The 57,092-nt window shown below is 37.4% G+C and carries 67 protein-coding genes and 1 pseudogene (1 of these 68 running past the window's edge); 28 read left to right on the top strand and 40 right to left on the bottom strand.

What is annotated here, in order from left to right:
- Positions 1 to 135 carry the start of a Rok-like winged helix domain-containing protein gene (locus KXZ66_RS22440; RefSeq protein ID WP_219145003.1) on the bottom strand. Its footprint begins 264 nt before the window's first position, so 135 of the gene's 399 nt are visible here — the first part of the coding sequence; the start codon lies at positions 133 to 135; the stop codon falls past the left edge of the window.
- Between the two features lie 346 nt (positions 136 to 481).
- Between KXZ66_RS22440 and KXZ66_RS22435 the strand changes: the two genes are divergently transcribed.
- Positions 482 to 604 (top strand): putative holin-like toxin, encoded by a 123-nt coding sequence (locus tag KXZ66_RS22435; RefSeq protein WP_306989739.1) that lies wholly within the window; start codon positions 482 to 484, stop codon positions 602 to 604.
- 266 nt (positions 605 to 870) lie between these two features.
- On the opposite strand, the gene KXZ66_RS22430 is transcribed toward KXZ66_RS22435, so the two are convergent.
- The 19 genes from KXZ66_RS22430 to KXZ66_RS22340 all read right to left on the bottom strand — a co-directional run bounded on the left by KXZ66_RS22430 (position 871) and on the right by KXZ66_RS22340 (position 21,798).
- Positions 871 to 1,218, bottom strand: a complete 348-nt coding sequence (locus tag KXZ66_RS22430) for a hypothetical protein (protein WP_072176353.1) — start codon at positions 1,216 to 1,218, stop codon at positions 871 to 873.
- 213 nt (positions 1,219 to 1,431) lie between these two features.
- Positions 1,432 to 1,944: a type II toxin-antitoxin system PemK/MazF family toxin gene (locus KXZ66_RS22425; RefSeq protein ID WP_013603225.1), complete on the bottom strand. Its 513-nt coding sequence runs from the start codon at positions 1,942 to 1,944 to the stop codon at positions 1,432 to 1,434.
- Positions 1,945 to 2,100, bottom strand: coding sequence for a hypothetical protein (locus KXZ66_RS22420; RefSeq protein ID WP_013603224.1), 156 nt, complete (start codon positions 2,098 to 2,100; stop codon positions 1,945 to 1,947).
- A gap of 105 nt (positions 2,101 to 2,205) precedes the next feature.
- Positions 2,206 to 3,585 carry a DUF3991 and TOPRIM domain-containing protein gene (locus tag KXZ66_RS22415; RefSeq protein ID WP_219145001.1) on the bottom strand — a complete coding sequence of 460 codons (1,380 nt, stop codon included), beginning with the start codon at positions 3,583 to 3,585 and terminating at the stop codon, positions 2,206 to 2,208.
- 74 nt (positions 3,586 to 3,659) lie between these two features.
- Positions 3,660 to 4,130, bottom strand: a complete 471-nt coding sequence (locus KXZ66_RS22410) for a hypothetical protein (RefSeq protein ID WP_219145000.1) — start codon at positions 4,128 to 4,130, stop codon at positions 3,660 to 3,662.
- Positions 4,131 to 4,160: 30 nt separating this feature from the next.
- On the bottom strand, positions 4,161 to 5,393 hold the full coding sequence (mobP2, locus tag KXZ66_RS22405) for a MobP2 family relaxase (protein ID WP_072176350.1): 1,233 nt from the start codon (positions 5,391 to 5,393) through the stop codon (positions 4,161 to 4,163).
- The gene (locus KXZ66_RS22400) at positions 5,393 to 5,836 is read right to left on the bottom strand and encodes a hypothetical protein (protein ID WP_095431376.1); all 444 of its coding nucleotides are present in this window, start codon (positions 5,834 to 5,836) and stop codon (positions 5,393 to 5,395) included. The genes mobP2 and KXZ66_RS22400 overlap by 1 nt, the downstream gene beginning before the upstream one ends.
- Positions 5,837 to 6,019: 183 nt before the next feature.
- Entirely contained in the window at positions 6,020 to 6,259 is a 240-nt protein-coding gene (locus tag KXZ66_RS22395) for a hypothetical protein (protein WP_013603219.1), read from the bottom strand.
- 333 nt (positions 6,260 to 6,592) lie between these two features.
- On the bottom strand, positions 6,593 to 7,402 hold the full coding sequence (locus KXZ66_RS22390; RefSeq protein ID WP_219144999.1) for a hypothetical protein: 810 nt from the start codon (positions 7,400 to 7,402) through the stop codon (positions 6,593 to 6,595).
- 18 nt (positions 7,403 to 7,420) lie between these two features.
- Positions 7,421 to 8,527 (bottom strand): bifunctional lytic transglycosylase/C40 family peptidase, encoded by a 1,107-nt coding sequence (locus KXZ66_RS22785; protein WP_219144998.1) that lies wholly within the window; start codon positions 8,525 to 8,527, stop codon positions 7,421 to 7,423.
- Positions 8,520 to 9,143 carry a hypothetical protein gene (locus tag KXZ66_RS22380; protein WP_219144997.1) on the bottom strand — a complete coding sequence of 208 codons (624 nt, stop codon included), beginning with the start codon at positions 9,141 to 9,143 and terminating at the stop codon, positions 8,520 to 8,522. The genes KXZ66_RS22785 and KXZ66_RS22380 overlap by 8 nt, the downstream gene beginning before the upstream one ends.
- A gap of 2 nt (positions 9,144 to 9,145) precedes the next feature.
- Entirely contained in the window at positions 9,146 to 11,041 is a 1,896-nt protein-coding gene (locus tag KXZ66_RS22375; RefSeq protein ID WP_219144996.1) for a VirB4 family type IV secretion system protein, read from the bottom strand.
- Positions 11,042 to 11,054: 13 nt separating this feature from the next.
- Positions 11,055 to 11,633: a hypothetical protein gene (locus KXZ66_RS22370; protein WP_072176343.1), complete on the bottom strand. Its 579-nt coding sequence runs from the start codon at positions 11,631 to 11,633 to the stop codon at positions 11,055 to 11,057.
- Position 11,634: 1 nt separating this feature from the next.
- The gene (locus KXZ66_RS22365; RefSeq protein ID WP_219144995.1) at positions 11,635 to 11,946 is read right to left on the bottom strand and encodes a DUF5592 family protein; all 312 of its coding nucleotides are present in this window, start codon (positions 11,944 to 11,946) and stop codon (positions 11,635 to 11,637) included.
- Complete coding sequence (locus KXZ66_RS22360) at positions 11,943 to 14,948, bottom strand: pLS20_p028 family conjugation system transmembrane protein (protein WP_219144994.1); 3,006 nt, start codon at positions 14,946 to 14,948, stop codon at positions 11,943 to 11,945. Before KXZ66_RS22360 ends, KXZ66_RS22365 begins: the two co-directional genes overlap by 4 nt.
- A 13-nt stretch (positions 14,949 to 14,961) precedes the next feature.
- Complete coding sequence (locus KXZ66_RS22355) at positions 14,962 to 17,322, bottom strand: VirD4-like conjugal transfer protein, CD1115 family (RefSeq protein ID WP_219144993.1); 2,361 nt, start codon at positions 17,320 to 17,322, stop codon at positions 14,962 to 14,964.
- A gap of 48 nt (positions 17,323 to 17,370) precedes the next feature.
- Complete coding sequence (locus tag KXZ66_RS22350) at positions 17,371 to 18,462, bottom strand: hypothetical protein (RefSeq protein ID WP_013603209.1); 1,092 nt, start codon at positions 18,460 to 18,462, stop codon at positions 17,371 to 17,373.
- Between the two features lie 26 nt (positions 18,463 to 18,488).
- Entirely contained in the window at positions 18,489 to 18,728 is a 240-nt protein-coding gene (locus tag KXZ66_RS22345) for a hypothetical protein (protein ID WP_219144992.1), read from the bottom strand.
- 103 nt (positions 18,729 to 18,831) lie between these two features.
- Positions 18,832 to 21,798, bottom strand: a complete 2,967-nt coding sequence (locus tag KXZ66_RS22340; protein ID WP_219144991.1) for a Tn3 family transposase — start codon at positions 21,796 to 21,798, stop codon at positions 18,832 to 18,834.
- Between the two features lie 218 nt (positions 21,799 to 22,016).
- Between KXZ66_RS22340 and KXZ66_RS22755 the strand changes: the two are divergent.
- Positions 22,017 to 22,537 (top strand): annotated as a pseudogene (locus KXZ66_RS22755) (IS3 family transposase); the annotation flags it as partial.
- A 179-nt stretch (positions 22,538 to 22,716) separates the two neighbouring features.
- On the opposite strand, the gene KXZ66_RS22330 reads toward KXZ66_RS22755, so the two are convergent.
- Positions 22,717 to 23,154, bottom strand: coding sequence for a MarR family winged helix-turn-helix transcriptional regulator (locus tag KXZ66_RS22330; RefSeq protein ID WP_219144989.1), 438 nt, complete (start codon positions 23,152 to 23,154; stop codon positions 22,717 to 22,719).
- A gap of 295 nt (positions 23,155 to 23,449) precedes the next feature.
- Between KXZ66_RS22330 and KXZ66_RS22325 the strand changes: the two genes are divergently transcribed.
- Entirely contained in the window at positions 23,450 to 23,968 is a 519-nt protein-coding gene (locus KXZ66_RS22325; RefSeq protein WP_219144988.1) for an SRPBCC domain-containing protein, read from the top strand.
- A 119-nt stretch (positions 23,969 to 24,087) separates the two neighbouring features.
- The gene (locus KXZ66_RS22320) at positions 24,088 to 24,963 is read left to right on the top strand and encodes an NAD(P)-dependent oxidoreductase (protein ID WP_219144987.1); all 876 of its coding nucleotides are present in this window, start codon (positions 24,088 to 24,090) and stop codon (positions 24,961 to 24,963) included.
- A 126-nt stretch (positions 24,964 to 25,089) separates the two neighbouring features.
- On the opposite strand, the gene KXZ66_RS22315 is transcribed toward KXZ66_RS22320, so the two are convergent.
- The 5 genes from KXZ66_RS22315 to KXZ66_RS22295 form a co-directional block, all read right to left on the bottom strand.
- A complete protein-coding gene (locus KXZ66_RS22315; protein WP_257475340.1) occupies positions 25,090 to 25,623 on the bottom strand; it encodes a GNAT family N-acetyltransferase in 534 nt (177 codons plus the stop codon).
- A 327-nt stretch (positions 25,624 to 25,950) separates the two neighbouring features.
- Positions 25,951 to 26,883: an EamA family transporter RarD gene (rarD, locus tag KXZ66_RS22310; protein ID WP_219144985.1), complete on the bottom strand. Its 933-nt coding sequence runs from the start codon at positions 26,881 to 26,883 to the stop codon at positions 25,951 to 25,953.
- Positions 26,884 to 26,919: 36 nt separating this feature from the next.
- The gene (locus KXZ66_RS22305; protein ID WP_219145031.1) at positions 26,920 to 27,603 is read right to left on the bottom strand and encodes a FadR/GntR family transcriptional regulator; all 684 of its coding nucleotides are present in this window, start codon (positions 27,601 to 27,603) and stop codon (positions 26,920 to 26,922) included.
- 241 nt (positions 27,604 to 27,844) lie between these two features.
- Complete coding sequence (locus tag KXZ66_RS22300) at positions 27,845 to 28,840, bottom strand: carbon-nitrogen hydrolase family protein (RefSeq protein ID WP_219145030.1); 996 nt, start codon at positions 28,838 to 28,840, stop codon at positions 27,845 to 27,847.
- Positions 28,841 to 29,024: 184 nt separating this feature from the next.
- Positions 29,025 to 30,008, bottom strand: coding sequence for a tetratricopeptide repeat protein (locus tag KXZ66_RS22295; protein ID WP_219145029.1), 984 nt, complete (start codon positions 30,006 to 30,008; stop codon positions 29,025 to 29,027).
- 1,387 nt (positions 30,009 to 31,395) lie between these two features.
- Between KXZ66_RS22295 and KXZ66_RS22290 the strand changes: the two genes are divergently transcribed.
- A complete protein-coding gene (locus KXZ66_RS22290) occupies positions 31,396 to 32,571 on the top strand; it encodes an Alp7A family actin-like protein (RefSeq protein ID WP_013603291.1) in 1,176 nt (391 codons plus the stop codon).
- A gap of 10 nt (positions 32,572 to 32,581) precedes the next feature.
- Complete coding sequence (locus KXZ66_RS22285) at positions 32,582 to 32,986, top strand: hypothetical protein (protein WP_013603290.1); 405 nt, start codon at positions 32,582 to 32,584, stop codon at positions 32,984 to 32,986.
- A 291-nt stretch (positions 32,987 to 33,277) separates the two neighbouring features.
- Here KXZ66_RS22285 and KXZ66_RS22280 read toward each other — a convergent pair whose 3' ends face one another.
- Complete coding sequence (locus tag KXZ66_RS22280; RefSeq protein ID WP_013603288.1) at positions 33,278 to 33,550, bottom strand: hypothetical protein; 273 nt, start codon at positions 33,548 to 33,550, stop codon at positions 33,278 to 33,280.
- Positions 33,551 to 33,885: 335 nt separating this feature from the next.
- On the opposite strand from KXZ66_RS22280, the gene KXZ66_RS22275 reads away from it, so the two are divergent.
- Together KXZ66_RS22275 and KXZ66_RS22270 are read left to right on the top strand one after the other, a co-directional pair.
- Entirely contained in the window at positions 33,886 to 34,275 is a 390-nt protein-coding gene (locus KXZ66_RS22275; protein ID WP_013603287.1) for a hypothetical protein, read from the top strand.
- A gap of 32 nt (positions 34,276 to 34,307) precedes the next feature.
- On the top strand, positions 34,308 to 34,934 hold the full coding sequence (locus tag KXZ66_RS22270; protein WP_013603286.1) for a VanZ family protein: 627 nt from the start codon (positions 34,308 to 34,310) through the stop codon (positions 34,932 to 34,934).
- Positions 34,935 to 35,007: 73 nt separating this feature from the next.
- Here KXZ66_RS22270 and KXZ66_RS22265 read toward each other — a convergent pair whose 3' ends face one another.
- Complete coding sequence (locus KXZ66_RS22265; RefSeq protein WP_219145028.1) at positions 35,008 to 35,322, bottom strand: hypothetical protein; 315 nt, start codon at positions 35,320 to 35,322, stop codon at positions 35,008 to 35,010.
- A gap of 440 nt (positions 35,323 to 35,762) precedes the next feature.
- Between KXZ66_RS22265 and KXZ66_RS22260 the strand changes: the two genes are divergently transcribed.
- A complete protein-coding gene (locus KXZ66_RS22260) occupies positions 35,763 to 36,380 on the top strand; it encodes a hypothetical protein (RefSeq protein WP_013603283.1) in 618 nt (205 codons plus the stop codon).
- A 36-nt stretch (positions 36,381 to 36,416) separates the two neighbouring features.
- On the opposite strand, the gene KXZ66_RS22255 is transcribed toward KXZ66_RS22260, so the two are convergent.
- The 5 genes from KXZ66_RS22255 to KXZ66_RS22235 all read right to left on the bottom strand — a co-directional run bounded on the left by KXZ66_RS22255 (position 36,417) and on the right by KXZ66_RS22235 (position 40,816).
- A complete protein-coding gene (locus KXZ66_RS22255) occupies positions 36,417 to 36,752 on the bottom strand; it encodes a YolC/YozM family protein (protein ID WP_013603282.1) in 336 nt (111 codons plus the stop codon).
- Between the two features lie 743 nt (positions 36,753 to 37,495).
- Positions 37,496 to 38,761 (bottom strand): Y-family DNA polymerase, encoded by a 1,266-nt coding sequence (locus KXZ66_RS22250; protein WP_219145027.1) that lies wholly within the window; start codon positions 38,759 to 38,761, stop codon positions 37,496 to 37,498.
- Positions 38,754 to 39,086, bottom strand: a complete 333-nt coding sequence (locus KXZ66_RS22245) for a YolD-like family protein (RefSeq protein WP_219145026.1) — start codon at positions 39,084 to 39,086, stop codon at positions 38,754 to 38,756. The genes KXZ66_RS22250 and KXZ66_RS22245 overlap by 8 nt, the downstream gene beginning before the upstream one ends.
- 132 nt (positions 39,087 to 39,218) lie before the next feature.
- Positions 39,219 to 40,070, bottom strand: a complete 852-nt coding sequence (locus KXZ66_RS22240; RefSeq protein WP_219145025.1) for a hypothetical protein — start codon at positions 40,068 to 40,070, stop codon at positions 39,219 to 39,221.
- Positions 40,071 to 40,171: 101 nt separating this feature from the next.
- Entirely contained in the window at positions 40,172 to 40,816 is a 645-nt protein-coding gene (locus KXZ66_RS22235; RefSeq protein ID WP_219145024.1) for a hypothetical protein, read from the bottom strand.
- A 215-nt stretch (positions 40,817 to 41,031) separates the two neighbouring features.
- Between KXZ66_RS22235 and KXZ66_RS22230 the strand changes: the two genes are divergently transcribed.
- From KXZ66_RS22230 to KXZ66_RS22205, 6 genes are all read left to right on the top strand, one after another.
- Positions 41,032 to 41,196: a hypothetical protein gene (locus KXZ66_RS22230; RefSeq protein WP_219145023.1), complete on the top strand. Its 165-nt coding sequence runs from the start codon at positions 41,032 to 41,034 to the stop codon at positions 41,194 to 41,196.
- 708 nt (positions 41,197 to 41,904) lie between these two features.
- The gene (locus KXZ66_RS22225) at positions 41,905 to 42,393 is read left to right on the top strand and encodes a hypothetical protein (RefSeq protein WP_013603266.1); all 489 of its coding nucleotides are present in this window, start codon (positions 41,905 to 41,907) and stop codon (positions 42,391 to 42,393) included.
- Positions 42,371 to 42,613: a hypothetical protein gene (locus tag KXZ66_RS22220; protein ID WP_219145022.1), complete on the top strand. Its 243-nt coding sequence runs from the start codon at positions 42,371 to 42,373 to the stop codon at positions 42,611 to 42,613. The genes KXZ66_RS22225 and KXZ66_RS22220 overlap by 23 nt, the downstream gene beginning before the upstream one ends.
- Positions 42,614 to 42,687: 74 nt before the next feature.
- Complete coding sequence (locus KXZ66_RS22215) at positions 42,688 to 43,188, top strand: hypothetical protein (protein WP_219145021.1); 501 nt, start codon at positions 42,688 to 42,690, stop codon at positions 43,186 to 43,188.
- A gap of 2 nt (positions 43,189 to 43,190) precedes the next feature.
- Positions 43,191 to 43,439, top strand: a complete 249-nt coding sequence (locus tag KXZ66_RS22210) for a hypothetical protein (RefSeq protein WP_219145020.1) — start codon at positions 43,191 to 43,193, stop codon at positions 43,437 to 43,439.
- Between the two features lie 184 nt (positions 43,440 to 43,623).
- Positions 43,624 to 43,962, top strand: coding sequence for a hypothetical protein (locus tag KXZ66_RS22205; protein WP_219145019.1), 339 nt, complete (start codon positions 43,624 to 43,626; stop codon positions 43,960 to 43,962).
- A gap of 189 nt (positions 43,963 to 44,151) precedes the next feature.
- Here the strand turns inward: KXZ66_RS22205 and KXZ66_RS22200 are convergent, their stop codons facing one another.
- The gene (locus KXZ66_RS22200) at positions 44,152 to 44,469 is read right to left on the bottom strand and encodes a hypothetical protein (protein WP_219145018.1); all 318 of its coding nucleotides are present in this window, start codon (positions 44,467 to 44,469) and stop codon (positions 44,152 to 44,154) included.
- 303 nt (positions 44,470 to 44,772) lie between these two features.
- Here KXZ66_RS22200 and KXZ66_RS22195 point away from each other — a divergent pair, with 303 nt between their 5' ends.
- The 5 genes from KXZ66_RS22195 (at position 44,773) to KXZ66_RS22180 (ending at position 46,620) form a co-directional block, all read left to right on the top strand.
- Entirely contained in the window at positions 44,773 to 44,961 is a 189-nt protein-coding gene (locus KXZ66_RS22195; RefSeq protein ID WP_033881410.1) for a hypothetical protein, read from the top strand.
- A gap of 92 nt (positions 44,962 to 45,053) precedes the next feature.
- Positions 45,054 to 45,311: a hypothetical protein gene (locus tag KXZ66_RS22190; protein WP_013603256.1), complete on the top strand. Its 258-nt coding sequence runs from the start codon at positions 45,054 to 45,056 to the stop codon at positions 45,309 to 45,311.
- Complete coding sequence (locus KXZ66_RS22185; RefSeq protein WP_219145017.1) at positions 45,311 to 46,162, top strand: hypothetical protein; 852 nt, start codon at positions 45,311 to 45,313, stop codon at positions 46,160 to 46,162. Before KXZ66_RS22190 ends, KXZ66_RS22185 begins: the two co-directional genes overlap by 1 nt.
- An 83-nt stretch (positions 46,163 to 46,245) precedes the next feature.
- Positions 46,246 to 46,377 carry a hypothetical protein gene (locus KXZ66_RS22750; protein WP_255220400.1) on the top strand — a complete coding sequence of 44 codons (132 nt, stop codon included), beginning with the start codon at positions 46,246 to 46,248 and terminating at the stop codon, positions 46,375 to 46,377.
- A gap of 48 nt (positions 46,378 to 46,425) precedes the next feature.
- Positions 46,426 to 46,620, top strand: a complete 195-nt coding sequence (locus tag KXZ66_RS22180; protein ID WP_095431361.1) for a hypothetical protein — start codon at positions 46,426 to 46,428, stop codon at positions 46,618 to 46,620.
- A 296-nt stretch (positions 46,621 to 46,916) separates the two neighbouring features.
- Here the strand turns inward: KXZ66_RS22180 and KXZ66_RS22175 are convergent, their stop codons facing one another.
- Entirely contained in the window at positions 46,917 to 47,066 is a 150-nt protein-coding gene (locus KXZ66_RS22175; RefSeq protein WP_219145016.1) for a hypothetical protein, read from the bottom strand.
- Between the two features lie 324 nt (positions 47,067 to 47,390).
- Complete coding sequence (locus KXZ66_RS22170; protein ID WP_219145015.1) at positions 47,391 to 47,768, bottom strand: hypothetical protein; 378 nt, start codon at positions 47,766 to 47,768, stop codon at positions 47,391 to 47,393.
- Positions 47,769 to 48,001: 233 nt separating this feature from the next.
- Here KXZ66_RS22170 and KXZ66_RS22165 point away from each other — a divergent pair, with 233 nt between their 5' ends.
- From KXZ66_RS22165 to KXZ66_RS22130, 8 genes are all read left to right on the top strand, one after another.
- Positions 48,002 to 48,844 carry an ArdC family protein gene (locus KXZ66_RS22165; RefSeq protein ID WP_219145014.1) on the top strand — a complete coding sequence of 281 codons (843 nt, stop codon included), beginning with the start codon at positions 48,002 to 48,004 and terminating at the stop codon, positions 48,842 to 48,844.
- A 99-nt stretch (positions 48,845 to 48,943) separates the two neighbouring features.
- A complete protein-coding gene (locus KXZ66_RS22160) occupies positions 48,944 to 49,201 on the top strand; it encodes a hypothetical protein (RefSeq protein WP_219145013.1) in 258 nt (85 codons plus the stop codon).
- 559 nt (positions 49,202 to 49,760) lie between these two features.
- On the top strand, positions 49,761 to 50,054 hold the full coding sequence (locus KXZ66_RS22155) for a hypothetical protein (protein WP_095431364.1): 294 nt from the start codon (positions 49,761 to 49,763) through the stop codon (positions 50,052 to 50,054).
- Positions 50,048 to 50,566, top strand: coding sequence for a thermonuclease family protein (locus KXZ66_RS22150; protein WP_219145012.1), 519 nt, complete (start codon positions 50,048 to 50,050; stop codon positions 50,564 to 50,566). The genes KXZ66_RS22155 and KXZ66_RS22150 overlap by 7 nt, the downstream gene beginning before the upstream one ends.
- A gap of 13 nt (positions 50,567 to 50,579) precedes the next feature.
- On the top strand, positions 50,580 to 50,930 hold the full coding sequence (locus tag KXZ66_RS22145; protein WP_219145011.1) for a TraU family protein: 351 nt from the start codon (positions 50,580 to 50,582) through the stop codon (positions 50,928 to 50,930).
- Position 50,931: 1 nt separating this feature from the next.
- Positions 50,932 to 51,399, top strand: coding sequence for a hypothetical protein (locus KXZ66_RS22140; protein ID WP_219145010.1), 468 nt, complete (start codon positions 50,932 to 50,934; stop codon positions 51,397 to 51,399).
- A gap of 1,024 nt (positions 51,400 to 52,423) precedes the next feature.
- On the top strand, positions 52,424 to 53,236 hold the full coding sequence (locus KXZ66_RS22135; RefSeq protein WP_219145009.1) for an ATP-dependent DNA ligase: 813 nt from the start codon (positions 52,424 to 52,426) through the stop codon (positions 53,234 to 53,236).
- Positions 53,237 to 53,506: 270 nt separating this feature from the next.
- Positions 53,507 to 53,713 (top strand): hypothetical protein, encoded by a 207-nt coding sequence (locus KXZ66_RS22130; RefSeq protein ID WP_219145008.1) that lies wholly within the window; start codon positions 53,507 to 53,509, stop codon positions 53,711 to 53,713.
- Positions 53,714 to 54,279: 566 nt separating this feature from the next.
- Here the strand turns inward: KXZ66_RS22130 and KXZ66_RS22125 are convergent.
- The 4 genes from KXZ66_RS22125 to KXZ66_RS22110 form a co-directional block, all read right to left on the bottom strand.
- A complete protein-coding gene (locus KXZ66_RS22125) occupies positions 54,280 to 54,510 on the bottom strand; it encodes a hypothetical protein (RefSeq protein ID WP_219145007.1) in 231 nt (76 codons plus the stop codon).
- Positions 54,503 to 55,672: a DUF4062 domain-containing protein gene (locus KXZ66_RS22120; RefSeq protein WP_257475339.1), complete on the bottom strand. Its 1,170-nt coding sequence runs from the start codon at positions 55,670 to 55,672 to the stop codon at positions 54,503 to 54,505. The genes KXZ66_RS22125 and KXZ66_RS22120 overlap by 8 nt, the downstream gene beginning before the upstream one ends.
- A 146-nt stretch (positions 55,673 to 55,818) precedes the next feature.
- Positions 55,819 to 56,136, bottom strand: a complete 318-nt coding sequence (locus KXZ66_RS22115; protein ID WP_219145006.1) for a hypothetical protein — start codon at positions 56,134 to 56,136, stop codon at positions 55,819 to 55,821.
- A 62-nt stretch (positions 56,137 to 56,198) separates the two neighbouring features.
- On the bottom strand, positions 56,199 to 56,864 hold the full coding sequence (locus KXZ66_RS22110) for a hypothetical protein (RefSeq protein WP_219145005.1): 666 nt from the start codon (positions 56,862 to 56,864) through the stop codon (positions 56,199 to 56,201).
- Between the last annotated feature and the right edge of the window lie 228 nt (positions 56,865 to 57,092).

Here is a 57,092-nt window from a genome sequence, read left to right as displayed (position 1 = left end):
ATACTCTACTCTATCGATTTCTCTTAGGCGCTCAAATATCTTATTTCGTTGTTTCTGGTACTCCTTGATCATCGCTGTTTCATCTTTGTCTATTTTTTTTAGACGTTCTTCCAACGCTTGCCTTTCTGTAAGCATTTACCTCTCTCCTTTATCTAATAATATCGTCGCTCATGAAAACATTTACAGTCGATTAAACTAATGAACAAGGACTGAACTTGATTCTCAGTCAGTTTCTTTTTTCAGATTAGACAAGCCTTCCTATTTGCCTGATTCATTCGATCAAAATATGAATTTTTCATAAAAACAAATCTATATATTGTGTCTTTCTCAATCCCTAGTATAATTATATAGTGTTAGTGATTGAGAGATAATTTTGAAAACAAAAAAGACAACCATAATATGGTCGTCTAGTGTATAATTATTCCTGTACATTTGTCGTCTAACTCAATGGTGCTCTGATGGCTAAATTCCCTGAAAGGGGGTGACGCCAGTGTCAACGTTTCAAGCACTTACTTTAATGTTTGCGTTCGGTATGTTTATCCTTACTTTGTTGAGATTTTTGATGGATTATTTAAAGGATATAAAAGATCTTTCAAAGAAATAGACCACCCTTTGAGGCCTGAGAAACTTCTAGGGTAGGTCCATATCTAAAATACACCTATAGCCAGCGCTCCAATGAGGAGCAAGCATTTGTACAGACCGGAGTGTTAGCGCACTCCGGTATTTTTTTATGCAAAAATATCTGGTTTTTACATTGGTCATCATATAGATGACTAACGTATAAATTATATAACCAGTATATACTCAGTATATTCAGTTTGCAATGCAAACAACAAAATGATAAAAAAAGTAACAAAATAAGGGCACTTGTTATTGAGTGCTGCAACAAGAATCTCCAGACAACAGCTTTATTTTTTCAACTATTAACTGTAGAGTCGGATTTTGAACGATATTTGTTTTAGGAATACGAGAAACGGTTAGTGCCAGTTTCTCTAATTCGTCAAGTATTAACAAGCGATTAAAATAAATTAAGTGCTCAGGGAGATTATGCAAAGCATCCGACATCCTATAACACACATCATTTACTATTGCTTGTTCCCTTTTAGGAAAATGTCCAGCACCTGATATTGAACGGATATATACGAGACCAAAATTTAATAAGTCTAGCCCTATACGCTTTAATTGTTCATCACTTATACTTACTTCTTTATTTACCAACTTTTTATCTCCCTTCTTTAGCTGAAAGAATGTGTCCGAGAATATTCAGCTCTATAAGTTATTTATCCTCTCGCTCCTGGATCACTGGTACTTCATCAGCTTCCGCATCAGCGCAACGCACCTGGCTTCCTGGATTTCCGCAACCCGCAGCATTTAATACAATAAGAAAAATAAAAAAGCTCCCTGAAGTGAGGGAGCTTGTCTTCAAAAAAATTACCGTTCTCTGCTGTTTCTTCGTTGTGCGCTTGGACTACTGCGCTTCAATGTAGGATTCTCTTGAATAGTCACTTGCATCTTACCCTTTCGAGGCTGCGGCTTAGATTTTTCAGCCTCTTGCTTTAATGACTGTTCTAATTCTCGGACTTCCATAAATTTATTCAGGACGCCTATTGTATCACGTTCCGTCAGCAATCCGATGTGTTTAAGAAAATCCTTCTCGTGATTCATCCATTTGAGTTCCCGTTCCTGCAAAACAACCCATGATTCCTTATCCAAACCAGCTGCTTTCCAGTCAGCAATCGGATACTTAAACTTGGAGAAATTCTTATTGTTATTATTAGATGTGATGTACCCGATCAGGACTTCAGGCTCGAAAGCACCTTCAATGGATTTCTTTGAACCTAAAACAAGGACAGGCCGCGCTTTACGACCTGTCCCATCTCTAAATTCAGTTATCGCTAAATGTATATTGCCTAGCTCTAATTTTTTTGGATCTGTTTCAGCCAATTATCTTAATTCCTGGTGAAGTTCATTATTTTCATCTAACAGGATAGTCCCGTCAGCGTTTCGTTCCGGGTAGTTCTCCGGACGATTATATTGGGGGTCAGCCAGCAGTTCTTTCATTTTCTCACGAGCTTGCTCAATTGTTTTTATTTTTTCCATACAATTGACCTCCCTTTCTCTATAATATATTATACCATTTTAGCGATACTGAAGATACCTTTTAGCCTTTTTTCCCTTGATTAATTCAGGTAAATCGGTGTTTTATCACCCCCTAACAAGCATATTTTTTTTGCTCCTATGTTGCTTTTGAGAATGTGTTTTTTCGCGATGTTTTGAAGCAGCTCTACGGATCTTCAGCACATCATTCCAATCCTTAGAAACCTCTTCCACCGGCAGATATCCTAGATCATTATAGTTGTCGTAATAAAGTTGTACTTTCTGTTGCATTTTCACCTGATTAGTCAGATCAACCTCTTTTACATCCTGTTTTAAAACTGATCCTAGATCAGTTTTTCCATCTATAGTGTTAGCTTTTAACGCCCTGGCAGCTTCTTCTATTGCTATTGGCACCTGGATCTCATAAGGTTTTTCACTAGGCAGCTGTTTAGCACCAAAATACTTGCCAAAACCATAACCGTTCGTAATCTCATTTGTATTTCCAAGGTTCGTTTCAGCTTTATGAATAGCAGCTAGGTACTTCCAATCGACCCCATATTGGCTGCCGTATGTTTGATACAGTTCTAAATATTCTTTGGGAATGTGATTGTCTGCCGGGATTAAGTTATGAAATTTGACTTCCTCCCCTTTAACAGAAAACTCATATTGTCGTATTTCATCCATAAATTTGTGGCCAGCATGGTCATTATCAACTCCGAAGTATACTCCTTCTGTCGGAGCCACACCACGGGATTTCATTGTATGCTTTATCAGGTTGAAAACCGTGTTTTTCTTCACTCCATTCATTGAAATGAGACGGCAATTAGATAATTGGTCTTTATACATTGTCCAATAACTTAACAGATCAATAGGCGCCTCAAAAAAATAAAGTTTTTTAGGGACGCCTAATGAGACATTAAAGCCATAATTCCGCTGAGAATTGGGTTTAATTTGTTTAAATGTCGTTCTCTTTCCGTCTTTATTCATTGTAATGGTGCCCTGAAGATCGGCACCTACACGCTTGCCTGTATTCCCCCAAACAAACACACAGTTTTTCTTTTTATCCTGTCTCAGTAACCCTTTCGCTATTAGAGCATTAACTATCCCTTTATCGATGCCTCTTTCTTCAGTCAAGTAACGTTCAACTTGTTCTGTAGAGTTATCATGAACGATGTCATAAACGAATTCTTTCTGCGGCTGCTCTTTAACTTCTTTTGTATGCTTATAGTCTTTTTCAGTGAGCATTGATACTGCTTCACGGAAGCTTTTTCCGTAAAATGTTCGAACAAAATCAATTGAATTGCCGTTCTTTCCTTGGGAAAACCACTGAAAGCTGTTTTTCTTTCTATCAATCATTAAGCTGTCGTGTTCAGCGCCCTGATACCATCTATCACTCATCTTAACAAGCTCATAACCATTTGCCTCACAAAAGCCAACAATATCAACTGCAGCTGCTTGTTTTATGACATCTTCACTTACTCTAGGCATTTAAACTCCCCCTTTTTTAGTCATAAAAAAAAGACCAGGATTTATCCTGATCTCACATGTATTTTCTTTAATTTTTAATGCTGTTCACCAACATAAAAAGCCCCCAGCTTTTCAATATCATTATCGAATTCCTTATCAAGTGGCAGCATGTTTATCATGAGGTTCTTATATTCTGGTCCGCAGCAAGCTTCCCGCGCATTATATACATCTATCTGAAACACGGGCACTTGGTTAGTGCCAACTCTGAATTCGTTAAAAACATACCATTCCTCACGCGGGAGCCTTGTTTCTTTTTCTAACCACATGTATTCGGACGTTACGTTTTTAAAACCATAATACTTCTCAAGAAGGAACACTATATCTTTTCCTGCCACACAAATATCATCCCTAACAAGCTGCTCAAATCTAAAATGAATACACCCAATTATCGTTATAAGCTCTAAAAGTTCGTCCTCAAATCTTGAAGGTTCAATGTCCTTTTCGATAAAAAGCAAATAATCTGGATCTCTCTCTTCATTGAGATAGTGATCTAGTTTAAAAATCATTGGCTGCCTCTCCTTTAATTTCAGAATTGCCTACCGGCTCTGTTCCATTTCATACTGCATTTGTTGATACTTACGCATATTTTTCATGCTCTGATAGTCTTTATCTAAAGCGTGCTTGATTTTATTGATATCTGATCTTTTTAGGCGCCTACCCTTTGTATCCCATTGTCTATGTGATACTGAACCAGGAGCATAGGTGCCTGAGCGATTAATTTGTTTTGATTGCGACTCACTCCTGCGTATTTCGGCCATTTCCTTCAGCATGGAGTTCCCTAATTTAGTATAGAGTTCTTTATGTTTATTTTTCCGATACTCTTTATATCTCTCTACCTGTTTTGGTCCATCTCCGTATACTGATTTCCTGAATTCCATTTCTTCTTTTAACGACTGATCCAGCTCTTTATAGTCTTCAGGATGATACTTTTGAATGTACATCGTAATCACACTGTCTATCTCCGGCCGAATATTATTCAAAGCATTGTTATTATATTTCCACAGCCTCATGTCTTCCGGCAGATTCTCGTAGATATGGTTATACATCTTAGTCATGTATGTATCCAATCTAGGCTGAAATTTAAGCCCTTTAGGAGCAATACGGTCATGGATCAACTGCGATATTTTACTAAGTTCTTTGTCCCGATCCATGAGGGTGTTTGCAACCTTACTTTTCATTTTATCCAGGGTTTTTAATTTCCGATTCCCACGCCGGGCCTGATATACCTCACCTGTTTTTTTGTTCGTAAAGACGCCGTACTCTTTTGTCGGGTTGGGTTCAACTAACGCAATATGGACATGGATATTATCGGTATTGTAATGAATGGCTGCGGACCAAACACCACTTTGTTCAAGCTGCTCTTCTCTTAATAAAACCTCCATCCCTTTTCGAATAGAGTTTTGAATTGCCCCTTCATTGACCCAGCCAGTTTTAGAGTTATAAATCCCGCGTTCTTCTAACCACTTGTTATCGAAACTTATGACATCTTGCCACATGACTGAATCATTTTTTTGAGCTTGTCTGAAAATCTCCTTCAGCTGATTTTTTTCTTTTGGCGATAAGCTATCTTTGTGTTGAGTGAATATACCGCTGCTCTTTTCCGGGTTCCCCATATATTGATTGTATCCGTCTAATTTATTTACATTGTAAGTCTGAAATTTCTCCGTTCGGACGGCTTCATCACGGTTGATATAATTGACATACTTCGAAAATTTTGTTGATTTGCCCGACACATATTTAGAGACTAATACAACGCCAGGAGACCCCATTATTTTTCACCTTTCTGCATTTCCTGCTTAGCCTTCTGTTCATCTTTCCTTTGCTTAAATGTAGCAATGTCATTACTAACTTTTTCTTTTGCCATCGATAATGATTCAGAGGTATGCTGGTCGGTTAAAACTGTCAAAGGTAATGGGTTGGCCATGAGAAATGCATTCCAAAGCTCTAAGTTAATTTGAGCATTTTTATCGGTGTGCCCAGCGCGCACCCGAATAACGTCGAGCGTTTTCTTAAAACGCTGAAATATCTTCTCAACAAGTGCATCTTCGTCATTTAATCTTGCTTTCATTTCAGCATGTTCAGCAAAGATCCGTTCAATTGTTTCGTTCATTTTTGAGCAATTCTTCGCTTTCATTTCTTTTTCAATATAAGCAATACCATACGGTGATTCTGTCGGATCACTAAAGGTAAGATGCTTCTTTACTTTTGCCATATGATATACCCCTCACTTTCCAATATCTTTTAACCACATGACAGCATAAAATCATCTATGCACCTCATTTATCCTTTTTTAAAGACGGTCTTTAAAAAAGAAAAAATCATCGCACTTTAAACACTGCGTCCAGCTCATTTGTTTGCTTTAAAAAGAAACAAGGATAGCGTCAAAAATCGGTCACTATCCTTCATTTACTCTGATGAATTCGTTAAGCACTTTGGTGTTTTGTTCGAGGGCGAATGCTACAGATTTAATGACTTCTCCTAATTCGCTTCGCACGCCCTCAACTTCATCAGCGACAACATGTTTATCAAGCAATTGGCGGAGGTATTCTTGCTGAGAAAGTCCTGCCTTCCTCGCCTTATCCGCAAGCCTATTCATTGTATCTTTTGAAAGACCTTTGATGTTGAGATCCGGCATTTGTTAACGCTCCTTTTCATCGATTTCTGCACATACTTTGCAACGATCTGTCCAAAAAAGTGTTTCTTTTTCCAAGGCTTTTTGCGGCAGCAAAAAGCCGGCCCCCGATTCCGAAGGAAGGAGGGGGTGGAAAAGGAAAGAGCATAAGGGGAAACTGGCACCATTTGCATGGTGAAACCGCAGTGCGGTTTGTTTTTTCGTGGTACCAGATTTATTGCTGAATGCACATAAAAAAAATGTTTATGACCAACCATTTTTTAGGTGATTTAGAGCTAAATGCACTTAAATCTTCAATTTATGCACACGTAAAATAACTGTATATCACACTAAAAATTAATCTTCGAGGACGAGATTGCTCTTTCTTTTCTTCAATAATTCATTTCGTTTCTCAAGTTCATCCAGCGTCTCTTTGCTCGTTTTTATAGCCTCTTCTTTTGAAGAAATTTTGCTTTCATTGGCTGTAATTTGTGATTCTGTTTCCTCTTTTTCTTTACCGATCTGGTACTCCTTATCTTCTTTTAAAGACGAGATTCGCGAGTTCAATTGGGTAATTTCAACCGCATATTCTTTCTGTTTTTTCTCTTCTTCTATTATCAATTTTTTATTATTTTTGATCTTTAAGTCGATATATTTCGCCTCATAATAATCCTTATTTCTTTTCACAAAAACATCCTTTGTTTTCGTATCTGCAGATGATGAATAGATCTTTTTGCTCGACCCAATTGAGCTTGAATCTTCATCATTTTCATCAGTCAACTGAACCGAAACTGCTTTCCAATCTTCCGGAATATCTCTTATAAACAACACATAAAAATCATCACGAACCTTGATAATTTCGGGATGATATTTCTTTCTCTTATTAGATTTTTCCTTAACAACAGCATCTAATTTTGGAGGAATATCTTGTAGAGAATCTGTGATCATAAAATCAATTTCTAGCATGTGATTGTCTGAAAAATAAGTTCGATCTGTCATTTCCACAGTCATGTTATTTATACTAACGGGAGTGTTTAGTTTTGTATTTTCTTCTTCAAATGGCGAATCAAAAATGATCCTGCTGGACAAGAAAAACAGCAGGATCATAGCAATTACGCCAGTAGAAACTTTATATTTTGCACCGACAGTTTTAAATTTTATTTTCACTTTTTCGGTTCCCCTCCTTTACTCTGTAATACGTACAACGACCCCATTAAAATGACTTTTCCAATAGCTATTACTCATCTTTGCCACGCTAACACCATAACTATTTTGGCAATTTAAAAACTCTCCATTCCCGAGATAAATTCCAACATGACCGTTTACTTTGTAAGTATCAAAGAATACTAAATCGCCTCTTTTAATATTTGAATATTTGACTTTTTTTCCGCGTACAACAAGCGTGTCAGTTGTTGTAGAAGCTAAATTTCCAAGGGATAAACCTGCCTTGTTAAATGCATAATGTACAAAGCTGCTACAGTCGAAGATCCCCTTCAAAATGTCACTTTGATTTCTCCCCCCACCCATTACATAAGTGGATCTTCCTATATAAGCTGAGCCTTCTTTTATTGCTTTCTCAATAACTTTGTTTCCACCCTTTATTATCTCAACTTCTCCACCATTTTCACCGTTATTCGGCTTTAGGTACCTCATAACGTGCTCTACATAAAGCTGATCACCATACATCCAAGTACCATTTGGGCGCTGCCGGCCGTTACTGTGAATCCGGGCAAAATCAGCTGCGTTTTCTTTTGTCCAACCTCCACTTTTCTTTATCGCCCAATTAATATATCCACTTCCAAAGTTATAGCCTTGTAGCGCCGTTTCTTTGACATTTTTTTTAGCTGCTTTCGCTGCTTTATATACTGAAGCAAAGTTTGCAACACCTACTTTGATTGATTCATGAGGATCGGTAATTGAGTTGGGAGGCAGCCCTTTTGATTCACTTGCTTGCATTACATCTAATGACTTCCCACCAGACTCTTGCATGATCAATGCTAGTATTAAATCAACTAAATCTGGTATGTCATTCGCTTTACATTCTTTTTCTACAACTGCCCTATACTGTTCAACTTCTGGCGCAATGTTTATCGCAGATTCTCCGCCGCCTCCGCCCGAATCTGAACCTGATAGGCCAGAAATTATCCCTATCGCACAGACAATAACTACACATACTACAATCGTAATTAAACCGGCCCAAGAGCATAAAAAAAACAGAAGCGCGCGCTTCTGTAATTGTTTCTTAATTAAGTATTTCACTGCTTCTTTGGCGGCAGATGCCCCGTTATTCATTCTCTTTCAACCCTTTACCTGTTACAGCAAAATATGTTACGGTCCAATTATTTTCTCTTTTGTCTAAATCCAATTCAAATTCAACTTCAATAGTGCCAGTGACCTTCCTCTTTTCATCCAATAATTCTGCATTTACACTGGCAATCCAATGAGGCTTTCCGTTTACTAAAGAGAAGCGTGAATAGGAAATATCCTGTACTTTTCGATAAGCGAAAGGCTGCACTTTTGTATTGTTTTCTTCAGCAAGACTTAATTCCTTATAAAACTCCGGAGTCAAATATTTTTTTGACTCCTTTAAATGCTTGTCTTTATTTTTATAATCGTACGAGTAATATGATTCTATAAAGGATTTCAGTGTTTGTTGCATTTCTTGTTTATCTTTATCATCTGCTTTTTCTTCCTTCACGATAGAGCTTTTGGAGGTTGATTGCTCTGAACTATCCCCTTCAATTAAGCTTTCTTTTTGTTCATTCTTTGTTACCTTTTCTTTATTACTTCCCCCCATAAAATAAAGCAGCATAGCACCAATAAAAACAATACATATGACAATAAACAACTTCTTTTGCCTAACAGTTTTTTTATCTACATTTACATTTTTCGCTGGAATCCTTTTCAATATTAAGCCCCACCTTCAAACAGTTCAAGTTCCTCTTGGGTAGCCTCTACATGCATAACTAAATTACGATCCCCAGCTATCGAAAGAATACAATCACCAGTTTCAAATTTAGGCAGCAGAGCATACTCATTGTCTGTCATTTGGTCTTCAAATAAATCTTTAATTAATCGCATCGATGTCTGATCCTGTTTAAACAGTGCTTTATATTGAGTTAATCCAAATATTTCGCGAAGCTTATTTGCTGCAAGGGCCATATCAGGATCAGAAGTATTAGTATTAGGAAACATACGTTCAATACGCTGTGTAGCCAATAATATTCCTCCAAAGAACTTCCGGGCTTCAGACATAGCAGTAACGAAAAAGTTTGCGGTATGTGCTTTTTTCAATTCCAACAAATTGTGACACTCATCAAGCATAATAAGAAACCTCGTAATATCGTACCAGTGTATTTTTCCTTTATCGTAAGCTTCTTTTTGTTTTCTTCCAATATTCATCATAGCGCCCCAAATTTGACTGAGCGCATTAAATATCTGAACATCCTTTACTTGATCGTTCAGCTGTGAAAGGTTCCCAATGTCGTAAAATACGATCTGTTCGTTCACCATATCTGGAATAGTAGTTATACCGTCAAATATCTCTCCAAACTGAGTAACAAGGTTTTTTATTGTCATTCCTATGTCACCAATTCTGGCCTTAAAATTAGGATCTTTTTCTTTATGATATCTCTCTTCACAGTAAGCCTGAAAATCAGACAATAAGGGGTATTCTTTAGGAGCCAACTGAGTAATATTTGAGCGTGCATTTTCGCCCCAAAATTCGAATTTCTCGTAAAACCCATATACTAATTCATCAAATTGAACTAAAACATTATCATCAGCTTTAGGCGTTAAAATTCGGTAACACGAGTTTAATTTCGAAACATGCTGCCTAAAAGAAGCACTTTCATCTATTACAACCTCATCCCCTACTTTTTTGGTGACAGAGGGGAATATCTGCATTAAATTTATTCGTCCATTACTTCCATCCAAATCAATAGTAATGCCACCCATATCAGCTGTTACAGACTGAAATTCTCCCGATTTATCAAACCCCCGGATAAAGTTACCTTTTGAAGCATTATCTCTTAAAATCTTTTTTAGAAGTGTTGATTTACCTGATCCCATGTCGCCTGATACGAACATATTATAATAGAGCCTTTTGGATGTCTTATGAAACAAGTCCCAATAAACTGTTCCTCTAGTTGATGTATAACCATAATAAACGCCTGTTGGATCAGATAAACTGGTTTGGTCATAAGAAAAACCTAAACCAATTGCTTCAGCCGGCATATCATTTCCTATTCTCTTGTTTGGCAAGGTTAACTGAGTTTCATAGTCAAGAAATAGAGATTGCCATTCTTCCTTATTTTCATCAAGAAACACTTTACTTTTAAAACCATCACTATCAATTTTCTTTTGAACTTCCGAAATGCGCTTTTCTAATTCTGCCTGAGTGGCCCCGTGCATAAAGATCCGGACATGAATCTGTTTTATGACCTCTCCACCTTTAGCAATGGCTATTCCAAGTTCTCTTAATGTTTGCAGTTCTTCACGTGCTAAGTCTGCTTCCGTATCGTTAGCTGCATTACGTATTCTTGACCTCATTTCATTAGTTGATGTCTTAACTTTACTTGCATAATCTATATCTTTTTGTGTATAAGTATCTATTGTAACAATGGTATTATGAATACTTGTTAATTTGTTTAACCAGTATGGACTGAAATTTTCAGGGTAACGGTAGACATGGAGACAAGCAACATATCCATCGCCTGTACGATTAAAAAATTCATCTTTAAAAGAAATGCCACCCATTGGTTGGGTGGCATAAACGAAATTCAAGTCTTTCTCAATTTGTTCCAAAATAATTCACCGCCTAAATAAAATTGTTCATTCCATGTAGGATTCTGATTTTTTTCTCTATAGAAACTGGCTGCGGCTCTAAGTAATTGATAAAGGGCGTTAATTCCTCAATCCTTTTAGAAAGCTCTTCTGCTGTTCCTCCAAAAACAAATAGATACGTTCGACGACTTTTGTATGTCTTTTCTATAAATTTCAGCTTTTCAAATTCAGCTTTTAAAACCTTCAATCGCGCGTAATCATTTGTTCTTTCAATTTTGTATTTCAGAAACTCTTGCTGTACCTGATTATCTTCAGGCAAATTCATATGCACTTCTTTCAGGGTATCTGAATAAACCTGCTGCATCTTCCAATAGGATTCTGTCAAAGAATTAAACTCTTTTTCATCTAGGATATTGGTATCAAAGTGTTTAACGTCAAATACTTCAAAGAAGCCTTCCCTTAGACCAACCTTTGTTTTCACATAGCCTTCATCGCTATACCCGCATACCGGATATACTCGATTGATTCGATCTATACTTTTTTGGATTTTTTTTAATTTCCGGGTGCTACCCGACTGTTTTTCCTTTTTAACTGACAGTGCATCAAAACCCATTTTAATCCCCCTGCTTTATCATAGAATAATTAACAGGCTCTTGTGCTTTATATGTCCGACTATCCTTTCTGAAAACCATGAGCGTCATTTCATAAATCTTTTTATTTGGTGAATCGGGACAGGGCCAAAGATAAAATGTAGTTGCAAGCACAATAAATAGTACAAAAGGAATCTGAAGATACGGGTATACCAAGCCTTTCATGAAATACCCGACTGCCAAACTCCCAATAATTATAAAACCATCCACAACCGTTAGTTTATTCCATTGTATTTTTGCTTGAATATTTTCTGGTACTGATATGGTTTGCCTCATCTATCAGTCCCCCCTTTGAATCCAGCGTTTACAGTATTTTTTGCGATATCGTAAGCTGTCCTTGAATTTCTAACTGACTTTGAATCATATATCCGTTGCGCCAAGTCAGCATACTTATTAACCAAGACATCCTTTGCAGTCATATTAGTAGTTGGCCTTTTTGTCATCTGATTTTTAAATGCTTCTGCAGTTGTTTGAATATGCTGAGGCATTCCAATCGGTTTATTGCTTATTGTACTCACTCCTTTAGGTGAGTAATCAAAACGGCCACCTCCCATATTTTGTACAGGTGCCCTATAGGTTGGTAAAACATTTCCTACGGCAGCGCGGTGAGTTGGCAAAATGTTATTTGCCGGTGTATGCGCTGAATAAGTAGAATTAGCACCATTTGAAACCGAATTTACTATCGATGTATTGCTGCTAGAAGGATTACTGTTTGATGCAACAGGTGTCAGTGAAGCCGGCACCTGTGAAATAGGACTGCTCGGCATAAGACTTCCGGAAGAATGTGAACCTGTATGCTGTGGCATAGTCGCAAACAAGGAATCCCAGCCATTATCGGAAGCGCTATTGTTTGCTGTGGAACCACTATTAATCGGCCCCTGAGACAATTGTCTACCAGGTGTAACTGTGTTTCCACCGATCTGACTAGAAATTGGTCCTACAGCTGGTATCTGAGATGATAATGGCGTATTAGAGCTTACTGGCATGTTTCCGCCGACTTGTCCTGGAACTGGGCTTTCTGTTGGTCCTGGGGACGATAATGGCGTATCAGAGCTTCCTGGCGCGTTTCCGCCGACTTGTCCTGGAACTGGGCTTCCTGCTGGCCCTTGGGACGATAATGGTGTATCAGAGCTTCCTGGCGCGTTTCCGCCGACTTGTCCTGGAATTGGGCTTCCTGTTGGCCCTTGGGACGATAATGGTGTATCAGAGCTTCCTGGCGCGTTTCCGCCGACTTGTCCTGGAATTGGGCTTCCTGTTGGCCCTTGGGACGATAATGGTGTATCAGAGCTTCCTGGCGCGTTTCCGCCGACTTGTCCTGGAATTGGGCTTCCTGTTGGCCCTTGGGACGATAATGGTGTATCAGAGCTTCCTGGCGCGTTTCCGCCGACTTGTCCTGGAATTGGACTTTCCCCTGTCATGTTAGACAACGGCGTATTTCCATCTTTGTCAGCGGCAGCACCACCTGGTTGACCAGATTGTATTCCTTCAGATGATGCCATATTAGACAACGGTGTATTTCCGTCTTTGTCAGCGGCCATTTCAATGTTTTTACCTTGCTGAGTTCCAGGACCATCACTAGCTGCATCAGAACTCGACTGATCTTTTAATGCTTGCAATGGTGTTTCTCCATCTTTTGATGGAATATTGTCTGTTCCTTTCTCATTCTTGCTTCCAGCTTCTTCTCCCGAAGACATGGATGATAGTGGTGTATTATGATCTTCCATTGGAGATCCATTTTCTGTGCCTGATCTATCATCGCGATTTCCGATATCCTCTGTTGATGAATCGGAGCTATTTTCTTTATTCAAAGACGACAACGGAGAATCAGATTGTAACGATTTATCCTTCTCTTTCTGATCGTCACCAGACATCATTGCTTCTTTTAAAGCATCGTCTGACATAACATTAGTCGGTTTACCGGCTAATCCATGTGACAAAGGCGTGTCACCGTCTTTTCCAATTTTCCCCCCGTTACTTCCTCCACCACTTTTAGCAGCTTCCATGTTCTCTTTAAAACCATCAAGTATACCCTTTCCAGCACCCATACCAACTAAAGCAGCATCAGATGATTTCTTGGCAATTTTGCCTGCCATTTTCCCCGCCTTTTTAGCTGTTGATGCCGTAAAGTCCGTAGCCATTTTTGCTGTTTTAGCACCTGCAAATAGCCCAACTAAACTCCGCGAAATGCTCTTCAATCCAGAATCTATACCAAACATTTCTTCTATAAAGTTAGGACCATCCACCGTTAAAATAGCTGCTGCAATCAATACAACTATTTTTATTGGTGCAGATATGTCAGCTTGGCCAATGTAATCTGTAAAAAGGATGTAACATTGTAACAAAAGCTCGATTGAAAATAAGACAATGAAAGTATTCTTTATCTTCTCCAAGAACTTTTTATTACGTTGACCGTTTTCAAGATCCGTTAAAGCAGTTCCTACACTGAAAATCTTTAAGATTCCTAGTTCCATGATTAACTGCGCTGTCTTAAACATGGTCATAAATAAAACAAATGCTATGGTACCAAGTTCAAACATCATGTACCAAGGGTGCCAAGAATATCGATAATAGGCTTCATCATCTTGTATCCAAAATGACTCAAGATCCTCTAATTTCTTCTCTCCGGATGCATCGCTTACTTTTTTATCTAATATTTTTTCGCCATCTTTAGTTAACGGACTAGAGTGAAAAATTCCACCTGTATCAACTGGCTCCGTTATATCTAAAAGTTTCACATCCTCGTCATTCTCGATATTATTTTTCTTCTTTAGCTTTTTGAATTCTTTCTTACTCCACTCAGCATCCTTGTCGATTTTATAAACATCGACTATATTGTTTTGATATATTTTAGTGGAAACACTAAGCTTTCCGTCTTCATCAAGCATTCCTTTCCCAGCAAGCAAGAGATCCGACGCCTGCTGCATCCCCCATGGCAGTACAAGGAAAAGAGTTAAAGCAAATAATGAATTTGTGATTATTTTGTCGTAATCAGTTTTCTTCTGAACTATGATTTTCCATCCAAGAAAGCCAAGCGCCAATGCCATTAATGCAAAAATGACAGGCATCCACTTATCTATAAAGCCACTAATTTGGTCACTATCGAAGAAATTAAGCAAATCATAAATCTCTTCAATCCCCCCAGATAGGGCATCTACAATTGCGGCCAGGCCCATAATAACCCACCATCCGATGACTCGGAATGGTGCGGTCCAAATTGAAGTCAGGGATAGGTAATCTTGAAACCTAAGCAGTATTTTCAGAATCTCTGAATCATCCATAAACAACCCTCACTTACTCTATATGTGTTTTAATTTGTTCATAAATTTCTTTTTTCTCTGGCGCTCTAAAAAAGGCCCTTAATTCCTCAACTGTTTTCAGACTATCGAAATACGCATATTCGCTTTCAGATAATTGCTTATGAGCAAGTAACTTTATATACACGTAATGATCAGGTTTAATTGCATCAGAAATAGGTGTACTCGTTTCGTACACCTCTTCAAGTGAATTCATAATAATATCCTCCTCACTTGCTTCTAAATCATCTTCATGTAATGATTCATTCATTGGCGGATCTTCATAAAATCCATGTTCGTTCATATTCTCAACTGGAATTGAGGCGAATAGTGAATCCATTCCCTCTGAAGATTCAGTAAACCCAATCGGTTCTTCAGGCAATGGGAATTCACTAGAAACAGGTTCACCAGGAGCCTTTTTAGCTTTTTGTTTTTTCCCTTTAGCTGGTTTACTTTTTCTTTCCTCCTTCACAGGTTCATTAAATTCAAATTCAATCAATAAGCTTTCCAGATCCAGTGTTTCATGCTCTCCTCTAAACCCTAAATCACCAAGAGCAATCTTATTATCAAAACGATGCATCAAATACTCGTATCTATGCAGCATATTTGTTCCGTTATCTAAAGAAGCAAAAATCGGATAAGGAACTACCCTATTTCTTTTTAAGTCCTCACGTTTTTTAGTCCTTAAAACAACCCACTCACCTTTTTTCAACCTTCTTAGCTCGTCAGGAAGCATTAAAGGCCTTTCTTCTTCTCTTTCGCTATACGATTTATGAACGTCCATTAAATCACCCTGACGATCTGCAGAAATTACCGTGGTAACACCCAATTTTTCACTAAACTTTTCGGCGTCCTCCCACTCGTCACTCATAATGTAAATCTGGTTACCCAAGTTCCCCATTATTGCCACGGCCATGTCGTCTCCGTAGACATCACGTAGCTGAGAAACGTTTTGAATAACAAGCGTATAGAGCATACCTCGGCTTAGACCAACTGCCAGGGATCTATTTAACCCTTCAATTGGCGGGATATTAGCGACTTCTTCAAAGAGAAACCTTACTTTCCTTGGAAGTGTACTTTCTTTGGATAATGTAGCTTTCTCGGAAAGCACAGCGTTTACTTGTGATAAGAAAGTAGAAATAATAGTGTAGTTAGAATCATCCCAATCGGGGTAGACAATGAATAACGCGACTGGTTTTTCTCCGTAAGCTAAATCCTCAATATTCAAGTCATTACGAGCTGTCATTCGGGCGATTGTATCGTAAGTATAGTTTTTAAGTTTGGCCATTGTACCTGTGTAAATACCGCTGCGTGTTATGCCTTGTGAAAATTGAATTGTCCCATACTGTAACTTAGCAGGGTGAGAAGGCGGCAAATTACCAAAGAAATGATCAAGTCGTGTATACCCGTCTTCATCTGGATTACTTCCAAGTTCGTTTAACATAACTGTCAATGTATACATCGTGATATTTTCTGGCTGTCCATTCTTAATGCACAAATCACAAACCGCGAGAATCAAGGCGTTTACCAATGCAATAGATGCATTTTCCCACATAGGATCTGCATGTGACTTATCATTATGGAACAGTGAGTAAGATAGTGTATTACAAAGCATTTGGGCTTTAGAATAGTCTTTCTTCAAATATGCTTGTTTAACTAATTCCAATGGATTATAGGCCATTCCCCAATACGGATTCAATAAGTTGAAACACATAACTTCATAACCGTACTTTTCGAATTCAGCGCGGGTATTTTTAAGCATGTCACCTTTTATATCTGTAATTACTACAGAGTCTTTTTCTTTTGCTCTCATAATGACATCTAAATATGGATAGGAATAAGTTTCAGTCTTACCAGATTGTGTTGAAGCAACCACAAGGGTATGAGTTGAGTTTGTGTCAACGTAAAGATGGTCATTAAAATGAACAATCGGCATTCCTGCACTGCCTTCATACTCATTATCATCATCTTTAACAGCCTTATAGGTTTCTTGAATCTCCTTAATCTCAGTCCATCGTGCTGTACCTTTCGTTTGCTTATTGATATCACGAAAAGCGATTCTAAACCTATACACTTGTCTCAATATGAAAATTGAAGCAAGAACGTACACTACTCCATAAACAATGCCCATACTCCAATCAAATTCAAAAAACCACTTCCAGGTCATCGAACTAAAAGGACTTGAAAGCTGTGACTGGTCAAAGTTTTTAAAAGAAGAGAGTATTACGGGAATCTGTTTTAAAAGATGGATGAAAAAATTAGTAATACACGTCACTGCTACATAACAAAACAGTGTAAAGGCAATCAAAAAATACTTATCTGCAAATACTTTTTTCCACTGTTTAAACTCCTTGTGCAAAAGATCACCTCAAAAAAAGAAGCCGTAAACACGGCTTCCTCACTTCTATTATCTTTCTAGACCTTTAACTTTTCTTGAACCTTTCAAATTTGAGGGCTTTTTAATTTGAACTTCAACTTTTCCTTTTTCAGTCCCTTTATTCTCTAGTTCCCTTTCAGTTGACAGATCTTTTTCATTTTTTTTCATCAGCACATCATCTTTTGATAGCTGTTCAAGATATTTAGATTTATTTTGATTATACTGCTCATAAGTTAGAGGTTCAGGCACAGTTGTAGGCCAAGGTACTTGTTTAATTTTCATCTCTTTAGAAAAATCATTAATAAAGGAGTTAGTCATATTAACAGCAGTTGCTATCTGTTTATTAAGGTTATCTGCTGCCATTGTCCTTAATAAAATAACCGGATATTCCGGATCTTTACTAAAATTAGAACGAATTTCTCCTTCCAACTCTTTGATGACAGCGTAATCTGGGGATTCATTCTTCAACATAGATCTGTTCTCGTCATGAACTAACGCTAAATGTTTTGTATACTCGTTGATGTAAAGTTTACTTTCATTCTCCAACATGCCTTCCTTGAACTGGTCTGGAAAGATTTGATGAATTGGTTTAGACTCACGATAATCGGCCACATAATTCTGATACTCGTTTTGAGAAGAAATAAATCCCATCAAACTTGTATCTTGTTCTGATCTGCCTGTGAAATTATTACCTCGTAAAGATGAAAAGGTTTGTGAGTTAACCATTGTCCTATACAACTCATCATACGCTTCAAGACTATTTCCAGGAGTCAAGTTTTCTCCTTGTTCTTTGAAGTAGCTTCCTAAAGCTGTTTCAATTCGTTCCCCAAATACATTAATATTTATTTGAGATTCTCTTCCAGCTAGAATCTCAATTTTAGAAAACTTGCTTCTGAAATCGCTACTTCTTACTTGGTTCTCACAGTAGTTATAAAGCTTTACCTTTTCGGACAATTGATTAATTTTTTTTCTGTTAAAGATTTTGTTCAGGAAGGTATTGGCTTGATTAAGTTCATTTAAAGCTCTTTTTTTGCCTTCGCTGAGAGCCGATCCAAGAGCATTTAGATAAGGTGACGCCTTCTTTTCCATATCAACATCATATCGATCAACGTTATTGGCCAAAGCTTCCTCCTTTCTGCTTAACAATGTTAAAGCTTTTTGTAAGAGGCTATTAGGTTGCTGACCTTATTTCCAATGTCAATTACCCAGCCGGGAACTGTTAGCGGGCTATTTCCTGATTCAACGTTGAAATAAACCTGTACGCCGATAATAAGAAGAATGGCAAACAAAATGAGCTTGGAGGACCCAAGCCCAGGCGCTGCCATTCGTTTTCTACGTTTGGCCAAAGCTTTCTTATGTTTGTCTTCCTTTTTCTTTTCTTTAGCCAACTTTTTATCTAATTCTAGTTTTTCTTTCTGGGGTACCGTCAGGAAAATGCGGATTTACAACGCTAAGCCCATTTTCAAGCCGATTCCCCCATTTTTAACAACGTTAAGAAAGTTTCAATGGTCTTAAAGAATCTAACGAGACCATTTTTTCTGAATTAAAATGGTATTCTCCAAGTAAATTAATATGTTCCCAACCTAGAGGTGACATATGGTGCAATAATTCTTCATTAAAACTATCTGACCGTTTTTGATATTCAACTGCTTTTGTTAGATGTAAGGTATTCCAAATACTGATGGCATTGATAATTATGTTTAAAGCACTGGCTCTTTGCAATTGATGCTGTATGGTTCGTTCCCTAAGCTCTCCTTGTTTTCCAAAGAAAATAGCTCTTGCCAGTCCATTCATGGCTTCTCCTTTATTCAATCCTCTTTGTATTTTTCTTCTTAGAGATTCATCTGAAATGTAATTAAGAATAAAGATCGTTTTTTCTATTCGCCCCAATTCACGTAAGGCTGTAGCTAAGCTGTTTTGTCTTGAATAAGAACCTAATTTCCCCATAATAAGGGATGCTGAGACTGTTCCTTCTCTTATTGAATGGGCTAACCGCAAAACATCTTCATAATTTTCTTCAATGACCTTTGTATTTATTTGTCCACGTAAAATAGCTTCTAGTTTTGGATACTCACTTGCTTTATCTATTGTAAATAATTTTGAGTCCGATAGATCTCTTATCCTTGGAGCAAATTTAAATCCTAATAAATGAGTTAATCCGAAAATTTGGTCTGTGTAACCAGCTGTGTCTGTATAATGTTCCTCAATGTTTAGATCTGTCTCATGGTGTAATAAACCATCCAAAACATGAATTGCATCCCTTGAATTAGTATGAATAATTTTTGTGTAGTAAGAAGAGAATTGATCACTCGTAAATCGATAGATGGTGGCTCCTTTTCCAGTTCCGTAATGTGGGTTTGCATCTGCATGTAGTGATGAAACACCTAGCTGCATTCTCATTCCGTCTGACGAAGAAGTTGTACCGTCTCCCCAATAGGAAGACAATTGTAATTTGTGATGAAAATTTACTAATACGGCTTGGGCTTTATTCATTGCGTCTTCATACATGCGCCATTGAGATACATTGGCTAATTGCTTATATGTAAGTCGGGGTGTTGCTTCTGCCATCTTACTCAATCCAATATTTAGTCCCATTCCTAAAAGAGCAGCCATAATAATAATCGTTTCTTCTTTATCCGGTTTTCGATTATTGGAAGCATGAGTAAATTGCTCATGAAATCCTGTTATATAAGCAATATCCATCAGTAAATCAGTTAATTTTATTCTTGGTAGCATCTGATACAGGCTTGCACTAAATTTTTTTGCCTCTTCTGGAACATCTTTTTCTAAGCGTGCAAGAGACAGCTTTCCTTTTTCAAGAGAAACTCCATCCAACTTGTTGGAATTGGCAGCTAACCACTTTAACCTTTCATTAAGGCTGCTTGTTCTCTCCGTTATATAATCTTCGAATGATAAACTAACTGATAATCTCGTATTCTCCTTCGCTTGATTCCATGTATCTTCAGAAAACAAATATTCCTCAAAATCTCTATATTGTCTGCTGCCAACAATGGAAACATCTCCTGCCCGAACATGCTCCCGAAGTTCTGTTAAAACAGCCATTTCATAGTAATGACGATTTATTGTTGTACCATCATCCTCGTATAAATGCTTTTTCCATCGTTTTGAAATAAAATCCACAGGTGAGTCATTAGGTACTTTTCGTTTTCCGGATTCGTTCATTCCTCGGATAATCTCAACAGCTTGTAAAAGTGGCTCATTTGCCTTTGTAGAATGAAATTCCAATACCCTTAATAGCGTTGGCGTATATTTTCTTAGTGAATAAAACCTTTTTTGCAATAAGTCTAAATAATCATAGTCAGCAGGACGTGCAAGCTCCTGAGCTTCTTCGACCGAAGAGACAAAAGAATTCCATTCGATAACGGATTCTAAAGCCTCAAAAACGTCTAATTTTTCCTGTTTTGCCTTGATCAAAGCTTGTCCGATGTTCGTAAAGTGTATAACTTTCTCATTTAGCTTTTTACCGTTTTGTTTCTGAATTTCCTCTTGAGCCTTACGGCCTTTTGATAACAAACTGAGTATTTGTCTGTCATGAATTTCAAAAGCTTTATCAGTTAACTCCTGAGTAAGATTTATTAAATAGACGGTTAATATCGAATAGCGCTTATCTTCCTGAAAGTCACGGAATGCATAAGGCTCATATCTTGAACCTAAACGAGATAGCTGTAACAGGCGATTGCGATGCAAATGACTAATTTTTACCGTTTCTAATTCCATTCCTCGTATGTATTCGAGTCGTTCTATTACTTTTAGAAAAGTTTCGGGTGAAGGATGACCCGGTGGCTCCTTTAACCAGCCCAATATCGTTTTATTGGATTCGGATGGATGCTGTGAAGTAATGATCTCTTCAAGTTTTTCTTTTTGTTTATTTGTTAGAGATTCACTAACCGTATTAAATAGCTTCTTTTCAGCCATTGCCCTTGCCTCCCACACCATTCTTTCAAGTGTAGTGATAGCAGGCAGTATGATTTTGCCTTTTCTTAGAAAATCAATACATTCATGAAGTAGATGAATAGCATCACCATTTTCAAAAGCTAATTGATGAAGATGCTTAAATGTCATTCGATATTCCTTTAGAGTAAAAGTTACAAAGTCGTATTCATTACGAATTTCTTTTAAATGATCCCAAAGTGTATTTTCTCTTTGGGGATAAAGACTAAGCGAAAAAGGAGTGGCACCGATTTGTTTCGATATATAATGTATGACTGAATCCGGGATACTTTTGATATGAGTGTATGGCCAACCGGGATACCGAAGAACGGCTAATTGAATGGCGAATCCTAAACGGTTTTCTTCTCTCCTTCGCTTATTTATAATTTCTAAATCCTGTTTTGATAAAGTATAGTAGGTTGCTAGTACCCACTCATCTTCAGGAATTTGCATAAGAGCCTGTCTCTGTTCTGATGTAAGCAATTCCCTACCTCTCGCAATTTTCATTTAGCATCATCCCATTTCTGTAATTTTTCAATTTATTAGTCTAATTATATATCAATAGAGTGTACTCTATTGATACAAGTGTAGGAGACTGATAAAATCATAGTTTGTCACTTTGTTCGATAATTTGCGCTTATTTTAAGTGTTATTTTGCACATCGAACTTTAAAAACCCAGCTACCTTCACAAGAGAAGATTAGCGACTCAGGAACATGTACCTGCCCCAATATCCTTAATCGTGAATTTAGCCAGGAAGAGCTAGGGAAAGTGTTACTTACGGATATTACCTATATTTATTATGGTAATGGACAGAAGGCTTTTGTGTTAAAGATGGACCAACGAAAGAAATCCTAGCTTATTATTTATCAACTTCCTTGAAAATGGATATTGCACATAAGACACTGATAAAGTTAGAAAAAGCAGTAAATGGCCACTTCCATCCGGAAGCAATCTTGCATTCAGATCAAGGGTTTCACTATACTCATCCTGAATTCCAGATGAAAGTAAAGAAATTAGGACTAACACAATCAATGTCCCGCAAGGGGAATTGTTGGGACAATGCCCCAATGGAAGGATTCTTTGGCCACTTCAAGGACTTAGCTGAATTTAAAACGTGTGAAAGTATATCTGAAGTGAAAATAGAAATCGATAGAGTAATAGAGGATTATAACAACTACCGTTATCAATGGGGATTAATGAAAATGACCCCGGCACAATACCGGGGTTACTTATTAGCAGCATAGGCACTTTTTTAAACTGTCCGTAATGTGGGGCACAGTTCAAAAAAGGAATTAGAGCTTCTATTTTTATATTGTAGGTTTGCTATTATAGGTTAGTACCACCGAGTTTTTCCTAAAAGAGTTACTCTCTTTTACTGAGTTTACAATAATTATTTATAAAGCAGCTCATGCGACCAATGAATTTATTTATTTGTTTTTAATTGATCTCCAATTTGACTAATATGGATGGCTAGCTCATCGTGTTCTTTTTCCCCTAAGACATCGGAAAAAATGTTATGCAAATGATCCCAAGACTCCTTCACTCGCTTTGCCAAAGCCCCTCCTTCATCTGTGAGATAAGTTAAAGTGCTTCTGCCAGATTGTTCATTATAAACAAGATTTTTTTGTTCTAATTTTTGAACAAAGCGAGCAATTGTAGAAGGTGCTGTATGCAGTAATTCTGCAAGCTCTTTTTGAGCTATTCCAGAATTTTCATTAACAGCCAAAATAATAAAGCCGTATGTTGGAGACAAACCAGTTGTTTTGAACGCTTCTTCTGCTACTTTGTCTAGTATACGATCTAGTTTTTTTACAGTGAAAAACAAACATTCATTCAAGGATTGATTGATTGGTTTAGCCATACAGTCCCCTCCTTTCAAACATATTATAACCATTTATTATTGTAATTTTTTTTATTGTATATTATATGGGTATATTAGAACACATGTCTATCAGCAACCTTCGACTGTAATGCCTACAATATAAAGACGTATAATTGGCTCTCCCTAGGAAGATTTTTTACAAACAAATTTTATCATAAAAAACAATTGCGTGTACATACATTAAAAAATAGTTGCATGTACACGCAACTTAGTTTAGAATAAATTTCGTATTAAAAAACAAATTAAATTTAGATAAAATGAAAGGATGTATACAATGAATGAAATCATTTGGCCTGAAGGCTACCTACCAGGAATGACTGACAACTTTGCTTCCAATGAAATCATCGTAGCTAACCAATCTGCTGCCGAGGTTTGGGAGTATCTCAATAATACTTCAAAATGGGAATCATACTACAGCAATGTTGCAGACATTCGTTTCCACAACGTTACGGGACCTGAATTAAGCCAAGGTGCTCACTTCCGATTCACTACCTTCGGCTTCCCTATAGAGGCGGAGGTATTAGAGTACGAGCCACCTACCAATAACTCACCTGCAAGATTGGCATGGCACGGTTGGGAAGAAGGCTCAACAGAAGATGATGCTTTGCACGTTCATCACGCTTGGTTAATAGAAGACCTACCTGGAGGCCGTGTACGTATTCTCACTCAAGAAACGCAAAATGGGAAGGCAGCTAAAGAGTTGGCAGTAACAAAGCCAAACCCAATGATTAATGGTCACCAAGACTGGATCGAGGGACTAGTTCAAGCCGCAGCACAGCAAAAACGTTCCTAAGAACTTCAATACAATTTTATTTCTAACAGAAATGAGACTTAGATAGACCGCCATTCACTAGGAGATGGCGGTCTATCATCTTTATTTTTAAAGCTAATTTGACAGGAGGAATAGAAAAAATGCATACATTAGGATGGATTGGATTAGGTTATATGGGGGCACCTATGGCAAAGAATCTTTTACAGGCAGGCTACAAAGTGAATGTATATAATCGTTCTCTAGAAAAAACAACCTCTTTAGTAGAATCTGGAGCAACTAAACTAAATTCACCAAAAGAAGTAGTAGAACAATCAGATATTATTTTTATGATGTTATCGGACTCTAATGCTGTACAAGCCGTATTAACTCAAGACAACGGAGTATTAAATGCTATTCAACCAGGAAAAGTCATAGTAGACATGAGTACCATTTCACCAGAAGATTCATTGTCATTTGCGAAGCTGGTATCCGAAAGAGGCGGCATATACTTAGATGCACCAGTTTCTGGTTCAGTAGGAGCTGCAATAGCAGGCCAATTAGTTATGCTTGTGGGTGGAGAAAAGAAAGCTAAAGAAGTTTGCCAGCCTTATTTTAATTTATTAGGTAAAGAAACGATTCATTTTGGTTCAAATAGCAAAGGTAGCTCAGCAAAATTAGCCATTAATTTATTACTTGGCATTATTGGACAAGGTATTGGAGAAACAGTATTATTAGCAGAGAAATCAGGATTAGATAAAGAGAAAGTATTAGAAATGATTTCCCTTTCCGGAATGAATACACCTCTATTCCAAGGGAAAAAAGAGATGTACCGTAAAGAGGAATTCCCTTCTGCATTTATGCTCGAACTAATGTCTAAAGATCTAGGATTAGTAAAAGCTGAGGCAGATCGCCTGGAAACCATATTACCACTTGCTGAGGTAGCAAATACTACTTATCGTTCTGCAAAAGAAAGTGGAAAAGCAAAGCTAGATATGGCAGCAGTTTATTTAGAGTTAAAAGAAAAAAATAATTTGTAGTATGCAGAGTACCCTCTTGGGTGCTCTTTATTATGTCATCAAAATAACAGTAATACTTGCATTATTTATTTTTTAAATTTGAAGTTATTGAAGTAGTACCCCCTTTAGCTCAACAAGATATAGGTTTTAATTTTCTTCAATGCATAGTATTGAGACATCTCTCCAGCCATAAGCAACATCATCTACTACCGTTCCTCCAAATTCACTCTTCCTATGAAGATATTCCTTGCCACCCATACGTTCATAAAAACCAAGTCCGGATTTATTTTGTTCCATTACCCACACCATCATAGATGCAATACCTTTTTCTTTAAAATGCTTGGCAATAGCTGAAACCAGTTGTCTACCTACACCTAATCCTCTAGATTCCTTTAACAGATAAAGCGAGTATAATTCTCCATCAAAATTTTCGTCATCAATGCTTTTACATGATGCGAAACCTATAATGTTTCCTGCAGCATTCATTGCAATATAAATAAAGGACTCCTTTTCATTGTTTAAAAAATCAATCCATCTTTTTTCTGCATCTTCGTACAACAATTCGTCCAGATAATCGTCAGGTACTAGACCACGATAAGTAGTCCTCCAACTATCAACATAAACTCTTGCTACGGCTTTTATATCTTCTTCACGCGCCTTTTTAATCTTCAAACTAATCACCTCTAATAAGTACACAATATGATTATTATAACATTCTGATTGAGCTAATCTGCCTGTTTGAAAACATTCACAATATTACTTAGCTTACCTATCAGAATTTAAAATTTTTAGACTTGCAAAAAAACACCCTATTTCTCATCTGTTTTTTCTATGATGTTTATATGCAAAATAAAACAATTAATTGGACGTTTAAAAGCTAAGTGACAACTTAATCGAAAGTTGACACTTAGCTTTTAGCTATCCTTAAAAACATTGGTGTAGACCTTTGTAAACATGATAAAAGGCAGCTATTTAACAAACATCATACGTCTGATGTTTGTTAGACTATCACATCAAATTTAAATCTTTTTTGCTCAGTGGTGATAAACGTTGCATAAATGGGAAATTTGAAAACGAGAATAATAACACGCCTATCCATATGAAGGAAAAAGAAATAAATTGTAAAAACGAGAATGCCTCTCGAAAAACAAATATCCCTAATATTAATGTAAGAGTTGGAATAATATATTGAATAAAACCTGATAGCGTTAGTGTAATCCTTTTTACTGCATTAACATGGAGCAATTGCGGAATAATTGTTATTATTCCAGTGCCAATTAATAATATCGTTGTAATAGCTGATTGTGAACCAAAACTAGTCGCTCCATTGAGTTGTAGCTTGAGTAAATAAATTATCGCAAACGGAACGATAAGGACCATTTCAAATGTTTGAGCTAATAAAACGTCGAAAGTTGAGGACTTCTTTAGTAATCCATATAAACCAAATGATAAAGCAATTGATAATGCTATATAAGGAAATTTTCCATAGTCAATAGTTGAAATAATGACGCCAATAGTAGCAAGAAGGATTGATAGTACTTGCCAAAAATTTAATTTTTCTTTTAGAAAAATAGTTCCTAGCAAAATACTAACAAGTGGGTTAATGTAATACCCTAAACTATTCTCTATAACATATCCATTGTTAACAGACCAGATATTAAGTAACCAATTAGCACTAACGAGTAAGGAAGAGATAATAACAAGTGCTAAGAGTTTGGGATTTAATAAAAGGAGTTTAATGTTTGTTAAAAACAAACGAATTTTCTTCGTAATTAAAAGGACAATTAATAAGAAAATAAGACCCCAAAAAATACGGTGTACGAGTATTTTAAATGGAAGTACGCTATCTAACAAGTTCCAATAAAGAGGAGATAAACCCCATATAGTGTAAGCAATAATTCCATAAATAATCCCAAATGTACGATCTTTTTCTTCTATCATAAACTAGTTTCCTCACTTAGAGTAAATTAAAAAATATCAAATCCAATTAATTTTTATATTTTTCTCTGCCCATCGTTTTGCTTCTTCAACATTTTTTTCTTTTATTGCCTCAAAGAGCTTCTCATGGAAATAAGCATTTTCTTGATATGCCGTTTCCTTATTATCTTTAGTATCAAGAATCAGTGTGCTCATTATCTGTTCTAATACATATAAAAAGTTCCGATACATGTCTATCAGTAGAGAATTATGACTGGCTTCACTTATAGCAATATGGAATTCGATATCTGATTTTACATAGTTAGAATACTTACCTGCATCAAAGAATATTTTTCTTTTATTGAGAGCATTTCTTATTTTTTTCAAATCTTCAGTTGTTCTCCGCTCAGCAGCCAACATAGCTATTTGAACTTCAAGCATAGCTCTTACCTCATTAATTTCAATTTTATTAGCTCTCAATAATCTTTTATCTAATGTTTCTTTTGGGAGTGCTACGATGTATGTACCATCACCCTGCCTCACTTCTACTACATTAGTATGCGCTAATATCTTTATAGCTTCTCTCACTGTAGACCGACCAACATTAAGTAAATTCATAAGTTCTGATTCGGAAGGTAGTTTATCCCCAATAACATATTTTCCAGATTGAATCATCGTTTGTAGTTGTGTTAGGACCTCATCAACAAGCTTTCGTTTTTGTATCTTAGAAAAATTCTCTGGCATAGAACTATTTCCCCTCTCTTTTTACATAAGTTAAACATCTGATGTTTGACTTAATATAAAAAGTCTATCATTCACTATATGCTAATTCAAATTCAAAATCCCATTGCTTACATTAGCATAAATCCTTATTGATGGAGACAACCTGTATAGTTTGTATTTTGCTACACAGGTTGTGATAAGTATACGAGTCCCCATAGTTGACCATGTGAAGGTAATTCCTTAATTACTGCTTTTCCTCCAACTATACTAATGTTTCAACATGCTTAGAAAATAATGGCGCAAATACTTCCGGACGATTATAGTGACCTGCAAAATCTTGAATGAGTTTAGGGATAATACAATCTTCAAGATTGATGTCTGCAAATAAGAGGTCAGACTCATTACCGTCACCATGGGCAATTATGCGACCAATCGGATCAAAAATAACGGCACCTTTCTTAAGACTTTGCTGCTCTTTAAGGTAATCTCTTGATGTATCGTCAATGCCAATAGCTTCAATTAGGTCATCGGATATACGAGCAACCGCACTTACAACAAAACATTTGAGAGAATAGGCTAGCCCAGCAGATGCGCTCTCAATTGCGTGATGCATTGGCATTATTGGACCAAAGAAGGCAGGCCAAGAAGCAACATGAACAACCGGATGGGACGTGGCTGCGGCGTATTGTCCTAGAGGATTAGAATTCTCTCCGCAGATTAAACCTGAAACAGTCCCAAAATTTGTCTTGTAAGCATTGTAATAACCAGTATTACCTGGAGCGTGAATAAAGCGTTCTCCAGTCGTAGGCACATATTTTTGGTGCTTCCCAGCAATCGTGCCGTCCCTCTGAATGTAAACCTGAGTATTATACATTGTCCCTGTCGTGCCGGCTATCCGTTCATTTATACCTAGAACTGCATTAATATTTCCTTTAGAACAAGCTTCCGCGATCTTTTGAATATGCTGTCCATTCATCTCTACAGAATGCTTAAATAGTTCTTTATCTAAATTTCGAGTTAAGTTGTTTTCCCCATGAAGTTCGTACCAATTGGGGAAAGACGGAACAAAGCACTCTGGAAAGGCAATTAAATCCGCACCCTTCTCAGCTGCTTCTTCAATTAATTTACATGCTTTATTGGTAGTTCGCTCTAAATCTAAAAATACGGATTCAGCTTGTACTGCAGCTACGCGAATTCCCCCAAAAGTACCCCTCTTTGTATCCTCGTAAGAACTAGTTTCATGTTTAATAGATTCCATTATCATATGCACCTCTCCATGAATTTAATTAACGCTCACAAACATCAGATGTCTGATGTTTAGTAGATTATCGTACTCTGTTGGATATTACAATCAATATGTTAGATAATCTGACATACAATTTCACAAAAGTTAATAAAGAGAATCAGCAAAAAATTAATTTAATTCGTCTAAAGTAATATTTTTATTTTTTATATGATACGCTTGAACTTTTAATTTTCTTTTCATTAACAAATAGTATAGAACAGACGGAAGTATGCTCATAAAGATGATAAAGAATGTCGTGTTTTGCTTTATACTCATGATCATCAAATTTACGCGCCATTTCTATCCCTAATTCATACCAGTGATAAGCTTCTTCATTTTGCCCCATTGTATACAAAACTCTTGAAAGCATGTATACAGTTTGCTGTCCTTTAGGCGAATCCCTCAACCATTCATGCGAATAAGCTTCCCTAAAATAATGCAGAGCTAATTCAAGAGAACCTTTTTGCCAATGGACTAATCCAAGATTGTGGTAAATCTTAGTTATAGGCTTATCATAGCCATGATCCAAGGCCTCAGTCAAGGCATCACGAAAATATGCATCCGCATCATCTAAACGCCCCATATCATACAAATTAATACCGACAACCAAACTGCACTGAATAGCTTCGAGGTTCCACATATCACTTTTTTTATAAATATCCCTGGCTTTAGTTACTTTGTTGACTGACACCAAATGCTGGTCAATCTCATAATAAGCAACTCCAATCTTATAGTGAAACTCCGCAAACTTCGTTTCCTCAATATTGGGAATACTCGATAACTTTTGTTCAGCTTTTTCATAAAAAGAAATTGCTTTAACATAATTTTTTTTAAAAAACTCATAATCCCCTGCAAACAATTCAAAATAAAAATTTATTAAAAGATCATGACTTCCCTTACTTAACATATTAACGACATCACCCATAGATGCCTCTTGATCAAAACAAAGGCTATGACGATGATCCAGTAGAATAAAATAATCAACCAGGTCCTTATTATCTTCAGCCTGACTTAACAATTGCTTTATTTCAGTTCTTTTCTCTATAGACTCATGAACCTTCTCCTGCATAATATAGTCATGCCATTTATTCAACAGATTGCCTACATAGGGAGACGGTACTTTTTTTACTTTGGACAACATACACTTCCCTCCAGCTATTCAAAAACAAAACTAGTCCTAATACTTATCGGCATCATCAAACATTTTAAAACACAGAACATTTAGTACATAGTGCTTAATGTTCAAATCTCATTTTGATGCTCTGAACCCAAGCATGTACTGATATCATACTAAACGGCTCAAACACAATCTATACAAGTTTTTAAGATAGGCCAAAGGGAATAACAGTATACGTTAGTGAAATCCCACAGGAAAAATATATTAAAATACTAATGTTCTATCAAACGAACAACCCTTAAAAAAGGAACTTAAAACCTCTGGGTTTTAAGGAAATTCGCATTTATTTAGTGTTTTTCTCTTGACTTTGCGAACTTGAAACTAGCAGAATAGCTGACTGTTCTAGGAAACAGGGCGAATTTCGATTGCCTATGTCTGTCGCGCAAAAAAATAAAAACGGACAGACATAGGCAATCGATCAGGATTTGAAACTAGCGTCATAGAGACGTCTGAGGTTTCCAGTTCTGCCTTGCTATCGCCAGGCTTTCGCCTGCCATGACCTTTTTACATACAATGCTTGTCCTGTATGCAACTTCTATGGGGTTTGTCTCGTGTTCTCTCACACGGTCACACTCAATTGTGTGCCGCTGCATAGAAGCTTGGCCATAGTTGCCCGCACCGTAGTGCGCCAAGCAACCTAGTGGTTTATCCACATTCTCCGGACCGTTAATGGCCGTCCTCGCCATTCACCACAAGCGCAGCAAGGAACGCTTATTGTGGTATATCCCCGGGTTTGCGGTGGACGGGGCAACTCCTGACGTCAGTTTATTTTACACCCCTTAACGGCAGCTGGGTGACAAACAAAAAACGACAGAAATCCACGGTTTGATACCCTCCAAACAGTGGTTTTCTGTCGTCCAAAAATAGCCGAAAAGTGTTGACGTATACACTTGTTTTCGGTAAAATGAAGACATAACTTAAACATTGTAAGTGAGGGCTTACAAACCAAGTGTTCGATGCTGCAACATCGGACACTTTTTATTTGTCATTCTTTATTTGTATTCAATTTTGCAAATAGCTCGCAAACAAAATATGTATCATCAAATCTATTAACCTTGTTGTCTGCAAACAACAGGGTTTTTTGTTGTTTATTTAGAATAACTAGAACCAGAATTCAATGCCAAAACTTTCACATTGACTTAACTTGACTTTATCTTACACGATTTTTTTTTTGACGTAAAGCCCCGGGCCTGAAATCACTTTTCTCTACTGATTTCACTGATTTCAGTTTTATTATATAATCCTCAAATAGCCTGTATTCACTGCTTTTAAATGTGATTTCATTTTATTGACTTTAGTGATATAAGATGCTAGTATTGAGGAAAGTGAAATCAAAGGAGAGAATAAAAATATGAATATTTCTCGTATGAACGTGGACTTTGGAAACAGTATGTACATGAATTTAATTGATGGTTATTTTTTTGAATTGCCTACAAATGTAGTAGAGATATCTAAAGAAGCTGCTGAAGGAAAATTTACGAGTATCGTTGAAGATCCGGCAGATTTAAAGGACCGGTTATTAGTTTCTACAGTTATTGATGAAACAGAGAGATATTTTCTAGTTGGTGAACTTGCTGAACCAGAAGTGTTAGGCAACCAACACATCAAGAAGTTACATAATAAAGTAGAGTCACATATTCCATACGTAACATTTTTAGCTGCAACTGCTTATTACCAAGCGCTAAAAGGCAAACGTGAAGATAATGAAGTTACTATTGAATACTTTCAAACAATGCTACCAATTTGGCTTCTTAAAAAATTGGATAAGTTCAGTGAAATGCAGAAAAGGATGGCATCTAAATTTTTGGGCACTCACCAAGTAAAGGTGCTGACATTAGGATTAGAAAAAGAGCTTACTATAAAAGTGGAAGATGCAGCGTGCAGGATCGAATCTGAAGTAGCAAGATGGGCAATAAAGAAAAACTTTGACCTAGAAGATAAAGACTATGCCGAACAATTTAAAAATTATGACGTAGTTTTTTGTGATTTAGGTGGCGGAACAGATGATCTAGTATTACTACCAGCTGGATTAAAACCGCCAAAAAGTCGTGATTCTTTTGTTTCTAATACCGAAGCACCGTTTTTAGCGCACTTAGAAAAATTGAGAAAAGAAAAACTCCTAGAGCACTTTGATAGCGTTAGGGAGCTTGAAAAGTTTATATACTCAAATATTGGAAAAACTAAGATGGAACGAAGAGACGGGAATACCGGTCAGAAATTTGATTTAACTGATATCATCAAAAAATCTCTTAAAGAATACACAGAAATCAAAATAGCCCAAGCTGAAAATACGTTCCCTGCACCAAAAGATAAGGTTTACAAATACCTTTATTTTGGCGGTGTTGGCGAGGTGCTTGAAGAATCAATTAGTGTGGTTACTGAAGAGAGATATGGCCGTGATATTTCTGAATCAAATCATATAGTTGCTGAGGATGCAAGACTGCTCAACTTATATGGCCTTGAAGTTTTAAGCCGCGCTGAACAAGTAAAGAAACAGGCAAATGAAAAAGAGGCACAATCAATTTAGGTGATTAGAAATGGGGAAAAACAAAAGAATTCCACTCTTTAATGTCCGAACAACACAAATGTCTGATGAAATGTACGATTTTGTTTTAGAGCAGATTAGTACATTCAGTAAAGGTAAGAGTAAGGGTACCTTTAGAGAGTATGCCTTTCAGCTCATAGAAAGGGACATGCAACAACAGAAAGAGGAACAGCAGAATAGAGAAAAAGATCGTCATGTTCATGATGAATTAATTGCCATGAGAGAAGAAATGAAGAAAGAATTTCGTGATTTGAGGAAGAAAATTGATCAGGGATCGATCTACGTAGAACACAAAACAGCTGATCCAAAGTCAGCTTCAGAAACGATTGAAGAAGGTCAGTTAATCACTGAAAAAATCACTGGAACTATTGAAGAAGAATACGACTATGATTTTTAAGAGCCTGGATTAATCTAGGCTCTTTTTTTATGCCATTTAAGGGAGGATTGCATGACAAACTTTTTTTAGTTGCAACACAGACGCCCTGAGCAACATTAGAATCCACTTAATCTGTATAAAATCTGTTTTATTGGCAATGCTGATACTATTAAAGGGAGGTCATAAAAATGAAATGTAAACATTGTGGTAAAACGGTCCGGATGTCAAAAGAAAAATATAATAAGAATCAAAAACTTTGTTCTAGTTGTTTTAAACTCTGGAAAAAATTGGCCGCACCTGGGGGAAAGTTGGTTAAGAATAATGCAATTCACCATTAATACGGGCAAGGATAATTCTATATGAATCGTCTTTGTTGTATTTTTTTTGATACCAGTCAATTACACTCTCATTGTTGAGCGCCATTTTAAGAATTTCAGCTGCTAACTGTGTCTTTGTCATATCACAAGAAATGGCCAACTTCTTCAGCTTTTCATGTGTATTTGCATCCAATGAAGGATTAACTCGTGTTTTTTTATCCGAACGTACTTTTCTTTCTTCGACCTGGTTAGTCGTTTTTTTCTTCATATCATCTTCTCCCCCCAACTAAACATCAACTTATTTGAGATTATCCCACTAACACTGTAACACCGTAACAGTTTTCATCTGTTACTATGTTATTCTGTAACTCTTTAAAATATGTACAACCAATTAAAATTGTAGGCATGGTGACTGTATGCTACTTCTCCAAAAGATTAAGCCGGTGACACTTATATCATCTCATATGTACATAAAATATGTAATTATGCACATAAAATGTAGAGAATTAGTGAATATTCAATTATTTTGATATTTTTTGTTGTAACCGCTTAATCCATATGGTAATTTTGTTTTGGATTACCATATTAAAGGAGGTTTTTTTCTTGAAAAAAATTAAAAAAGTTCTAGTCTCTTCAGCTCTAAGTTTTACATTACTACTCCCTGTAACGGCACCAGCTGCATTGGCTGCATCAAAGCATGATTTTTGGTTTGAGTTTAAACATCAAGTTACTTCTAAAACGTACAGCCGCGGTGCTAGTAATATTAAAATTTATACTCATGCTGACACAGGTGGTAGTGGTGGCACTTTTAACATTGAACTATACAGAAAACAGAAAAAAGGCAAAGCCAAATATCTTGGCTCTAAAAAGTTCTCTCAAAACGGTTCAACTACAAACAGTTATGGAAATAAAACTAAAGGGAAATTTTATTTTATTATGAAAAAGAAGAATAATGGAGCATCGACAGGAGGATACGGGGACATTTACAATTAAGTAACAGCTTATTATAAGAATAGGGTGATATAGTGTTACTTAATAGTTTTATTATTCCGTACGTTGTTTACGCTTATGTTTTGTTTGTTGTTTACCGTTTATTTGCTGTTTTCGTGCAAAAGAAGCCGAGATATACAATAGAGAAAAGTATTTATATACTTGCTACTTTTGTTTATCTTACAGGCGTTATTTGTATGACGCTATTTCCAATTCCAACTGACCCTTTATTAATTCATGACAGAGCCGCAGAAGGCTTCCAAGAAACTAATAACCTCATACCTTTTAACACCATGAAGGATGCACTAACAGGCTCAAGTTTATCCGTAACCGTATATCAGCTCGGCGGAAATATAATACTCTTGTTCCCATTAGGATGTTTTCTTCCTCTTCTTTTCAACAGAATGAGACAAGCAAAGCGTGTTATTATCGCTGGGTTTATTGCTTCACTCATCATAGAAACCTCACAATTTACTATATCATCAGCGATTGGACTCACATACAGAAGCTTTGATGTAGATGATCTTATATTAAACACCCTAGGCTCTGCACTTGGATACCTATTTTATAAATTCGTTTATCCAATGGTTAGACAGGAGCTATTTGAAGTGGACAGCACTAACAAGACGTCTAGGAAACAAAAAGTACGTAAACATATATAAGAGCCAATTATGGCCATAAATCAATGAGAACCAGGAAGCCACTGGTTCTTTTTTATGACCAAATAGTTCTGTCTCACAATTCCAGACATTGATCTTCTTCAGCTGCGCGCATCACCGACACAGCCGCGCCTGGCTTCCTGGTTTCCGGTACCGGCAGCATCTTTTCTTCAGCTGCAGCTGGTTCGCTCCTGGATGCCTGGCATCGATCTCTTTCTTCAGCTGCCACATCACGACAAGCCGCACCTGGCTTCCTGGTTTCCGGTACCGGCAGCATCTTTTCTTCAGCTGCAGCTGGTTCGCTCCTGGATGCCTGGCATCGATCTCTTTCTTCAGCTACCACATCACGACAAGCCGCACCTGGCTTCCTGGTTTCCGGTACCGGCAACATCTTTTCTTCAGCTGCAGCTGGTTTCACTGTTCAGAGAATATATGTACATAAAGCATATAATTATGTACACAATTGTAGAAATATAGATAATTTTCAATTATTTTGATGTTTTTTGTTGTAATATTCCTGATCTCTATGGTAGTTTTGCTTTGTATTATCATTCAAAGGAGGGGTTAATTTGTCTTGATAAAAATTACTGGCTGCCAACGTCAACACTAATTTAGATTTCACATTATCGTTTAATTTTTCTCTTTTGCTGATTGAGTCATTACGAAAGAACCCAAAACCCCATGAATATCTTCCACAGCTTTAATGGCTCAAATTATCAGCTGTATCTATACTCCATAGGATTCCTCAGTAAGAATTTCACCAGTGAGAAAACATAAGAAAATTCAATGCAACTTTAGCAAATTAAAAAATGAATAAAGGAGCCGTTCAATATGAAAGCAAACTTCAAGTACTGGTCAATAGCAGCTGTTTTGGGTATTTCTCTTTTTGATTTCATGGGAACAAGCAAAGTAGAGGCAGCAGAGGTAAAAGAATCTTTGCCTATTGAGGAAAAAATTCTGTCACAGGATGAAATTGAAGCTAAGAAGGAAGAGATTGCTTCTCAAATCAAAATTTTTGACGAAAATAACAAAGAGATTCATCCTTATACAACTGAACAGCTGAAAAGCATGATTAGACTTACAGAAGAGCAGCCTACAGATAATCCAATAAAGGTATTGAAAAAAACATATTCATCAGGCTACTTTGATTTTTACTATAACATTTGGCTTGGAAAAGGGACATATGGAAAAACTTTTAAAGATCCAAGTACCCTCATCGTAACCTATAAAGGAACAGCGAGAAAGTTTTCTGTATCCGCATTTTACGATGATGGTAGAGGTGGGGCTAAAGGTCGTGCCCAAAAGGTTACTTTACCTGGTGGATGGAAAGGCCAATTTCATATGAATTGGAACTTAAAAAAAGGGAAAAGCTATCACATTAAATTCGAAAATGAAGGAAACACTGATAAATTAATTACAATAAATCAAGCTACTTTGTGGTATAACTAATTTTGATATAAAAAAGCAGACCTTAGTCGGTCTGCTTTATTCCTGTAAACTCTTTTGATGTTCTTGTTTCAACTTATCAATATCCTCTTTAAATATATAAATTTCATACTTTTTCTTTGCTTCTTCAGACAAATTATCATCTAAGTATTCACGAAGTTTTGATTCACTTTTGGTTTGATCCATCCCAATTGTAATCGTCGGATCTGTTCGGCCAATTTGAAAACTGAATAATCCAAAATCATCCATTACACTTTCCAACAATTCAGCAGTTGATTTCTCTGTGTTTTCGTCAGTTCCACTTGCATATGAAGCCGTATTAAACATCAACAAAAAAGAAGCTAAGACCAAGAATCCAATGAATTTCTTTTTCATTTCCCCGCCTCCCTTGTTTCCAGTAAATATCTTCCTAACGAGTATATCATGTCTAGCAATTGAAATCCTATAGAAGTTTTAAATGTTGCTAACTAAAGAGATATCTCTTAAAAAAGGGGGCAGCTACTAAGCTGCCAAAACAGCGAGGAAATAATCAGAAAGGCCACTGAGGACCTTCAGTATTAACTTGGAAGTTCAGGCAAGAAACCTGGGTAGCAATGGTCATTCACCCAAGTTCCACCCCTTTCGTGTTCAGGAATCCAAACACGGCCTCCCTTACAATTTCTAAAATGTCCTCTAACCTTATGTGGTCTTCTGTAATGCAACGTTAATTTACACACTGTGCATTACCTCCTTAAATTTATTTTAAGCAGGCAATATGCACTTTTTGAAACCATCAAATCTGCTTAATCAGTATGTATGCTATTGTCAAAACACTTTTTTTACAAAAACCTAGTTGACAACGGTAAACTTGTGAGATATTATAGTCAATGTAACGTTGTTGACTAACAATCAACACATCAGATACTGAAGATGATATTCCCGTATCATCAAACAGAAAAGCTGATCCAAAAAGGCATACGCCTACTTACATAGTATTATATCACAATTTTTAAAAGATTTCAAGTAGAAATCTTGTTTTTTGTGTTTTTTTTTAAAAAAGAGCCTGATACTTACTTCAGGCTCTTTTTGTTTAATGAATTTGAAATATTAATAGTGACATTCACTATCTTCATGTACTTTTATGCTTGATGGCCACCCACAAGCTTTGCCCGTTTTAATGCAGTTCCAGCTGTTGTATAAGAAATAGCTCTTAAAATCGCATCTGATCCGTATTTTTCCCTAATAGAATCCATAACATGGCCAAGTTGACGTTCCTTTTCACTGTTTTCTTCAAAAAGAGACATCTGAAATTGGTTATCATCAACTACGTTCCCTAGTGTAACTGATATGCTCCTTACCGTTTGACCTTGATAGAACTTCTTAAATAAACCAAGGCACGCTTTATAAAGTTTCATCGTAATATTAGTTGGTTGATCTATCGTTAAAGACCGATAAAATCCGCCTCCGCCTACTGTTTGACTATAACCTACTCCTAAATGAATGGTTCTGCCTGCCTTTTTAGCCTTTCTAGCCCGGCTGGCCACTTCTTCACACATTTCTAATATGGCTGATTTAATTTCAGCTTCTTCATTGTAATCCCTCAACAATATCTGGCTTTTCCCGAAAGAAATTTGCTCTTGCCTAATAGGCGTGCCCAGCTCGCTAAGATCCACACCATGGGCATGATAATAAATCTGATTCCCCATGATGCCAAATCGATTTTCTAATAGCTCCAATGGATAATTTGCAAGCTGTCCTACTGTGGCGATTCCCATTCGATTTAAATTCCTCTCCATTCGTCTTCCTATGCCCCACATTTTGGATAATGGATGAACTGGCCATAATTTCGTTTGAACGTCATCATACGACCATTCTGCAATTCCTGAAGGGCTTTTCTTCGCATCTAAATCTAAGGCTAGTTTTGACATCAGCATATTGGGACCGATGCCTACGGTTGCTGGAACACCAAAATCTCTGTAGATTGCATTTTGTATTCTTTTCGCTAGATCCATCGGTGTTCCCCATAACCTCTTCAGGTGATCAGAACGAATAATCGATTCATCGATACTATAGGTAAATATATCTTCAGGAGCCGCAAATTGATGAAACAAGTGAGTTATATTTGTAGAGAGTTTAATAAACATCCGCATCTGAGGATTTACAATGTGGATCTCAGGATGATCTGGTATTTCATAAAGACGCGATCCCGTTTTAATACCAAAGCGTTTCTTTAGAGCCGGTGATGCAGCTAAAACAACACTTCCTGATCGTTCAGTATCGCCGACCACAGCAAGATAACATTTCATGGGATCGAGGCCCAGCATAACTGCAGATGCACTGGCGTAAAAGCTACGCATATCTACGGTCAAAAAAGTACGTTTAGGAAGGCTATCATAGTCAATCATAAAACTTTTCTCCTTCAGCCAGCTCCACCTCGATCAAATTATCAACTGAAACAGCCTTAATATGCCCATCATTCGTTTTTATTAACATTTCCCTCTCAATGTACTTAAAAGACCTTACAAAGCCTGTAAGGGACGAAATATGGCCATTTTCAAAATAGGAGATTCTTAAAAGTTGGTTTCCTTGTTTTGCTTCATTAATTATAAGGGCCATTGCTTCAATTTTTTGTTCATCATTTTCAGGGCGCTTCATTTTTTCCATTTCAAGATTCAGCTGCTTTAACATTTCGTTGTGCTCCGGCAACATCATAGAAGTTGCCCATTTCATTAAACCTCGATCCTTTATCACTTGATCACACCCTCAAACATTTTTTGATTATATATTAACAGAACATATGTTCCTTTAGTACAAGAAAGTTTTGCCAAAATAAAAAAACGCCCGGATCTCTCCGGACATATTTTATTTTGGCAACTCTTCAATTAGCTTATGAAATTTTTTATATAGATGATAGTAATCCTTAAAGAATTGCTCTATGTGGCCCGTATCTTTTATTATCTCTTTAATCCCTTCTGAGGGATGCCCTGCATCATTACGTAATTGCCTAAGCAAATCAAAAGAACGCAAATGCATTTTTATTTTTTCTAACCATTTTTTCGTAACTTTTTCATCGACTTCATTATATAAACCATCTAAACGTTTACTTGCTGTGTATGCATCCACAACATTTTTTTTGAATTTCTCAGCTTTTGTAGCATCCTCTTTCAAAAGGTATTTATGGTAAGCTTCAGTGATTAAAATTAACAACCTTTCTGCCGCAACTCCCAACATAACTATCGCTGCCGGCCAATTTTCTTGTTGTCCACTTTGACATGCAGATTTAAGATATGTCGACTCTATTTCGTCATATTCTGTATTTTTTACGAGATCAATGAATTTTTCGTAGATTTCTGAAGAAGTTGGTTGACTTGTTATATTAGGTACTGTTGTTTTTTTTATCATATTTTGACTACTTCCACCTTCAGGAGTAAAGCTTATACTTCTTAAACAATGAGAAGGCTTTCTATCTGAATAAACATATAGACAACAGGTTTCTATTTGAGCCTTCGAAACCTTAAATTCATCTATATGATCGGGAGCTACTACAAATTCAATATCTTCCTCAGTCTTCCCTTCTTTAGACATATTCCCAGTCTCTTCAAAGTTTATCTTTTTAATGGCGCCGGCAATATATGGTCCAAGTGCATAGTGTTTTCTTTTATTTACTTCTGAAATTAATGCTGCTTTAAATTCTGATTCACTTATATTGTCCATAGGGGCTAACTCCAATCTTTATTTTCGTCTGATAAATTATAACAACAATTTTTGTAGGGCTGAGAAAAAAAAAAAGTACCTAGAAATCTCCAGATACTTTATCACTGCTCAACCGTATTCTTTTTTTCTTCTTTCTCTTGGAACATAGACAGTAATTCGTCATCTAATCGGGCCTTATCCCATTTGTGGAAATAATTCCTTCCGGTTACACCGAATACAGTCTTTGAATTAAACACTGAGTATAGGAAAGTTTCTGCTGTCCGTTTCGGAATAGTGGCATAAAGGATTTCATCTTTTACATTATTAGCATCATTAAGATATTGATCAAAATACTTTCCCGCTCGGTCATCTTTATTCAATTCTTGAATAGCATGTAAATCCTTTATGTCATATTCTCTGTCAAAAGATATTTGAAGACGATACTTTTCCCTGGTGTTATCAAGCATGTCGTCCAACACTTTAGCGTCAATTGCATAATTCCCAACAAGTTCCCTTTCAATTGAATCATACAGTCTTAGAACTTCTCTTATATTAACGAGGTTACTTATATGAGTCGCTGTACTTAAACAAACCATCATACAACCAATAAAACTTAATATAAACAGCGTTTCTGAAGGCAAGTTAACTCCAATCAATGGCAATCCAGCCCCTAAAATTACTGGATAAAATACTAAAAACAAAAACCGCCATACAACTGAGAATAGAATACTGTTTTTCATCTTCTTAATGTGCTTTATATTCTTCATGTCTACCACTCTTTCCAACCTTTATACTCTCTATCGGTAATTTTTAGCATATCTTCAGCATTTTTTTCACACTCTTAAATGAATCTCAACAATTCAATCTTACCCAAATTATGATATTTCTGCAAAATTCCCATTGAAAAATTTTTTCATATTCCATAAAAGTCTTTGCAGTGAAAAATTGATATTTATATATATCACGGGTAAGGAGGAACATTTTGCAGATGAAATATATTCTCAGTGTCTTATTATTCGACTGGTTAATCAATAAATCACTTGATCTGCTATCTGGCTATATAGCAACAAAAGTAAAATCATTTTTAGGAAGAAAACAGAATAAATATCCTGATTACTTTGAGGACAGCCGGCGTCATCGATTATGATGATTCCTTTGAAGTTCTCGGATGGTCAGAAAACTAAAGTTTTCTTTTATTAAAACGCAGGCATCGAGCCTGCTTGGATGCTGCTGAAGCAGCATCTTAAACCCAAAAAGAAGCAGAAAGGCTCCCGGAAAGCCCCGGTCGCATTTCTGCAAAACGAATGCCGGCAGCCGCCGGCATGATTAAATCCTTTTTTTAGACGCCTTTTTTGTTTTTGTCCAGCCAAACGCCCCCACCTTGGCCAGCTAAAGCTGTCCGGGGGCTTTAGCATTTCACATTCAACATCGGCAAGCAACACGCCGGGCACGCCCGCCGCGTTACTATCCGTGTTTCATAAAAGCACACAAGGGCCGCCAATTTTTTTGTAAACAGACAGCTGCCCGCAGCTGCCACAAATAAATTGGTCTTAACGATCCGTAAAGGGCTGCAGAACACCCCTTAACGGCCCGTAACCCCTTGTGTGCTTTTTGGCTGTGAATGCAATTCGGCCTCCGCAAAAACAAAAAAGTCTTAAAAAAAGGAGAATTCACATGCAAGAGATCATTTTAGTGATAATAGCACTTTCATTATTTGGCTTTTTATCAGTTATCACTATCAGAACAAAAGGTGAAGGCAAAAGGTATTCCATCTTGGTTTTACTAATTGCCATAGCGTTTCTTGGTGTAGTTTGTTGCAGTAAATTTTCCTAAAAACTCAAAAGGAGAGGGTCAAATGAATGTCAATACAGCAGACGTGAATCTAGTTGGTTCTATGTCACTCAATGAGTTTCTTGAAATAGCCAAAGAAGAGTACCAAGCATTAACAGGCATACCTGAAGCTATACCTTTCGATAAAGCCTTGTTACAAAGTCATTCAGAAGAAAGTTTGGAAGCTATTTGCGGCACTTTCTGCGACTTCATAGATACAGTAATTTTGAATTTCATGGATCATAATCAATTCTTTTCAGAGAATGAGTTCATATCATATGAGCCTGCTATGTATTGCGATTCTGACGAACAAGGGATAAATGAATTTGATTGTTTCGTAGAATCTATTTTTAAACGCAATGGTAAGTATCATTTTTTCCGTATAGGCTATGTTTTCACCTATAAAGATATAGAGAATGAGTTTACTTTCCAAACGTGTCTTACTGCCATAGAAAACAGTTTGAAATCTCAAATACAGGGGTGTTATCAAAATGATAAACCAAGTGCATTTTGACATATATCAAGCAACTCTTGAAAAACAACAAGGCGATCCGGCAGTAGTCATTCCTATGCCTGTTCCTGACACCGAAGCAAACGCTATGGGATACCTACAAAGACTGGTTTCTCCGCTAAAGTGGAAGGTTATAGAATGCGAGCATTTAGGCGAAAAATTAGTTCCCAACAGCAACGATTTCGATTATGAACGAGTAAATGTGAAAAACGGTAGAAATTAAAAACACAAGCATACAGATTGGTTGGCAGGGATTGGTCCCCCTGCCCTCAATCACCAAAGGAGACGATAACAGCAATGAAATCTTTAACTATCTATGAAATTCTCACTCGCTACAAAACCTTTGAAGAACTTTGTGAAGCTCTTGATTCTTGCTTTGATCTTCACGACTTAGGTTATGTAGACGAAAACACACAAGCGAACTATATAAAGCTTTCAGAGATATCGGCAATCGATCTATTATATATGTGGAAACAAGCCAAAAAAGACAAATCGCTCCCGCCTTATGCGGAGCTTTCAAACTATGAAAAGGCGAAAATCACCACAATCTACACTTACGTTGGTGAATTAATACCAAATGAGAACGGCATAAATGATCACTTAGGTTGTGCCTGGTTTACAGTTCCCAGCGATTGGGCAGAAAGCAAAGCGAAACAGCACGGCTATGACTCACTGTCTGAATTTCAAAGTGAGTACATCATGGATGACACTGCCGGCTGGCTACAGGATGCAATTGCGACATCTAACGTATTAAACTGCGGTGCAGGAAACCCACCCCATTCCAAAGGAGTGAGATAACAATGTATATGGTTCAAACCTTGTACGATTTAGAAAACTGCGGCATTGGTTCAGAAGTTCAATTGTATACAAATCCAAACACAGCAATACAACATGCCATAGAAGCGAAAAACAAACACATTTTAGAATTTCATATGGATGAAGAACCTGAAGTGTACGAACCATTTGTTAAGTATGAAATATACTCTATCATTGTCCAAAATGACGAAAACTTTTGGTCAGTTACTGTTAAGGAAATAAATCTTTACTGAAGGGATGATAAAAAAATGGAATCATCTAAAAAGTCCTCCCAAGAACCTGGCTTTATAACAATTTGGGGACGGGCAGGAATATCATTTAAACTAACTAACGAGGAAATGCATAAAATCCACGCTGACCCGGACTGCTTTTCATCTATTATGACAGTCGTCCTTTCAGAGAAAAGATACGAGTTTGATGGGGAAACGTATTTTCCAGAAGAAGCCGGAGAAAATGAAGTGCTTTACACCGATAATGTTACATCTGAATTTTGCTGTTAATGTTAATAGACATTACGGCAAACAAACCAGCATGAAAATCATGCTGGTTCGCATGGTAGGAAAACTAAAGTTTTCCTTGATTAAAAGCAGGCATCGAGCCTGCTTGAAGGTTGCTAAAGCAACCTTTAAAACCTCCCCCCTGATTTTGCTAGCGCAAAAACAGGGGGAAAACCAAAATCAATTTGCTATAATGAGCGTAACTGAAGATGCAGCCACATCTCAGTTACAAAATCATTCTCTGATCAGTGTGTTTTAATACACTGATCTTACTTTTTAAGTGCCGTTAAAATTAATGTGAACATCCCAACTAAAACTGTTGCTGTAGTTCCATTCGTAGCAATTAACAACTGTAGTACCTCATTTGTATCCATTTGACACCACCCCCTCTTTATATTTCAAAGCATAGCACATCCTTTTTTCCATTTGTGATCCGTTGTTATCAAGATTAATTGGGGTCCCCCTGCGGGTCTGCTCCCGGACTGTAAGCCGGCCAAAAACGCCGGTCAACATTCCGCGGCATCTCGCTTCCCTCTAAAATGCCCGATAACATACATCTGTAAGCTTCCGGATTGCCTGCGGCGGATCCTGAAGCAACAGCTGCATTGTTCCTGGCCATTTCTTCACGAGTGAACGAGGACGGAAGATCAAAAGAAGCAGAAAGGCTCCCGTAAAGCTCCGGTCGCATTTCTGCAAGACGAATGCCGACATCCGCCGGCATGATTAAATCCTTTTTTAGACGCCTTTTTTGTTTTTGTCCAGCCAAACGCCCCCATTCTTGGCCAGCTGAAGCTGTCCGGGGGCTTTAGCATTTCACATTCAACATCGGCAAGCAACACGCCGGGCACGCCCGCCGCGTTACTATCCGTGTTTCATAAAAGCACACAAGGGCCGCCAATTTTTTTGTGAACGGCCAGCTGCCGGCAGCTGTCACAAATAAATTGGTCTTAACGATCCGTAAAGGGCTGCAAAACACCCCTTAACGGATCGTAACCCCTTGTGTGCTTTTTGGCTGTGAATGCAATTCGGCCTCCGCAAAAACAAAAAAGTCTTAAAAAAGGAGGACAAAATGATCATAGTCAAGATCGATTTTGGTGATTATCAATTAAATGTTTATTTAGAAGGTGATTACCAAAAAGAGCAAAAACGATTAGGTGATGCTTTTGAGGAAGCAATGTATAAAAAAGCTATTGCCCAAACCAAAAAGGATGGGTGGGCTTTGCCTCCACTTAAACGTTTTTTTGAAGTTACAGAATAAAAACGGTAGAAATCAAGAACACACGTACAAGGGTTATCGGTTGGGGGTTGGTCTCCCCTTCCACTCAAATTTTAATCAAGGGGCGAAAATGAGTGACTAAACAAGAAATAGCGCTGGTATTAGCCAGATACATTACAGATTTAGAACTAGACCTTAAATTAACAGAGGAAGAAAAAGAACTTGCTAACTGTCCATTTGAAGTTCAACTCTACCAAGAAAAATGCAAAGTAGTTCTAGACAAATTGCAACTGTTGTCTGACATACGGCAAGATTTACGAATTCCTGATGTTAAGTTTTGGCGAGCATTAAAAATGATTGAATATGAAAACAAAAAAGGAGTGTCTATGTAATGGCAGTAAAAACGTACGTAAAACCAGAAATCACAAAGAGATATAACGAGTTGCACATGTACAAATACAATCCCGATCACCAAATCCAGTATTATGCAAACAAATTTAAAAACGATTTAGCACCTCTAGTTCAAAATGAAGATCAAAGAGATTATTTCCTAAATAGGATGATGGAGTTTGAAAAATTTTTAACTCAGCGAATGGAGAAATCACTTACCATGATCAAAACACCAAGTCCCTTAATTACCGGACGGGCAAACTATCCATTTGAAAGAAAACAAAAGGAATTAACTCGAAAAGACAATTATGATCGAGAAACAACTGAAAAGATGACACGGTTTATTCAAAACACAAAGAAACATCTTGGCTCCTTAGAGAAGCCCGAAGAAAAAGCAGTAAAGGCATATGCTGTATTCAGCAAAGATTGTAAAAGAATCCGCCTAATAAAAGAAGGTAAATTGCATGGATATGATATTACGTTATTCAAAAACAGTCTCGTCACTAAATTAAAAAGACTATTCAAAGAAGGACACAACAAGGAAGAGTTATACAACATATTTGAAGCAGAAGGCATGACAAAAGTTTTCACAAAACGTCACAGCATCTATAAACTCTTTCAAGCTGAAGAAAAAAAGCCGCACTATCCCACTTTGACTTATGAACAGTGTTGCGTAGTCGCAGATGAAGAAAACGACAGATTAAAGATTATCTTTTCTGATGACCAACGGCCCGACGATCAATTAAAAGGTAAGTTAAAGAAAAACGCATTTAGATGGTCACCACGCTCACAAGCCTGGCAAAGAAAATTAACAATGAATGCATATAGGACAGCAAAGTCTATATTTGAATAAATCGGTAGCAATCAAAAACACAAGCACAAATCGGACAGGATGCGTCTACCTGTCCCTCTATATACAATTCGGAGGGGAACAATATGGAGTACCTAGTAGTTTGCGAAATTGAAGTAGATGCCAATTCAGAAGCAGAAGCAGCCGAAGAAGCTATTGAAAGCTTTAAATCGTTAATTGCGGAAGGTTCATTACACGTTGAAGTGAAGAAATTATAATAATACTACCGGAATACTTTATAGCCGGTTATGCAAGGAGCTTTTGCAATGACAAAAAACAAATTATTAAACGCCTTAACACTATTCAAATCTTCCGCACGAGAGATTTCTGATTTATGGTTTGAATCTGATGATGTAACGTATAACAATCTTAATGAGGGTTATCCGTTCGATCAAGATTTTTGTGAAGTAGTTGAAAAAATTGAAAATTGGTTAATTACTCAACGAGAACTGTTTAAATAACAAAAAGAAGTTACCGCGCTACATAGTGCGGTAATCGCGTTACGCAAGGTCGGAAAACTAAAGTTTTCCTTGATTAAAACGCAGGCATCGAGCCTGCTTGGAGGTTGCTAAAGCAACCTCTACAAACCCTTAAAACCTTGTCTGATGGTTTTGCTGCGCAAACCACCAATCAAAACCTTGTAAGCTTCTTCTTTATATCTTCTCTGCTATAATTACAACAACTTTATATCATGATGACTGCTGATGCTGGAACATCTTCAGTCACCCTTTTAAGATCAGTTTTTAAGCTGATCTTTTTAATTACCTGTAGCAATCAAAATAACTTTAAACACACCAAACAATATTGTGGCCGTAAATGAATTTGTAATTAAGATAAGCCTTAACATCCACAGCAGTTCCTCTTTATTCATAATATTTCTCCTTTCTCCCTTACTGATTTTTCCCAATCCGTTTAACCTCCTTCCTTGGATTAGTCTCAGTTTTCTTTTACACTTCCTAACTTGCATTAAGCTATTATTTTGGGACATTAAATTTCAAACCCCTCCCTTACATGTTCACTAGATAATACTCTCAATTTTTTTATACCGCACAATTAAGGGATAATTTCTTCCCTCATTATTAACTGCGAAGCGATTTTTAAAATGGCACAAATTTATGGTGAAAACCTCTTCTAATTCTAACTGCGTATTATTCTTTCAAAATGGACATCATCAGTTACTATAAGTTGCGTATCCACTTCTAAAAATGGTTAAAAATTTTCATTGGGTCCCCTACGGGTCTGCTCCCGGACTGTAAGCCGGCCAAAAACGCCGGCCAACATTCCGCGGCATCTCGCTTCCCTCTAAAATGCCCGATAACATGCATCTGTAAGCTTCCGGATTGCCTCCGGCGGATCCTGAAGCAACAGCTGCATTGTTCCTGGCCATTTCTTTACGAGTGAACGAGGACGGAAGTTCAAAAGAAGCAGAAAGGCTCCCGGAAAGCCTCGGTCGCATTTCCGCAAAACGAATGCCGGCAGCCGCCGGCATGATTAAATCCTTTTTTTTAGACGCCTTTTTTGTTTTTGTCCAGCCAAACGCCCCCATTCTTGGCCAGCTGAAGCTGCCCGGGGGCTTTAGCATTTCACATTCAACATCGGCAAGCAACACGCCGGGCACGCCCGCCGTGTTACTATCCGTGTTTCATAAAAGCACACAAGGGCCGCCAATTTTTTTGTAAACGGACAGCTGCCCGCAGCTGTCACAAATAAATTGGTCTTAACGATCCGTAAAGGGCTGCAAAACACCCCTCAACGGCTCGTAACCCCTTGTGTCCTTTTGACTGTGAATGCAATTCGGCCTCCGCAAAAACAAAAAAGTCTTAAAAAAAGGAGAGTCAAATTGTGGGGAAATCAGTTTATGAAATCATCACTGAGAAAATTATTGCACAACTAGAAAAGGGTGTCGTTCCTTGGCATCAGCCCTGGACAAATTCCTGTGCAGCAGTTAACTGGAAAACACAAAAGCCTTATCGCGGTATCAATAACTTTTTAGTCCCTCCTGGGGAATACGCTTCTAAAAAACAAATCTTAGAAGCTGGGGGCCGCATCAAAAAAGAAGAACTTAAAAACTCACATATCATTGTGTTCTGGTTATGGAAAGAGTTTGAAGACGAAGAAACAGAAGAAAAAAAGAAATTTGCAAAGCCTATCTATTACCGCGTATGGGATATCAATAAACAGTGCACCGGGCTAAAAAGTAAACGAAAACAAGAAACGTATAATCACAATCCCATTGAAAAAGCTGAAGAAATTATCAGTAACTATCCCAATTGTCCAACCTATACCTTTGAACCTGGAGAAGCTGCATACTTTCCAACACTCGATAAAATCAATTGTCCGCCAATACAAGATTTTAAAGTGCCAGAAGAATACTACTCGACTCTTTTCCACGAAATGATACACAGTACAGGCCACAAAAGTCGCCTAGCAAGAACCTTTGGTACATTTGGTGACGAGAAATATTCTAAAGAAGAGCTAGTGGCAGAAATGGGTGCAGCTATGCTGTGCGGCATTGCCGGGATAGAAAACAATACCATTGAGAATAGTGCAAGCTATATCAAATCCTGGCTTTCTGCATTAAAAGACGATAACCGCCTGATATTCCATGCATCTGCACAAGCCCAAAAAGCTGTTGACTATATTTTAGGAAATACAGAAGAAGATCAAATAAGTACGGCAAGTTAAATACAGGTAGGAATCAAAAACACAAGCACAAGGAAAAACTCGCGGGGCTGGTCCCCCCGCATTTACTTATGGACAGCAAAAATCAAAGGAGGAAAAAACATGAAAACATTTCGAAAAGGTGCAAAAGTACAGCTTTTAGTTGATCACGATTCACCATGGGGGTCCTTCCCAAAAGGTACAATAGGGAAAGTTATTTGGCATGACAAAGAAGATGAGGAGATGTCACACGCAGAAGTTGATTTTTACTATAAAGATACGGAAGCTCTTTTACGTGAGGATGAAAGTTTATCTTTCTGGGACGTGGAAGATGGTCCAATAATTCACGAAAAAGACTTAAAACTCGTGAGTTCAAATTAGGCGCAAAATTTGTTGCGGCTAAAATCGCAACCGGCTTTTGCCGGTTACGCAAGGTCGGAAAACTAAAGTTTTCCTTGATTAAAACGCAGGCATCGAGCCTGCTTGGAGGCTGCTAAAGCAGCCTCTTAAACCCAAAAGAAGCAGAAAGGCTCCCGGAAAGCCCCGGTCGCATTTCCGCAAAACGAATGCCGGCTGCCGCCGGCATGATTAAATCCTTTTTTTAGACGCCTTTTTTGTTTTTGCTCAGCCAAGCGCCCCCATTCTTGGCCAGCTGAAGCTGTCCGGGGGCTTTAGCATTTCACATTCAACATCGGCAAGCAACACGCCGGGCACGCCCGCCGTGTTACTATCCGTGTTTCATAAAAGCACACAAGGGCCGCCAATTTTTTTGTAAACGGACAGCTGCCCGCAGCTGTCACAAATAAATTGGTCTTAACGATCCGTAAAGGGCTGCAAAACACCCCTCAACGGCTCGTAACCCCTTGTGTCCTTTTGACTGTGAATGCTGATTGGCTCTCCAAGCAAAACCAAAAAAGTCTTAAAAAAAGGAGAATGAATCATGAAGAAAGCTATGTCATGGCATTTGGATGTGTCCGATCATCTAACGCCTCACTTGAACCGTACTATCACTCTACCAGAAACGGATTTTATTGCCGCGGATTTAGACTATAATACTATGGCATTCAATAAAACTGACAATCAAATTGTCTTCACGGAATCAAGTACATTTCCGCAGCACAATCTTGTCATTCAATTCCTGCCGGCTGGCACATCAGGAATTTTAGATGTAATTAAAATTACAGCCATATTCCTCTCAGCTAAAAAAACGCTCAAAGGAGAAAGAACATGCTAACTCGAAAGTTAATGCAAGCTCTGGCCGTCCTGGTCATCCTACTTAGTGGATGCCAGGGCGTTAGCAGCAGCCATTCTGGAACAACTGAAAAGACCATTGATCTATCTGATAAAATTGAGGTAACAGTTAGACGCGTTATAGATGGAGACACATTTATTGCCGATGTTAATGGTACTGAGGAAAGAATCCGTTTAATATTGGTCGATACTCCGGAAACAGTCCATCCAACAAAAGCAGTGCAGCCTTATGGAAAAGAAGCTTCAGCCTTTTCAAAAAAGACGTTAGAGAATCAAAGTGTTTATCTGGAATACGACAAAGAAAAGCGTGATAAATATGATAGGCTATTGGCATACGTATTTTTAAAGGACGGGACCTCATTTAACAAAATTCTCTTAGAGAAGGGCTATGCTCGTTTAGCTGTTTTTCCACCCAACACTAAATATGAGGATGAATACAAACAAGCTGAAAAAACTGCAAAAAACGAAAGATTAGGCATTTGGAATAACTATTAAAGGAGTGTTTTTCATGAGTTTTGAATTACTTTTCTTTTCAGTAATAGGAGTAATGTTATACCTGGCCGGCATCGGTAAAATAATAGGAAATGCGATTAGGAGTGGTTTTAACAGCGCGCACAATAATTCCAACATAAAAACGAATATACATTTTTATGTCACTTCAATTTTATTAAGCAATTTGATTTTGGTTCTTTATCTTCTATGGACTGAAAAACTCCCTATAACAAATCCCGAATCACTTATGAAAGGACTTCCTGCTGCTATTGCAAGTTGTATCGTATTGGTTGTTTTACATTCGATTACCTCTAACCTTGCCAAACTACATTACAAACAGAATATCAATGACATGGAGGAAAAATGAAATGAAAACTTGCCCATACTGCGGTAGTCCCGTAGCAAAAGAAAACGAAGCTAACTATTATGAATGTGATTTCTGCATGATTAACATAAAAGACGCTGAAGAAGATGGCAGCCGCAAAACAGTTCCCTTCCGTGAAACTGCCGATGAAGAGGACCTTTACAAGACTACACCTGAATTAATGACTTTTCACACATATGAGTTGCTTTGCTTATTAAAGCTTATCAGACAAAAACGCAGCCAAAAGTATAATGAACTTTATAAGAAGTCAGCGACCGGTAACACTGATTCACAGGAATCCAGGAATGATTATCAATTCCTCACAAAGAAAATGAATATCGTTGAAAATCTCTTGCTACAAAGACTTGGATATATTCCGGATAGTCTATATGATTCTTTTCTTAAAAAGTACCTGGATAAGATTAAGAACGGCAAAAAGACCAATGAAAAAATGAAGATATACTCCAAGTAACATACCTGGTTTACATATCTCACCACTATGTGTATCATTACATATAATCAATCTTTGTGCTTGAGGATTGATTTCTACCGGCCCCGGACATGACCATCCGGGGTTATTTTTGTTAGATGAAATTAATACCTCTATTTGATAACATGATAAGTAGCCCAAGGTGCTACCAACACCTTGGACAGTGGAAAACTTAAATTTTTGTAGACTTCCCTCTAGATTTTTCGGCTTGCGGGAGGTCTATTTTTTTAACAAAATCAACCAAAGCGAAAAAAACGCAAGAACAATCAGCCCTTCTACCATTACAATCACCTCCTTATTTGATCGAGCATAAATTTCTTACATATTGGAAATAATAACGTCAGGGATTTCCCTGTCAGGGTACTACCAATACCCTGGACAGTGGAAACTTAAATTTTTGTAGACTTCCCTCTAGATTTTTCGGCTTGCGGGAGGTCTATTTTTTTAACAAGATCAACCAAAGCGAAAAAAACGCAAGAACAATCAACCCTTCAACCATTACAATCACCTCCTTTCAAATTTCCGTAGTAACCATCATTATCCCCACTTTTTTTGTTACAACACCGATGATGCTTTTAATGAAATCCTAACAAACTGACGTTCCGCCATGCTTTTACTTGATGTATCTTCATTATTTTTATCAGTTTGAATGTTATAACAAAACATCAATTCTTGTTTTAAATGTCTTAAAGAAACAAAATATATTTAGTAACTAAAAGGGGAGAGTGACTATTGGTCACTCCCCCCTTATTTGGGCTTGTTCCTTATCATATAATTAGCCTCAGATACTGCCAAAGTATATAGGAACCATTTATTTTGCTTTAATGTTTAACTTTAGAGCAACTATAGCATATGTAAAAAATTCTGAAAAGAACAATTGTCTTGTTTCCAATTTTCTTTGAGCTTCTGGTGATTCTCGTTTCAAACAGTTAGCATTATATACCAGGTTCAAATCACTTTATAGGCCATCGTCCTTCCTTTATTATTTCATAAGGGAGGTGATTTTTTGTTTATATCCCCTATGCTGCTTGAATCCACAAAAGAACCATTTGATGATGATTCTTATATCAGTGAGCTTAAATTTGATGGTATACGGATTGTACTATCAAAATTCAATAATCATATAAAGCTTTATACACGTCACAACAATGAAGTTAGCAGCAAGTTTCAAGAATTATTGAACTTAGATATTCCTGACGGTACGGTGCTAGATGGCGAAATAATCGTAACGGGTGCGGATGGATCTCCTGACTTTGAGGCTGTCATGGAACGGTTTATGACCAATAAGTCCCCACATAAGATTGTATATTGCATTTTCGATGTCATTTATTCAAACGGCCAATCCATCGCATCAAGCCCACTAACGCAACGTAAAGAAGTGCTTAGAGGTCTTGAAATAAACCATCCGAATGCTTTTGTTCTTGAAGGGATAAGAGGAAATGGTGTCTCCTATTTCAATAAGGTTAAAGAAAAAGGATTAGAGGGTATCGTCCTAAAAAAAGCAAACTCAGCATATGAAATCGGAAAACGCTCTAAGAACTGGATTAAAGTCGTTAATTATGACTTTACTGAAGTCTTGATAACCGGCTACACGCGTAAAGATATAAAATTTCTGCTTTCTTACCAAGATGGTACGCCCGCTGGCATGATGGAATTTATGCCAAAGTCTGAGCGACATAAGTTTCATTCAATGAAAAAATCAATGTCTGAAACTGAAGATTTTGTTTTTGTTGAACCTATCTCGTGCAATGTTAAACATCGTTTTATGACCAAACACGGGAAACTTCGTTTACCTTCATTCGTTTCTTGGAGAGAGTAACCTCTCCATTACATAACCACTCCCCCCACTCTTTTTTTAAAAATCCACCGCAAAAAAATCTAAAATAGCCCACTAACACTGTTACACAGTAAATTTGTAAACGAGTAAACCTGTTACACTGTTACAATTGCAGAAACCTATCTATATCAACGTTTCAACCTCCCTCTATGGAAATTCTTAATGTCGCTAACGTATAAGATCGGGGATGTCGCGGGCCTCACCGTATTTCCAGTGCCGCCGCGCTGCTTTCCTGGATTCCGGATGCTCCCAATGCCTGACATCGATCTCTTCAGCTTCCGCATTATCGGCGCAACCGCGCCTGCTTTCCTGGATTCCGGATCCGGCCGGATTTACCTTCAGCTGCAGCTGAGTTTTCCCGTTGCCTGGCATCGATCCTTCAGCTTCCGCATCACCGGCGCAACGCGCCTGCTTTCCTGGATTCCGGATCCGGCCGGATTTACCTTCAGCTGCAGCTGAGTTTCCCGTTGCCTGGCATTGATCCTTCAGCTTCCACATCACCGGCGCAACGCGCCTGCTTTCCTGGATTCCGGATCCGGCCGGATTTACCTTCAGCTGTAGCTGGGTTTCCCGTTGCCTGGCATCGATCCTTCAGCTTCCGCATTATCGCCGCAACGCGCCTGCTTTCCTGGATTCCGGATTCGGCCGGATTTACCTTCAGCTGCAGCTGAGTTTCCCGTTGCCTGGCATCGATCCTTCAGCTTCCGCATTATCGCCGCAACCGCGCCTGCTTCCCTGTATTCCGGATCCGGCCAGATTTACCTTCAGCTGCAGCTGAGTTTCCCGTTGCCTGGCATCGATCCTTCAGCTTCTGCATTATCGCCGCAACCGCGCCTGCTTCCCTGTATTCCGGATCCGGCCGGATTTACCTTCAGCTGCAGCTGGGTTTCCCGTTGCCTGGCATCGATCCTTCAAACTTCCGCATCATCGGCGCAGCGGTGTCCTGACCTCCTGGGTTCCAGAATCTATCTAAACAAAAAAACCGTCCTTAATAATAAGGACGGTTACAAGCATTGAAATAAGTATTATCTTTTAGCCAATCCCGACTTCCCTTGAATAGACTTAGATTTACTTAACAGCTCATTTAATGAATTAACACTGGAATTCATGCCTGAGAGTGTTTTTCGAAGGGTTTTAGACGGGACATATTTACCGTTAGCCGATACTTTACGGCTACTTACAGTCTTACTTACAGATGGGGAACGTTTAACAACAACCGAGCCAGAGCTACTGTAATTGGCAAGTTCTCTACTCATTAGTGCTCCCTCCTATCAGCAAATTCAAAAATTCAAAATAGAGTTGGTGTTTATCCATTATAGCACATTCAACCTCTTGTGCGTATGCTTCAGCTCGCTTTACATCCCAATCCTCTTCAAGCAAAAAGTGAAGGCATAGAACGAAGCTATCAACGGCCTCAGTGATATAAAATGTCTTTTTATCTTCCCTGTAAGTAATTAATCGTTCACCCTGATTGAAGGCATCAACAACATGAATTCCTTCTTCATATAATGCAAATACTTCCGGAGCTGTTATATCTCCTGCTTTTCCGACCAACCTTAATGTTTCTCCATCCTGAGAATATAACGAAGCAGCATAACATGAATTGATATGATTAACGACTACTGGGTTTGTATCTTTAGCCTGTATGATTTCGTAACTGTGGTTAAGGAATTCAATCCCTTGTTTTAAAAAGTTTGACCAATCTTGTTGCTCTTTATTCAATATTAAATTTCTTTGATGGAGCATAGTAAGGGTGTGTTCGGCGTATTCTACTAAATATGACTGCTGCTCTTCAATCTCAGTTAACTCGTCTAACCTAGGGATAAAGTCAACAACCGTCTTTAAAGAATTGCTGATCATTTGAGCAATTTGTTTAGCCTCTTTTTCCGATTGTGCATAATCAAATTCATACAACCAATACCTTTTTATATATATGTCATATAAAAATGCCCAAACAAAAGGATCAGCAGCTTCTAAGTGTCTTTTAACCATTCCATCCTGACTGGCTATCCAGCTTTCGAAAGGGTCAAAGGGTGAATCAGGTGGCCTATGGTTCTCTTCAACATATTGGTTATATAGTGAATCAAAATCCTTTTTTAATTCAAAGAACCTCTTTTTGATATCCGGATTTACGAAAACCAAAATGTGCTTCTTCTTTTTCCAAGCTTCTTGGAATTCCAAGTATGTAGGTGTTACATTCCCCCATCTTAATTCCGGTTCTTCACCTGATTTTGCATTTATAAGTAGTATGACAATGTCGCTTTTCTCAACTACTTCGATGCAATGCTTCATTGTATCCGGCTTCCAGGTCCCAAAATCTTCTTCTTCAAAGATGGGTACCTCATGGCCACATTCTTCTAAGTGTTTTTTGATGATTTTTCTCGGTGTCTTTAAGGACTCTTCGTATGCTGAACTGATAAATATTCTCGTCTTATCAATAACCAGCGTGCTCTCCCCCTCTCTTCCATATGAAAATTATACCTTTTGATTGCTATATAGGAAATCAATCAACAAAAAAAGTCATCAGGATTACCCTGATAACTTTTTTTAATTCGATTTCAAATTCACTCCTCTTCACTTACACTAGAATTATTCCTTTTATACCGAACAAACAGACTGATAACGATTCCCAAGATTCCAAAAAACAATATTATATAAAAATGAATACGGAATGTTTTTATAACCGTGAGTGTTTGATTTTGTACATCTTGATCAACTGGTAACCATGAATGAAGTGCTTCGCCAAACCCTCCGGTACTAAATGCCATTATTAGAAATATTGCTCCTATAGAGATAAACACACGTTCAAATTTTTTAAATAGGCTTAACAACAAGAAAATAAAAGACAATCCTGCAAATATATTAAACAATGTCTCATTCATACTATTTTAAACCCCTTCCTTAGATTGACTATCCACAGCAATACGCGTCAATAAGAACGAGCTTATATTTTATTTAACTCAATTGAACCGGCATTATTTAACGCGCGTTGCTCTTTTATGAACTGTTTTTCAAATTCAATTCTTTCTTTAGCATGTTTAACATTGACTTTAAATAATTCGTTTTTCTCTCTACGATAAGGTTTAATTGTGTTTTCGGCTTCTCTTCTAATTGACACGATAATATCCGTCACTTCATCTCTAAGAGCTTTAATCTCCTTTATATGGGGGTCATCATAATCACCATAGATTAGAGATATCAATTGATCAAATATTATTTTCAAAGAGTCATCATAGCGTATAAGCTGAATGTATACTTTATAATAAGCTTGTGGAAAATTCCTTACCAATAAATCATTCTTATTAGAATGATCAAAGCGTGGAGCCTCTAATCTAAGAACATCCAACAGATCTTTAAGATTATCAACCAGTGTCGTAAAACTTACATCCTTGTTTGGACGATATACGATAGCATCCATTTTAAGACTTAAATTTTTTTGTATCTTCAAATAATCTCTAATTAACTTTTTACTCGTATTGTACTTCTTAGGAAGCTCTCTCTTATCAGAAATTTTAATGGAGAGATTCAATAAACCCTCAAAAATTGCCCCTCCTACTGAACCCCATGCTAAAGGGAAAAGTACCAATATTAGCACTAATAAATATTCCATGCGATCTCCTTTCTATGCACAAGCCAATTGAACGATCTTAAAAATAAGAAGCATTCCTGCGACCACAAGTGCAACACTTAATAATCCCGCAAATAATCTAAATAGAGCATACACTCCAACAATACCAACGAAAATCAGTAAAGCGCCGAAGACCACTTTCACCAACAGAAGGAATAAAATATGCCTGAATAAAACCATTAACGTAATCACCAGCGCACTGGTAAACAT

This window comes from Bacillus sp. LJBS17, from assembly GCF_019334685.1.
GTDB lineage: Bacteria > Bacillota > Bacilli > Bacillales > Bacillaceae > Bacillus > Bacillus subtilis.
Note: the sequence above shows the minus strand (reverse complement) of the source record. Positions and strands in the feature narration are given on the sequence as shown.

What these genes read in the sequence shown, in the direction of transcription:
- KXZ66_RS22420 (WP_013603224.1), bottom strand. Translation starts at nt 2,100, where the DNA reads ATGGAAAAAATAAAAACAATTGAGCAAGCTCGTGAGAAAATGAAAGAA.
- KXZ66_RS22415 (WP_219145001.1), bottom strand. Translation starts at nt 3,585, where the DNA reads ATGCCTAGAGTAAGTGAAGATGTCATAAAACAAGCAGCTGCAGTTGAT.
- KXZ66_RS22410 (WP_219145000.1), bottom strand. Translation starts at nt 4,130, where the DNA reads ATGATTTTTAAACTAGATCACTATCTCAATGAAGAGAGAGATCCAGAT.
- mobP2 (WP_072176350.1), bottom strand. Translation starts at nt 5,393, where the DNA reads ATGGGGTCTCCTGGCGTTGTATTAGTCTCTAAATATGTGTCGGGCAAA.
- KXZ66_RS22400 (WP_095431376.1), bottom strand. Translation starts at nt 5,836, where the DNA reads ATGGCAAAAGTAAAGAAGCATCTTACCTTTAGTGATCCGACAGAATCA.
- KXZ66_RS22395 (WP_013603219.1), bottom strand. Translation starts at nt 6,259, where the DNA reads ATGCCGGATCTCAACATCAAAGGTCTTTCAAAAGATACAATGAATAGG.
- KXZ66_RS22785 (WP_219144998.1), bottom strand. Translation starts at nt 8,527, where the DNA reads ATGAATAACGGGGCATCTGCCGCCAAAGAAGCAGTGAAATACTTAATT.
- KXZ66_RS22370 (WP_072176343.1), bottom strand. Translation starts at nt 11,633, where the DNA reads ATGGGTTTTGATGCACTGTCAGTTAAAAAGGAAAAACAGTCGGGTAGC.
- KXZ66_RS22365 (WP_219144995.1), bottom strand. Translation starts at nt 11,946, where the DNA reads ATGAGGCAAACCATATCAGTACCAGAAAATATTCAAGCAAAAATACAA.
- KXZ66_RS22360 (WP_219144994.1), bottom strand. Translation starts at nt 14,948, where the DNA reads ATGGATGATTCAGAGATTCTGAAAATACTGCTTAGGTTTCAAGATTAC.
- KXZ66_RS22340 (WP_219144991.1), bottom strand. Translation starts at nt 21,798, where the DNA reads ATGAAAATTGCGAGAGGTAGGGAATTGCTTACATCAGAACAGAGACAG.
- KXZ66_RS22330 (WP_219144989.1), bottom strand. Translation starts at nt 23,154, where the DNA reads ATGGCTAAACCAATCAATCAATCCTTGAATGAATGTTTGTTTTTCACT.
- KXZ66_RS22325 (WP_219144988.1), top strand. Translation starts at nt 23,450, where the DNA reads ATGAATGAAATCATTTGGCCTGAAGGCTACCTACCAGGAATGACTGAC.
- KXZ66_RS22320 (WP_219144987.1), top strand. Translation starts at nt 24,088, where the DNA reads ATGCATACATTAGGATGGATTGGATTAGGTTATATGGGGGCACCTATG.
- rarD (WP_219144985.1), bottom strand. Translation starts at nt 26,883, where the DNA reads ATGATAGAAGAAAAAGATCGTACATTTGGGATTATTTATGGAATTATT.
- KXZ66_RS22305 (WP_219145031.1), bottom strand. Translation starts at nt 27,603, where the DNA reads ATGCCAGAGAATTTTTCTAAGATACAAAAACGAAAGCTTGTTGATGAG.
- KXZ66_RS22300 (WP_219145030.1), bottom strand. Translation starts at nt 28,840, where the DNA reads ATGGAATCTATTAAACATGAAACTAGTTCTTACGAGGATACAAAGAGG.
- KXZ66_RS22295 (WP_219145029.1), bottom strand. Translation starts at nt 30,008, where the DNA reads ATGTTGTCCAAAGTAAAAAAAGTACCGTCTCCCTATGTAGGCAATCTG.
- KXZ66_RS22290 (WP_013603291.1), top strand. Translation starts at nt 31,396, where the DNA reads ATGAATATTTCTCGTATGAACGTGGACTTTGGAAACAGTATGTACATG.
- KXZ66_RS22285 (WP_013603290.1), top strand. Translation starts at nt 32,582, where the DNA reads ATGGGGAAAAACAAAAGAATTCCACTCTTTAATGTCCGAACAACACAA.
- KXZ66_RS22280 (WP_013603288.1), bottom strand. Translation starts at nt 33,550, where the DNA reads ATGAAGAAAAAAACGACTAACCAGGTCGAAGAAAGAAAAGTACGTTCG.
- KXZ66_RS22265 (WP_219145028.1), bottom strand. Translation starts at nt 35,322, where the DNA reads ATGTTGCCGGTACCGGAAACCAGGAAGCCAGGTGCGGCTTGTCGTGAT.
- KXZ66_RS22260 (WP_013603283.1), top strand. Translation starts at nt 35,763, where the DNA reads ATGAAAGCAAACTTCAAGTACTGGTCAATAGCAGCTGTTTTGGGTATT.
- KXZ66_RS22255 (WP_013603282.1), bottom strand. Translation starts at nt 36,752, where the DNA reads ATGAAAAAGAAATTCATTGGATTCTTGGTCTTAGCTTCTTTTTTGTTG.
- KXZ66_RS22250 (WP_219145027.1), bottom strand. Translation starts at nt 38,761, where the DNA reads ATGATTGACTATGATAGCCTTCCTAAACGTACTTTTTTGACCGTAGAT.
- KXZ66_RS22245 (WP_219145026.1), bottom strand. Translation starts at nt 39,086, where the DNA reads ATGAAATGGGCAACTTCTATGATGTTGCCGGAGCACAACGAAATGTTA.
- KXZ66_RS22240 (WP_219145025.1), bottom strand. Translation starts at nt 40,070, where the DNA reads ATGGACAATATAAGTGAATCAGAATTTAAAGCAGCATTAATTTCAGAA.
- KXZ66_RS22235 (WP_219145024.1), bottom strand. Translation starts at nt 40,816, where the DNA reads ATGAAGAATATAAAGCACATTAAGAAGATGAAAAACAGTATTCTATTC.
- KXZ66_RS22225 (WP_013603266.1), top strand. Translation starts at nt 41,905, where the DNA reads ATGAATGTCAATACAGCAGACGTGAATCTAGTTGGTTCTATGTCACTC.
- KXZ66_RS22220 (WP_219145022.1), top strand. Translation starts at nt 42,371, where the DNA reads ATGATAAACCAAGTGCATTTTGACATATATCAAGCAACTCTTGAAAAA.
- KXZ66_RS22215 (WP_219145021.1), top strand. Translation starts at nt 42,688, where the DNA reads ATGAAATCTTTAACTATCTATGAAATTCTCACTCGCTACAAAACCTTT.
- KXZ66_RS22210 (WP_219145020.1), top strand. Translation starts at nt 43,191, where the DNA reads ATGTATATGGTTCAAACCTTGTACGATTTAGAAAACTGCGGCATTGGT.
- KXZ66_RS22205 (WP_219145019.1), top strand. Translation starts at nt 43,624, where the DNA reads ATGGGGAAACGTATTTTCCAGAAGAAGCCGGAGAAAATGAAGTGCTTT.
- KXZ66_RS22195 (WP_033881410.1), top strand. Translation starts at nt 44,773, where the DNA reads ATGATCATAGTCAAGATCGATTTTGGTGATTATCAATTAAATGTTTAT.
- KXZ66_RS22185 (WP_219145017.1), top strand. Translation starts at nt 45,311, where the DNA reads ATGGCAGTAAAAACGTACGTAAAACCAGAAATCACAAAGAGATATAAC.
- KXZ66_RS22750 (WP_255220400.1), top strand. Translation starts at nt 46,246, where the DNA reads ATGGAGTACCTAGTAGTTTGCGAAATTGAAGTAGATGCCAATTCAGAA.
- KXZ66_RS22180 (WP_095431361.1), top strand. Translation starts at nt 46,426, where the DNA reads ATGACAAAAAACAAATTATTAAACGCCTTAACACTATTCAAATCTTCC.
- KXZ66_RS22160 (WP_219145013.1), top strand. Translation starts at nt 48,944, where the DNA reads ATGAAAACATTTCGAAAAGGTGCAAAAGTACAGCTTTTAGTTGATCAC.
- KXZ66_RS22155 (WP_095431364.1), top strand. Translation starts at nt 49,761, where the DNA reads ATGAAGAAAGCTATGTCATGGCATTTGGATGTGTCCGATCATCTAACG.
- KXZ66_RS22150 (WP_219145012.1), top strand. Translation starts at nt 50,048, where the DNA reads ATGCTAACTCGAAAGTTAATGCAAGCTCTGGCCGTCCTGGTCATCCTA.
- KXZ66_RS22145 (WP_219145011.1), top strand. Translation starts at nt 50,580, where the DNA reads ATGAGTTTTGAATTACTTTTCTTTTCAGTAATAGGAGTAATGTTATAC.
- KXZ66_RS22140 (WP_219145010.1), top strand. Translation starts at nt 50,932, where the DNA reads ATGAAAACTTGCCCATACTGCGGTAGTCCCGTAGCAAAAGAAAACGAA.
- KXZ66_RS22130 (WP_219145008.1), top strand. Translation starts at nt 53,507, where the DNA reads ATGCCTGACATCGATCTCTTCAGCTTCCGCATTATCGGCGCAACCGCG.
- KXZ66_RS22125 (WP_219145007.1), bottom strand. Translation starts at nt 54,510, where the DNA reads ATGAGTAGAGAACTTGCCAATTACAGTAGCTCTGGCTCGGTTGTTGTT.
- KXZ66_RS22115 (WP_219145006.1), bottom strand. Translation starts at nt 56,136, where the DNA reads ATGAATGAGACATTGTTTAATATATTTGCAGGATTGTCTTTTATTTTC.
- KXZ66_RS22110 (WP_219145005.1), bottom strand. Translation starts at nt 56,864, where the DNA reads ATGGAATATTTATTAGTGCTAATATTGGTACTTTTCCCTTTAGCATGG.